Below are 57,671 nucleotides of genomic sequence, written 5' to 3' on the forward strand. Positions count from 1 at the left end.
GACAGATACAGAGGACGCTGTAGAATGCGCGCCTCGGTTGAGACGAAAGTCCTTGACCAACCGCTCTTTAACAACTGAATCAAGCAATTCGTGTGGGTGCTTGTGGAGTCAGACTGATAGTCAACAAGATTATCAGCATCACAAGTTACTCCGCGAGAAATCAAAGATGTAACCAACGATTGCTGAGCCAAGTTTAGGGTTTCTTAAAAACCCAAAGATGTTTGAACTGAAGAGTTTGATCATGGCTCAGATTGAACGCTGGCGGCAGGCCTAACACATGCAAGTCGAGCGGTAGAGAGAAGCTTGCTTCTCTTGAGAGCGGCGGACGGGTGAGTAATGCCTAGGAATCTGCCTGGTAGTGGGGGATAACGCTCGGAAACGGACGCTAATACCGCATACGTCCTACGGGAGAAAGCAGGGGACCTTCGGGCCTTGCGCTATCAGATGAGCCTAGGTCGGATTAGCTAGTTGGTGAGGTAATGGCTCACCAAGGCGACGATCCGTAACTGGTCTGAGAGGATGATCAGTCACACTGGAACTGAGACACGGTCCAGACTCCTACGGGAGGCAGCAGTGGGGAATATTGGACAATGGGCGAAAGCCTGATCCAGCCATGCCGCGTGTGTGAAGAAGGTCTTCGGATTGTAAAGCACTTTAAGTTGGGAGGAAGGGCAGTAAATTAATACTTTGCTGTTTTGACGTTACCGACAGAATAAGCACCGGCTAACTCTGTGCCAGCAGCCGCGGTAATACAGAGGGTGCAAGCGTTAATCGGAATTACTGGGCGTAAAGCGCGCGTAGGTGGTTTGTTAAGTTGGATGTGAAATCCCCGGGCTCAACCTGGGAACTGCATTCAAAACTGACAAGCTAGAGTATGGTAGAGGGTGGTGGAATTTCCTGTGTAGCGGTGAAATGCGTAGATATAGGAAGGAACACCAGTGGCGAAGGCGACCACCTGGACTGATACTGACACTGAGGTGCGAAAGCGTGGGGAGCAAACAGGATTAGATACCCTGGTAGTCCACGCCGTAAACGATGTCAACTAGCCGTTGGGAGCCTTGAGCTCTTAGTGGCGCAGCTAACGCATTAAGTTGACCGCCTGGGGAGTACGGCCGCAAGGTTAAAACTCAAATGAATTGACGGGGGCCCGCACAAGCGGTGGAGCATGTGGTTTAATTCGAAGCAACGCGAAGAACCTTACCAGGCCTTGACATCCAATGAACTTTCCAGAGATGGATTGGTGCCTTCGGGAACATTGAGACAGGTGCTGCATGGCTGTCGTCAGCTCGTGTCGTGAGATGTTGGGTTAAGTCCCGTAACGAGCGCAACCCTTGTCCTTAGTTACCAGCACGTTATGGTGGGCACTCTAAGGAGACTGCCGGTGACAAACCGGAGGAAGGTGGGGATGACGTCAAGTCATCATGGCCCTTACGGCCTGGGCTACACACGTGCTACAATGGTCGGTACAGAGGGTTGCCAAGCCGCGAGGTGGAGCTAATCCCATAAAACCGATCGTAGTCCGGATCGCAGTCTGCAACTCGACTGCGTGAAGTCGGAATCGCTAGTAATCGCGAATCAGAATGTCGCGGTGAATACGTTCCCGGGCCTTGTACACACCGCCCGTCACACCATGGGAGTGGGTTGCACCAGAAGTAGCTAGTCTAACCTTCGGGAGGACGGTTACCACGGTGTGATTCATGACTGGGGTGAAGTCGTAACAAGGTAGCCGTAGGGGAACCTGCGGCTGGATCACCTCCTTAATCGACGACATCAGCTGCTCCATAAGTTCCCACACGAATTGCTTGATTCATTGAAGAAGACGATAAGAAGCAGCCCGAAATTGGGTCTGTAGCTCAGTTGGTTAGAGCGCACCCCTGATAAGGGTGAGGTCGGCAGTTCGAATCTGCCCAGACCCACCAATTTTTGTGTGGGATCCTGTAGCAATACGGGGCCATAGCTCAGCTGGGAGAGCGCCTGCCTTGCACGCAGGAGGTCAACGGTTCGATCCCGTTTGGCTCCACCACTACTGCTTCTGATTGTATAAAGCTTAGAAATGAGCATTCCATCGTGATGGTGGTGAATGTTGATTTCTAGTCTTTGGCTAGATCGTTCTTTAAAAATTTGGGTATGTGATAGAAAGATAGACTGGACGTTACTTTCACTGGTAGCGGATCAGGCTAAGGTAAAATTTGTGAGTTTAATCGCGAATTTTCGGCGAATGTCGTCTTCACAGTATAACCAGATTGCTTGGGGTTATATGGTCAAGTGAAGAAGCGCATACGGTGGATGCCTTGGCAGTCAGAGGCGATGAAAGACGTGGTAGCCTGCGAAAAGCTTCGGGGAGTCGGCAAACAGACTGTGATCCGGAGATGTCTGAATGGGGGAACCCACCTAACATAAGTTAGGTATCTTAAGCTGAATACATAGGCTTAAGAAGCGAACCAGGGGAACTGAAACATCTAAGTACCCTGAGGAAAAGAAATCAACCGAGATTCCCTTAGTAGTGGCGAGCGAACGGGGACTAGCCCTTAAGTGGCTTTGAGATTAGCGGAACGCTCTGGAAAGTGCGGCCATAGTGGGTGATAGCCCTGTACGCGAAAATCTCTTGGTCATGAAATCGAGTAGGACGGAGCACGAGAAACTTTGTCTGAATATGGGGGGACCATCCTCCAAGGCTAAATACTACTGACTGACCGATAGTGAACTAGTACCGTGAGGGAAAGGCGAAAAGAACCCCGGAGAGGGGAGTGAAATAGATCCTGAAACCGTATGCGTACAAGCAGTGGGAGCCCACTTTGTTGGGTGACTGCGTACCTTTTGTATAATGGGTCAGCGACTTATTTTCAGTGGCGAGCTTAACCGAATAGGGGAGGCGTAGCGAAAGCGAGTCTTAATAGGGCGTCTAGTCGCTGGGAATAGACCCGAAACCGGGCGATCTATCCATGGGCAGGTTGAAGGTTGGGTAACACTAACTGGAGGACCGAACCGACTACCGTTGAAAAGTTAGCGGATGACCTGTGGATCGGAGTGAAAGGCTAATCAAGCTCGGAGATAGCTGGTTCTCCTCGAAAGCTATTTAGGTAGCGCCTCATGTATCACTGTAGGGGGTAGAGCACTGTTTCGGCTAGGGGGTCATCCCGACTTACCAAACCGATGCAAACTCCGAATACCTACAAGTGCCGAGCATGGGAGACACACGGCGGGTGCTAACGTCCGTCGTGAAAAGGGAAACAACCCAGACCGTCAGCTAAGGTCCCAAAGTTATGGTTAAGTGGGAAACGATGTGGGAAGGCTTAGACAGCTAGGAGGTTGGCTTAGAAGCAGCCACCCTTTAAAGAAAGCGTAATAGCTCACTAGTCGAGTCGGCCTGCGCGGAAGATGTAACGGGGCTCAAACCATACACCGAAGCTACGGGTATCACTTAGGTGATGCGGTAGAGGAGCGTTCTGTAAGCCTGTGAAGGTGAGTTGAGAAGCTTGCTGGAGGTATCAGAAGTGCGAATGCTGACATGAGTAACGACAATGGGTGTGAAAAACACCCACGCCGAAAGACCAAGGTTTCCTGCGCAACGTTAATCGACGCAGGGTTAGTCGGTCCCTAAGGCGAGGCTGAAAAGCGTAGTCGATGGAAAACAGGTTAATATTCCTGTACTTCTGGTTATTGCGATGGAGGGACGGAGAAGGCTAGGCCAGCTTGGCGTTGGTTGTCCAAGTTTAAGGTGGTAGGCTGAGATCTTAGGTAAATCCGGGATCTTAAGGCCGAGAGCTGATGACGAGTGTTCTTTTAGAACACGAAGTGGTTGATGCCATGCTTCCAAGAAAAGCTTCTAAGCTTCAGGTAACCAGGAACCGTACCCCAAACCGACACAGGTGGTTGGGTAGAGAATACCAAGGCGCTTGAGAGAACTCGGGTGAAGGAACTAGGCAAAATGGCACCGTAACTTCGGGAGAAGGTGCGCCGGTGAGGGTGAAGGACTTGCTCCGTAAGCCCATGCCGGTCGAAGATACCAGGCCGCTGCGACTGTTTATTAAAAACACAGCACTCTGCAAACACGAAAGTGGACGTATAGGGTGTGACGCCTGCCCGGTGCCGGAAGGTTAATTGATGGGGTTAGCTAACGCGAAGCTCTTGATCGAAGCCCCGGTAAACGGCGGCCGTAACTATAACGGTCCTAAGGTAGCGAAATTCCTTGTCGGGTAAGTTCCGACCTGCACGAATGGCGTAACGATGGCGGCGCTGTCTCCACCCGAGACTCAGTGAAATTGAAATCGCTGTGAAGATGCAGTGTATCCGCGGCTAGACGGAAAGACCCCGTGAACCTTTACTATAGCTTTGCACTGGACTTTGAATTTGCTTGTGTAGGATAGGTGGGAGGCTTTGAAGCGTGGACGCCAGTTCGCGTGGAGCCAACCTTGAAATACCACCCTGGCAACTTTGAGGTTCTAACTCAGGTCCGTTATCCGGATCGAGGACAGTGTATGGTGGGTAGTTTGACTGGGGCGGTCTCCTCCTAAAGAGTAACGGAGGAGTACGAAGGTGCGCTCAGACCGGTCGGAAATCGGTCGTAGAGTATAAAGGCAAAAGCGCGCTTGACTGCGAGACAGACACGTCGAGCAGGTACGAAAGTAGGTCTTAGTGATCCGGTGGTTCTGTATGGAAGGGCCATCGCTCAACGGATAAAAGGTACTCCGGGGATAACAGGCTGATACCGCCCAAGAGTTCATATCGACGGCGGTGTTTGGCACCTCGATGTCGGCTCATCACATCCTGGGGCTGAAGCCGGTCCCAAGGGTATGGCTGTTCGCCATTTAAAGTGGTACGCGAGCTGGGTTTAGAACGTCGTGAGACAGTTCGGTCCCTATCTGCCGTGGACGTTTGAGATTTGAGAGGGGCTGCTCCTAGTACGAGAGGACCGGAGTGGACGAACCTCTGGTGTTCCGGTTGTCACGCCAGTGGCATTGCCGGGTAGCTATGTTCGGAATAGATAACCGCTGAAAGCATCTAAGCGGGAAACTAGCCTCAAGATGAGATCTCACTGGGACCTTGAGTCCCCTGAAGGGCCGTCGAAGACTACGACGTTGATAGGTTGGGTGTGTAAGCGCTGTGAGGCGTTGAGCTAACCAATACTAATTGCCCGTGAGGCTTGACCATATAACACCCAAGCAATTTGACTACTCGAAAGAGCATCAGATTGCGGTGTGTGAAGACGAGACGAACCGAAAGTTCGAGAGCAACGCACAAACTATCGCATACCCATTCGCTGGAGCGTGAACCGAAAGGTAAACGACCTGGCTCCCGAATTTCTTGACGACCATAGAGCATTGGAACCACCTGATCCCATCCCGAACTCAGCAGTGAAACGATGCATCGCCGATGGTAGTGTGGGGTTTCCCCATGTGAGAGTAGGTCATCGTCAAGATTAAATTCCGAAACCCCTATCTGCGTATGCAGGTAGGGGTTTTGTTTTGCCTGCAGGAAAGTTCGAACAGCAACACCGGACGGCTTCCGGCTGTCACAGTCTCCCGACAATGCTAAGGTTCGGCCCTAGCTTTTGTATTTTTCCAAGGAAGCCTTTATGCCGGACGCGACGTCCCTCAGTGCTGGTTTTATGGTGGTTCACGGCAACCGCCTGGACGAGTTGCGCAGCCTGGTGGTCAGCTGGATGCGGCGCTACCCATTGGCACCCTTGGAAAATGAAATCGCTTTGGTACAGAGCAATGGCATCGCCCAGTGGTTGAAACTGGCACTGGCTGAGGATCCGAAAGAGGACGACATGGGTGGCTGCGGTATCGCCGCAGCGATCGATGTGCAGTTACCGGGCAGCTTTATGTGGCAGCTCTATCGCATGGTCCTTGGACGAGATGAAATCCCGGTCAAATCCCTGCTCGATAAAGCCCCGCTGACCTGGCGCCTCATGCGACTGCTTCCGCAGTTGATCAATGAGCCACACTTCGAGCCTCTGCAACGTTTTCTTACCGATGACACCGATTTGCGCAAACGCTATCAATTGGCCGAGCGACTGGCTGACCTGTTCGACCAATACCAGGTGTACCGAGCCGACTGGCTCGAAGACTGGGCAGAAGGTCGTCATCAATTACGCAACGGTCGGGGTGAAGCGAAAGCCCTGACCCCGGCCAACTGCTGGCAGGCAGAATTGTGGCGTGCACTGTTGCTGGATGTCGGTGAACAAGGCATGGCGCAAAGCCGTGCCGGCGTCCATCAACGATTTATCGAGCGTATCAACAGCCTGGACATTGCGCCTGATGGACTTCCTTCACGAGTGATCGTTTTCGGTATTTCTTCACTTCCCGCCCAGGCGCTGGAAGCGCTTGCCGGGCTGGCCCGTTTCAGCCAGGTTTTGCTGTGCGTTCATAACCCGTGTCGCCACCACTGGGCGGACATCGTCGCCGATAAAGACCTGTTACGGCATCAATACAAACGTCAGGCTCGCAAGAGCGGCATGCCGGTTGTCCTGGATCCGCAAACCTTGCATCAGCATGCCCATCCCCTGTTGGCTGCGTGGGGCAAGCAGGGGCGGGACTACATCAATCTGCTTGATAGCTACGACGATCCCAACAGCTATCGCTCGGCATTTCGTGACGGGCGAATCGACCTGTTCAGTGATAACCAGCCACTGAACATGCTCAATCAATTGCAGGACGACATTCTTGAATTACGTCCTCTGAATGAAACGCGTGAACGCTGGCCGGCAGTCGATCCAAAAGTGGATCAATCAATCCGTTTTCACATTGCCCACAGCGCCCAGCGCGAGGTGGAGATCCTTCACGATCAGTTGCTCGCCCGTTTCAGTGCAGATCCTGAGTTAAGGCCTCGCGACGTCATTGTGATGGTCCCGGATATCGACAGCTACGCCCCGCATATTCGTGCAGTATTTGGGCAGCTTGAACGCAATGACCCGCGCTTCATTCCCTTCACGCTCGCAGACCAGGGGCAACGTGGCCGTGATCCGCTGCTGATCGCTGTCGAACATCTGCTTAAACTGCCGGACAGTCGATTCCCCGTCAGCGAAATCCTCGACCTGCTGGATGTTCCGGCCCTGCGCGCTCGCTTTGGTGTGGAGGAGCGAGACTTGCCCACCCTGCATCGCTGGATCGAAGGCGCAGGCATCCGTTGGGGCATGAACGCCGGGCAACGAGCGGGTTTGGGCCTGCCTCAGGAACTGGAACAGAACAGTTGGCGTTTCGGACTGCGGCGGATGCTGCTCGGCTATGCCGTGGGAAGCGGCAGTGCCTGCGAAGGCATCGAGCCCTACGACGAGATCGGTGGTCTGGATGCCGCACTCATCGGTCCTCTGGTTGCTTTGTTGGACGCGCTGGAGATTGCCCACCAGGAACTCTCGCAACCGGCGCCGCCCAAACAATGGGGTATGCGGTTGCAGGCGCTGGTGCAGTTGTTTTTCCAGGCCAGTAATGAACATGACGACTACCTGCTGGCCCAGCTCGAAGAGCTGCGCGAAACCTGGCTTGAGACCTGTGAGTCCGTCGGTTTGCACGACGAATTACCGTTGACTGTCGTTCGTGAAGCCTGGCTCGCCGGCCTTGATCAAGGTCGCTTGTCCCAGCGCTTTCTCGCCGGCGCAGTCAATTTCTGCACGTTGATGCCGATGCGCGCGATCCCGTTCAAACTGGTCTGTCTGCTCGGCATGAATGACGGCGATTATCCGCGCGCGCAACCACCTTTGGACTTCGACCTCATGGGCAGCGATTACCGACCGGGTGACCGTTCGCGCCGGGAAGATGATCGTTATCTGCTGTTGGAGGCGCTGCTGTCGGCATGTGACCAGCTCTATATCAGTTGGGTCGGCCGTAGCATTCGCGATAACAGCGAGCGTCCCGCATCCGTATTGATCGGCCAGTTGCGCGACCATCTGGCCAGTGGCTGGCGATTGCACAATGCAGATGAAGATCTGCTTGAGGCCATGACTCAGGAACATCCGTTGCAACCGTTCAGCGCCCGTTACTTCCATGAAGGCGATGACCTGTTCAGCTTCGCCAACGAATGGCAGGTGCTTCATCAATCAGTTGAGCCAGCAATCGATAACAACATCCTGGCCCCTTACGTTCAGGAAGAGCCGCTGAGCCTCGGTCAGTTGCAGGATTTCCTGCGCAATCCTGTGCGACATTTCTTCAGCCAGCGATTGAAGGTGTTCTTCGAAGCCGCTGAAGTGCCGCTGGCCGATGAAGAGCCCTTTGTACTTGATGCGCTGCAACGCTATAGCCTCAGCGACAGTTTGCTTGGCGCCGCGCTGGCACAGCTTGAACGTGCGGATGAGGTGTTGGACGCGCATGCCAAACGCCTGCAAAACAGCGGGCTACTGCCCATGGCCGGTTTCGGCGAATGCCTGCAACGAGAGTTGATCGAACCGTTGCCGGATCTGCTGCAACGCTATCAACAGCTTCTGGCGTTATGGCCCACACCACTCACCAGCGCTATGCCGGTCAATCTTGAACTTCAAAGTCTACGCCTTGAAGGTTGGCTCAGCGGTCTGCATAAACGCGCAGACGGTGGATTGCTGTCGGTTACTACGATCCCCAACAGCATCGGTTCGATCAAATCCCGCAAGTGGCATCGTCTGACACGACCATGGGTCAATCATCTAGTTGCCTGCGCCAGTGGCATGGAGATGACCACTGCACTCGTGGCCAGTGACGACAGTCTGTTACTTGGTCCGATTGAAAAAAATACCGCATCCCTAATCCTGGGCGACCTGTTGATGGCCTGGCAAACGGGCATGCGCCAGCCTCTGCCCATTGCGGTGAAAACAGCGTTTGCCTGGCTCGCTCAGTCAGATCAGGCCAAAGCCGATGCCGCTGCGCGCAAAGCCTATGAAGGCGACGGCATGACTACTGATGGCGAGCGCCGGGAGAGTCCCGCCCTTGCCCGGCAGTTCGCTGACTACGACGCACTGATCGCCGACGAGACCTTCCCTGATTGGTGCAACGCTTTGTACAAGCCGATGCTTGAAGCGCCGTGGCGCTCATTGAGCAGCGAGGAGGCGCGCTCATGACCGCGAAAACACCGCTGGCCCTGGCATTCCCGCTGCGCGGCAGTCAACTGATCGAAGCCAGTGCCGGGACCGGGAAAACCTTCACTATTTCCGCGCTGTATCTGCGTCTGGTCCTCGGCCACGGTGGTGAATCGAGTGGCTTCGGGCGTGAATTGTTGCCGCCGCAGATCCTCGTTGTGACCTTCACTGACGCCGCGACCAAGGAGCTGCGCGAACGCATTCGAACGCGCCTGGCAGAAGCCGCGCGGTTTTTCCGCGATGAAACACCGCCGCCGGATGCGCTGATCGCGGAGTTGCGTGATCAGTACCTTCCAGAGCAATGGCCCGGATGCGCGAATCGTCTGGACATCGCTGCCCAGTGGATGGATGAAGCGGCTGTCTCGACCATCCACAGCTGGTGTCAGCGGATGTTGCGCGAGCATGCGTTCGACAGTGGCAGCCTGTTTACCCAGACCCTGGAAACCGATCACAGCGATTTACTGGGCGAAGTCCTGCGCGATTACTGGCGATTGTTCTGCTACCCGATGCAAGGTGATGCGCTGAACTGGGTGCGCGGTAATTGGGGCGGTCCGGCAGCCCTGTTGCCACGAGTCCGCGGGCTGTTCGCCAGTGAGCGCGACAGTGTCGAAGGCAAAGAGCCTGCCGAGCTGATCATCGAATGTCTGCAGGAGCGACGGGCAGCCTTGATCGAACTCAAAATGCCCTGGCGTCAGTGGGCAGACGAGTTGCTTGCGATCTGTCACGAGGGTGTTGCGAGCAAAAGCGTCGATGGGCGCAAGATGCAGGCGCGCTACTTCGAACCCTGGTTCGACAAGTTGAAGGCCTGGGCCGAAGATGAATTGCTTGAGCAGTTGGATATTGGCACCGGCTTCACCCGCCTGACCCCCGAGGGTATGGCTGAAGCGTGGAAAAAAGGCGAAGTCCCCAATCATCCGGGACTGGACGCCATGCCTGGCCTCAAGGTCAGTCTCGATGGGTTGCCGACTCCCGATGCCGCAGTGCTGCAACACGCCGCTCAGTGGGTGGGTGCACGGTTCGAGGCAGAAAAACGTCGTCGCGCGGAAATGGGTTTCGATGACATGTTGCTGCGCCTCGATGCCGCGCTGCAATCCGAGGGTGGCGAGCGCCTGGCGACCTTGATCCGCGAACAGTTTCCGGTGGCGTTGATCGACGAGTTCCAGGACACCGACCCGGTGCAGTACCGGATTTTTGAAAGCATCTATCGCATCGAAGACAACAACCCCGAATGCGGCCTGTTCCTGATCGGCGACCCAAAGCAGGCGATCTATGCCTTCCGTGGTGCCGATATCTATACCTACCTGCGCGCCCGCCAGGCCACCGCTGGCCGACTGCATACACTGGGGACCAACTTCCGCTCCAGCCATGGCATGGTCGGTGCGGTAAACCATGTATTTGAGCGCGCCGAGTTGCGCGAGGCCGGACGGGGCGCGTTCCTGTTTCGCGAAAAGAATGGCGAAAACCCCGTGCCGTTTCTGCCGGTCGCCTCCCAGGGACGCAAAGAAGTTTTGAGCATCGAGGGGCAGGTTGTACGCGCACTGAACATCTGGCACCTGTCCGCCGATCAACCCCTGTCCGGCGCGGTTTACCGACAGCAGTTGGCTGCCGCTTGCGCCAGTGAAATCACCGCGTTGCTTAACGGCGGTCAGCAAGGCAAGGCGGGTTTCATCGAGGACGGCAAGGACTTCAGAGGCCTGTTGCCGGCGGATATCGCGATCCTGGTGCGCGACGGTAAAGAAGCTCAGGCCATACGCGCCGAACTCTCCGCCCGTGGTGTGCGCAGCGTTTATCTGTCGGACAAGGACTCGGTGTTCGCCGCCCAGGAAGCCCATGATCTGCTGACCTGGCTCAAGGCCTGCGCCGAGCCGGATGTCGAGCGTCCGTTGCGGGCAGCGCTAGCGAGCATCACGTTGAACCTGTCGTTGCCAGAGCTTGAGCGGTTGAATCAGGACGAGCTGGCCTGGGAAGCGCGGGTCATGCAGTTCCGTGGTTATCGCGAGCTCTGGCGCAAGCAAGGCGTGCTGCCCATGCTGCGGCGCTTGCTGCATGACTTCCAGCTGCCTCAGGCTTTGATTGCGCGCAGCGACGGCGAGCGGGTGCTGACCAACTTGTTGCATCTGTCCGAGTTGCTGCAACAGGCGGCCGCTGAACTGGATGGTGAGCAAGCATTGATCCGGCATTTGTCCGAACATCTGGCGCTGTCCGGTCAGGCGGGTGAGGAACAGATCCTGCGTCTTGAGAGTGACGAGCAACTGGTCAAGGTCGTGACCATTCACAAGTCCAAGGGACTTGAGTATCCCTTGGTGTTTCTGCCGTTCGTGTGTTCGGCGAAACCGGTGGACGGCAGTCGTTTGCCGCTGCATTACCACGACGAAACCGGCAACGCTCAGGTGACCCTGAAGCCCACGCCCGAGTTGATCGCGCTGGCGGATGATGAACGGCTGGCGGAGGATCTGCGTTTGCTTTATGTGGCGCTGACCCGGGCTCAACACGCCTGCTGGCTCGGCGTCACTGACCTCAAGCGCGGTAATAACAACAGCTCGGTGTTGCACCTCTCTGCGTTGGGGTATCTGTTGGGCGGCGGTGCTCCATTAGCGGAGTCGCAAGGTTTGAAGCGTTGGCTGGAAGACCTGCAGCAGGATTGTCCCGCGCTGAATTACAGTGAGATGCCTGAAAAGACGGATGAGCATTACCATCCGCCGCAGAACGATGCGACATTGCTCGCTCCCCTGATTCCCAAGCGCAAAGCCAGCGAAAACTGGTGGATTGCCTCCTATAGCGCCCTTCGCATAGGCGACAGCCTGAGCGTGGGCAGTGATGAAGCACCGGAAAACCCGCAGGCGCAAAAGCTGTTCGACGACGAGCGCCTCGATCCCGAAGCTCCGCGCGAAGTGATCGCCGGCGGTGCCGATATCCATCGATTCCCTCGCGGTCCGAATCCCGGCACCTTTCTCCATGGTTTGCTTGAGTGGGCCGGTGACGAAGGTTTTGCCGCCACGCCGCAAACCGTGGAAGACGCGATTGCCCGTCGCTGCAACCGTCGTGGCTGGGAAGGCTGGATCACCACGCTGAGCGATTGGCTGCAGCACTTGCTCAAGTCCCCGCTGCACATCGGCGCTGGACAGGCGCCCGTGATCTTTGGGCAACTGAAACAATACCGCGTCGAGATGGAGTTCTGGTTCGCCAGTCATAAGGTCGATGTGCTCAAGCTCGATGAACTGGTCCGCCAACATACCCACAACGGCGTTGCCCGTGTCGCGGCCGAACCGGTGCTGCTCAATGGCATGTTCAAAGGCTTCATCGACCTGACGTTCGAGCACGACGGTCGCTATTACGTCGCCGATTACAAATCCAACTGGCTGGGCGTCGATGACATGGCCTACACCGAGCAGGCCATGGAACAGTCGATCCTGGACAACCGCTATGACCTGCAATACGTGCTGTACCTGTTGGCCCTGCATCGCCAGCTCAAGGCGCGGCTTGCCGATTACGATTACGACCGGCATGTCGGGGGGGCTTTATATCTGTTCCTGCGCGGTACGCGTGCACCCAGTCAGGGCGTGTATTTTGCCCGCCCTCCCAGAGAGCTGATCGAGCGTCTGGATCGGCTGTTCCAAGGGAAGCCGGAACCCAAGGCCGAACCGGCCTGGGAACAGGGAGTATTGCTATGAGCCGCACCTTCGCCGATTTGTTGCCCACCCCGCTGGCAGCCGAAAGCCTGGCAAGTCTGGCGCCGTTGAATCGCGCCGATGATTTGCTGTTGTTGCTCACGCGCTGGGTCGAGCGCGGCTGGTTGCGAGCGCTGGACAAAGCCTTCGTTGCCTTTTTGCACGAGCTTGCTCCCGACGATGATCCGCTGGTGCTGCTGGCGGCGGCATTGACCAGTCACCAACTGGGTCACGGTCACGTCTGCCTGGATCTGTTCGAGACGCTCAAGGCGCCGGATTTCGCCCTGTCGTTGCCACCGGAAGGAGACCTGCAAAGTGGCGCGATGTTGCTGCCTTCGCAATTGCTTGAGACGCTGGACGGCGCCCATTGGTGCAAGGTCCTGGCCTCCAGCCGTCTGGTTGCATTGGCGGTCGATAGCAGCGAAACGGCGCTGCAAAGGCCGTTGGTGTTATCGGGAAAGCGCCTGTACTTGCGCCGTTATTGGGCGTACGAGCGACGTATCGATAACGCGCTGCGCCTGCGTCTGGCGGAACACGAATCCACGCCGAATGACTTGCCTCAACGCCTCACCGGTCTGTTCGGTCAGGTCCGGCCCGGCGAGGTGATCGACTGGCAGAAACTCGCGTGTGCCTTGGCGACCCGCAGTGCATTCAGCATCGTCACCGGCGGTCCCGGGACCGGCAAGACCACTACGGTCGTGCGTTTGCTGGCGTTGTTGCAGGCACCGGCGGTGGAGGCTGGCAAACCGCTGCGCATCCGCCTCGCCGCCCCCACCGGCAAAGCCGCGGCACGGCTGACGGAGTCCATCAGCCAGCAAGTCCGGACGCTGGAAGTTGCCGAGGGCGTGCGAGAAAAAATTCCGTCAGACGTCACCACTGTGCACCGCCTGCTCGGCAGCCGTCCCGGAACCCGACACTTTCGGCACCACGCCGGTAATCGCTTGCCGCTGGATGTTCTGGTGGTCGACGAAGCCTCGATGATCGATCTGGAGATGATGGCCAATCTGCTCGACGCGATGCCGGCTCATGCCCGACTGGTGCTGCTCGGTGACAAGGATCAACTGGCATCGGTGGAAGCCGGCGCCGTGCTGGGCGATTTGTGCCGCGACGCCGAGGCCGGTTGGTACAGCCCGCAGACGCGCCGGTGGCTGGAAGCGGTCAGTGGTGAAAACCTCGAGACCAGTGGTTTGCAGGAAGACACCCACGGTACTCATCCGCTCGCCCAGCAGGTCGTGATGCTGCGGCACTCGCGCCGGTTCGGCGAGGGCAGCGGCATTGGCCAACTGGCTCGCTGGGTCAATCAGCAACAACCGGAAGAAGCTCGCAAGTTGTTGGCGGCTGGAAGCCACGATGATGTGTTTTCCCTGCCGCTCAAAGGAGAGCACGACAGGGCGCTGGAGCGCTTGTTGCTCGAAGGCCATGGCGACGGACCGCAAGGGTATCGGCATTACCTGAGCCTGCTGCGCAATCGGCGACCGTCGCTCGACGGCACCCTCGATGATCCGTGCTGGACCGATTGGGCTCGCGACGTGCTGCAGGCCTTTGATGCCTTCCAGTTACTGTGCGCCGTGCGCAAGGGGCCATGGGGCGTGGAAGGCCTGAATCAGCGAGTGACTGACGCGCTGCTCAAGGCCCGACTGATCGACAGCGACCAGCAGTGGTACGAAGGTCGGCCAGTACTGATGACCCGCAACGACTATGGCCTGGGCTTGATGAACGGTGACATCGGCATTGCTCTCAAGCTGCCGGAGCGCGAGGGGCCCGACGCGGGGCGCCAAGTGCTGCGCGTAGCCTTCCCGCGCAACGACGGCCAGGGCGGCGTGCGCTTTGTCCTGCCGAGCCGGCTGAATGATGTCGAAACGGTGTACGCCATGACCGTGCACAAGTCCCAGGGCTCGGAGTTCGCCCATACGGCGCTGATTTTGCCGGACGCCCTGAACCCGGTTCTGACCAAGGAGCTGATCTACACAGGCATCACCCGCGCCAAGCACTGGTTTACCTTGATCGAACCTCGTACCGGCGTGTTTGAAGAGGCGGTGCGACGCAAGGTCAAGCGCCTGAGCGGGCTGATGCTGGAATTGGAACAGGCCGTGTCGCCGGGGGATTGAAGAAGGCAGCGCCAGACGACGGAAACTGTCCGAAGTGCCGTCTTGCGCGGCCTCGCGAGCGTTTCGACGCTATGCTATCGTTGCGGCATCATCCTGTTACGATCGAAGAGAATCCCTGCATGAAGGTGGCTGTCTGGACGACAGAGCGCATTGTTGTCTGCAAACAAATCATGCTGGCAGGCATTCTCTGTTTGCTCAGTGGCCTCGTTTTCGCGCAAGCGCAAACGCCACCCGGCATGGCCGATCAACGCGCCCAAGCCGTCACGCAGGTTGTACTCGGCATCCTCAGTTATGCCCGTTGGCCTGTTGAGCCAGCACACCTGCGCTTGTGCATAGTCGGCCCCACCGAATACACCGACGATCTGGTCAAAGGCACGACCCAGGCCACCGGCCGTCCCGTCACCGTGCGCCGGTTGCTGGCCGACAACCCGTCCATTGTCGGTGAGTGCGACGCGGTGTACATCGGCAAACTGACCAGCGAAGAACGCAGCCGGCTATTCGCTTCGCTGGCGGAGCGTCCGGTGCTGAGCATCAGCGAAAGCGATGACCAATGCACCGTCGGCAGCCTGTTCTGCCTGCGAGTCGGCGATGAGCAAGTGTCCTTCGAGGTCAACCTCGATTCCGTCGCCCGCAGCGGCGTGAGAATTCACCCGAGTGTGCTGCAACTGTCCCGCCGCAAGCCGGCGGCACCATGACGCTATTCAAACCGGATAGCCGCCCGACCTTGCGCTCGGTCATCGGTCGCGGTCATTTGATCGTCGCGCTGGTGGGTGTGGCCATGGCCAGCGTCTCGCTGACGTTGCTGGGCGTGCTGGCCTTGCGGGTTTACGCCGACCACAACCTGCACCTGATTGCGCGCTCCATCAACTACACCGTGGAAGCGGCGGTGGTGTTCAACGACAAGGCGGCCGCCACGGAGGCGCTGGCATTGATCGCGTCCACCGAAGAAGTGGCCGATGCCCAGGTGCTGGACGAGCAGGGCAAGTTGTTGGCCCGTTGGCAGCGACCGGAAACCGGGTTTTTCTCGGACCTGGAAATGCAGATGGCCAAGGCGTTTCTGGAAAAACCGATCAGCATGCCGATTGTCCATCAGGGCCAGGAAATCGGCAGTGTCCAGCTCACCGGTCACGGTGGCAGCCTGATGCGCTTTTTGCTCAGCGGCCTGGTGGGTATCGTTCTGTGCACCGCTGTCAGTGCCTGGGTGGCGCTGTATCTCGCACGCCGACAACTTCGCGGGATCACCGGCCCCCTGCGCAGCCTGGCTTCCGTGGCTCACGCCGCACGCAGCGATCGTGCCTTCGATCGGCGTGTGCCACCGGCCGCTATTGCCGAACTCGACAACCTGGGCAATGACTTCAACGCCTTGCTCGATGAACTCGAATCCTGGCAGACCCACCTGCAAAGCGAAAACGAAACACTGGCCCACCAGGCCAGCCATGACAGCCTCACCGGCTTGCCGAACCGGGCGTTTTTCGAAGGCCGGTTGATTCGATCGCTGCGCAACGCCAACAAGCTCAACGAACGCGTAGCGGTGCTGTTTCTCGACAGTGACCGGTTCAAGGAGATCAACGATAACTTCGGTCACGCCGCCGGCGACGCGGTGCTGGTGGCAGTGGCCAATCGGGTTCGTGCGCAGCTGCGCGAAGAAGATCTGGTGGCGCGTCTGGGGGGCGACGAATTTGCCGTCCTGCTAACCCCGCTGCACAAGACGGAAGACGCCGAGCGGATCGCCGACAAAATCCTTGAAAGCATGGAAATGCCGATCCCGTTGCCGGGGACCAGCCAGGTGTTGACCTCTCTCAGTATCGGCATCGCCGTGTACCCCGATCATGGGACGACACCGGGGGCTCTGCTCAACGCTGCCGATGCGGCCATGTACCAAGCCAAGCGTCTCGCCAGAGGTGCTCAGCACACGTCAGGGTCGGAGTACCCTGTCACCGATGTTCAAACCAGGAGCTAATGCCCGTGTTCTCACTCCACCTGCGATTTTTCACGATCACCCTGTTCATGGCCGTTCTGGCATTGACCGGTTGCCAGACGGCACCGCAAAAAGGCCTGACCCCGGCGCAGGTCGCGGTGCTCAAACAGCAAGGTTTCGAGTTGACCGACGAGGGCTGGGCGTTTGGGCTGTCTGGCAAAGTGTTGTTTGGCAGTGACGTCGAAACTCTCAATCCGCAGAGCACCGAGATCGTCGAGCGCATTGGCAAGGCGTTGCTGGGTGTCGGGATCGAGCGGGTACGGGTCGATGGTCACACCGACGCGTCGGGCAAAGAACCGTATAACGAACAGCTGTCCCTGCGCCGCGCGAAAAGCGTCGGAAAAGTTCTGACCGCGGTGGGCATGAAGGAACAAAACATCCAGCTGCGCGGCCTTGGCAGTAGTCAGCCCGTTACCTCCAACGACACCGCAGCCGGCCGAACCGAGAACCGCAGGGTGTCGATCGTGGTCAGCGCTGATTAATCGGCGAACGACATGTCCCGCCGCTCACCCATCAACGGCCCCTGATTCTGCTCAGTAACCTCCCTGATGTAATCCCACAACAGGGGGATCCGCTTGAGCTTGCGCAGCTCCTCGCGGCAATACATCCAGAACTTCAAGGAAAACAGGTTAACCCAATGATTACAGGGGCTAACCGCTATGAGCATCCTTGCAGTTCAACCTGCTGTTACAAGCACCGTTACAAACATCGCTTTTCCTTTGGTGCCAACCACAAGGCTCGCTAAGCCGTATCACTACAGACGCAACGGTATTTACTACATGCGTCTCAGGGCGACAGGTAGCGCGACTGAGCTTGCTTCGGTTTCCCTCAAGACCAGCAACAGGAGTGCTGCGATGGAAGTTTCTGAGCGGCTTTCGGGGTTTGTCAGGGCCTTCCATTTGGAAAACCCAGAGGCCCCATGGAGCAAACTGAAGGAGCATTTCCGTGTTGTGTCGGTGGAGCTGTTTGAGACTGAGCGTGATGTAGATGTGGCGCAGGTTTGGGGAGGCCTGCACGATAGCCACTCTGGTCTTATGGGTGGCTCGACCAGACCCTTGAAGTCCGCAGAGAACGCTCCTGTGTCCCAATCTGTATTAGCGCCTGCGATGACCTTTGAGGCCCTTTCAGCGCTCTACATGGCTGACCGTGGGCAAGACCAGAAAGCTTCCACATTGAAAGAAACCCAGATTCGCCACCGAGTAATCTCTACGGCTCTCAGTGAGCTGGACATGCGGGCTCACTCAAGGGCTGATCTTGTGGCTCTCCGAGATCGTCTGTCTGAAGGTCGGATGCCTTCGACGGTAAACAAACTGATTGTGAAACTCTCGGCCGTGCTTGCTTGGGCTGTAGAGAATGGTCATCTGATCAAGGCATATGACAAGAAGTTGAAGCTGACCAAGGGCCTCGAATCGACCCGTAAGGCGTTCTCTCAGGCTCAGGTAGGGAAGGTCATGGAGTATGCGAGTAACCTGCCAGAAATCTCATGGAAACGCTGGCTGTTGAGTCTTGGGGTCATCACTGGCGGGCGTCTTAACGAAATATCTCAGCTCACCACGAGCGACATCCAGACCCTTGAATCAGGTATCACCGTAATCCACATCAATGAAGTAGGGGAAGGCAAGTCAATCAAGAACAAGCGCAGTGAGCGATTGGTGCCTTTGACTGATGGTGCCTATGGATTCGACCTTGCGGCATTTTTGCGATATGTCGAGTCATGCATGCTCAGTGGGTCGGACTCATTGGCTCAGGTCGGATACAAGACAGCCGGGGATTGGGCGAACCGACAAGCGATCCCTGAGGCTCTTGGAGAAGATCACAAATCGGGGCTTACCTTTCACTCTCTCCGTCATTCCTTGGCTTCGCTGATGCAGGTGAAAGGTGTTCCTGCAGTTCACGCTCAAGCCGTTATGGGGCACGCCTCGGGGACCATAACGTTCGACACATATGGATCTGGAGTTCCGGTTGAGGTCATTGCTGAGATGCTGAGTGGTTTGCTTGGCGGGAGCGTTTAAGGTAGCTGAGGCTCCTGTGGTAACTGCTATCATCTGCCGTTTTAACCCTGCCCTTTGAGGCCAAGGATGGTTCGCTAATGAATTTTTTTAGTTTTTTGAAGAAACGGAAGAAGTTAGAGCCTAAGAGGTATGACCTCGCAGGCCCGGAGATTATGGATCTCGTTACAGACGTTTGCTCTACGCTCAGGACGCAGTTCAATTTTCTTGAAAACTGTGGGAATGGTGTGCCGCCCATAGTTCAGGAAAGGACCAGAGACGGCCATCCTATAGTTGATCGCTGGCTGTCGGGTTATTTAAGCGGTTTCTATGACGCCTTTAGCCAGCACCGTGGCTATGCCTTTGAGTTCAATGCCCTTGAGCTTATTTACTGCGTGTTCTACGGCGAAGAGGATGCAGCAGCGGCTGTCCATGAATATCACATGGCTCGCAAGTCGTTGGCCTCAGACAAAGAAGCAGCTTACCTCTTTGGGTTTGATGAATTTGAAGAGGGCATGCTGGCGGGTGGTAATAACTTTGTGGCCTGGCTCCAGAAGGAGATCAAGTACCCCCTTGGCATATACAAAAAGTATTCAAACCCTCCCTCGGAGGACTGATCGAAGAAATCTCGATTGGTGTTTCTGAGGACTCCCGTGTGCATCGTGGAAGAAATCAAGGCCGTGAGGCTATCACCGCCATTGGCGACATGAGCCCCTTTGCAAGTTCCTAAGTGAAATCTGTTCGAGTCGCGGAGTCCTCTCAACTTGGCGAGTTTGCGTAGGAGCGCAATAGGAACCGCCGAAATGCCGTGAAAGCCCGTATTTGCTGACCCAAAGTCCGCTGTCGTAAAAAACCCTCACTGTTGCCACCACACAACATGAGGACCATCCCAATGACCAGCATCCCCGCCAACCTGTCGCACCGCCACGTCGATCACGAGACCGGGCACATCCTTCACGTTGACCCGATCACAGGCGAGATCATCGCTCTCAACGACATCGTTCTACCTAAGAGTCGCAATGCCGAGTTTCAAGCATGGGCTGACCAGCGACGAGCTGATGTGGACCTGATCACTGACTGCGCCACCGCCCAAGCATCCATATCAAAAGCTGGTCCAGTTGTTGAATCTGTCGAGCCAATCACCAAGCAAGGCCGAGGCAGACCCAAGACCCTTTTCAAGAACCCAGCGGCTGCCTTTATGCCGTTCCTTGTGATCCCCGATCCGCTGCCTTGGGTAGACGACATCATTCATGGTTCGATCCTGACCAGTGCCGGGAGGAGCAACGGGAAGATCAATGTCAAGGTCCGAGCGGTGATCGGTGCGTTGTTCCTCTCGGAAATCTCAGCGGATGCCTGCAAGACCGACGAGTCCACTTTACGCACCGCCCAGCGCATCGCCAAGGCTGCCCGACATGCTGCCAATGGGATCGCATCGTATGTGGAGAGACACCCGAAGCGGAAGGCTGAACTTGAGGCTGAGTTGAGCGCAGACCCTCTTTAACGACGGATAATATAAAGAAAAACTTTCAGACCACCTTTCAGCTCATCGACACCCGATCGACCAGTTCATCGACCAGACCCAGAGGGAGAGGGGGAATTGTAATTACAACCCCTCCTCGAAAAGGAACCTTTCAGAACATCGCAAAGGAGAACTTCCATGATCTCTACCATCACCTCCCAGCTCACTGAAGACGACCTGAGCGCTATGTCACTGGTCTACCCATCACCATCACGACCATAGTTGATTGAGCTTCGTCGAGTCCTGAGCAATCGAAACGCATCATTTAGAACCTATGGGGCTGGAGTCGTCACCTTCGACAAGGACACCATGCTCCATGAGGTCACCTTGAAGTGCTCCGCAAAGACTGCCGAGCGGCTATCCCTTCTGGTCGCTCATGGGGGCTGCCTTCAGGTCATCGCTTCGACGGCCTTGAGGACTCCCTTGACGGGAACTGATCGAATCTTGCTTAGGGTTTAAGGTGTCGTTCAAAACCCCTCACTATTGTGAGACACCCAGAGAGTCCAATAAAAAGATTTCTTTTGTTGTCCCGCCAGTAGTCGCCACGGTTGACCGCTGATGGTCTCCAGACCGAGGCTGTGGCCTTCCCGATGATTACCCGCATTACTTTGAGCTGATCGTAAAGAGCCCCGAAAAGCCAACCTGAGAGGGACCCATAGGTGCGCTTAGGGCTACTTCCCGTGACGTTAGGCTGTGTCGTCGACTGACATATTTTGGAGGGTGCAATATGGCATGTTGGATAACGCTGGAAACTGACTGTGGAGTAATGTTTTTGTTTTTGCAGTAGGCAGAGTTGATCCAGTCCGACAAGAGCTTTGCACCCTTGCTCGCGTTGCAGGACACACAACAAAGAACAATATTTTCCTTCGTGATGATTCTCGCGTCATTGGTGATGTGCTCCCACGAGGATTGGGATTTTCTCGTGCCACAAAAGCCAAATTTAATGCCGCAGTAGACACAGCACAAATCCCGCTCAATGACCTCTCTTTCTAAGCTGGCGGGTATGTTCCACTTGTTCATAGCCAATTGCTTCCAATGTTGTTGACGCACCAGTGTGCCACCACCGATTCACCCTCAGCTGAATCTTCTCGCCCGTCGCTGGGCATCCATCAAACACAGTCTTTCTGTCTGCTCTCTGTGCCACCGATCAGAGCCCGTCATGGGGCCTGTGTGCTGGTCGGTGGGAGCGAGCTCAGAGAGCAAACAAAGGAGTCATGAAATGACAATCGACATCAAACATAAGCACGCCTCCGACGTCATAATCATCGAAGCTCAAGCCTTCAAGGCTAACGACTCCGGCATGTGGGATCTGACTGACATCTGGAAGGCGCTCAAGCTGCCAAAGACCAAGGGACCCGGTAAGTGGGCCGAACTGAAGGAGGCCAAGCGCCTGAGAGAGTCCCGAAAAGTCGAACTCTCCCACGGTAACGGAACCTTTGCGACCAAACAGGCGACCATCAGATACGCCGCATGGGTCTCCCCAGAGTTTGAAGATGTTGTCTATGACGCCTTCGAGGCCATCCTTGAGATGCCTGAAGTTGCCTTACTGGTGGCCGACAAGATGCGCAGCATGGGCAATGACCATAGCGCTGCCATCCTTGAACGATACACCTTCAACGACAAGTGTAGTGGTCAACTAATCCCGGACACGACGTTAAGTTTTTCTTCGGCCTGAGTGGCTGCCCATCTGGTCGTGTGGCTATATGGGCGCTTGAAGGGACTTTTAAGAGAAAATACAGAAAATTTGGGAATGACCACCTCATTGTTTCTACTCGCTCCGGTTCCCCCGTGTGCCCTCGCGGGCAGGCGATAAGGCCCCCTTGAAACTGTCACAAGTCGCGTATCAACCCCTGACACAAACGGTTGGCAAAGCCCTGCTGACCTCGTTACGATGCCGCTACCTGATTCCTTGAAGGTCTGTTAATCAGCGAACAACATCTCCCGGCTTTCCCCCATCAGCAGCGCTTGATTTTTCTCGGTGACGGTCCGGATGTAATCCCACAGCAAGGTGATTCGCTTGAGCTTGCGCAAGTCCTCGCGGCAGTACATCCAGAATTGCCGGGTGATGTTGATCTCTTCCGGCAACACCGGCAGCAAACGCGGATCCTGCGCGGCGAGGAAGCACGGCAGAATCGCCAGCGACCGGCCTTGCTGCGCCGCCACGAACTGCGCGATCACGCTGGTGCTGCGCAGATTGGCGCTGGCACCGGGCAGCACGTTTGCCAGATACAGCAGCTCCGAGCTGAACGCCAGGTCGTCGACATAACTGATGAATGAATGCTTGCCCAAGTCTGCCGGACGGCGGATGGGCGGGTGTTTGTCCAGATAGTCCTGGGTCGCGTACAGCTGCAATTTGTAGTCGCAGAGTTTGCAGCAGACATAGGGGCCATGCTCCGGGCGCTCCAGCGCAATGACGATATCCGCCTCGCGCTTGGACAGGCTGATGAAGTGCGGCAGTGGCAGGATGTCCACCGAGATCGCCGGGTAGGCATCGACGAAATGGCTCAGTTGCGGGGTGATGAAAAAGCTGCCGAAACCTTCCGTGCAGCCCATGCGTACGTGACCGGACAGCGCCACGCCGGAACCTGAAACCTGCTCGCAGGCCATGTGCAGCGTGCTTTCGATCGACTCGGCGTAACCGAGCAATCGCTGACCTTCGGCGGTCAGGACGAAACCGCTGGTCCGGGATTTCTCGAACAGCAGGGTGCCCAATGCCGCTTCCAGCGAACTGATGCGCCGGGACACCGTGGTGTAGTCCACCGCCAGGCGCTTGGCCGCGGTGCTGGCCTTGCGGGTGCGGGCGACTTCGAGGAAAAACTTGAGGTCATCCCAGTTCAGCGAACCTAAGGATGTGATGTTTTTTTGCATGATGGACCGGCTTTTATGTGCGTTCTTATTAGAAGTTTGCACATCTATACTCCAAAAACAGTCCGACAACCAATTCGCGACACACGCCTCATCTCAAGGCGACTTTCTCGCCTTGGCTCCTTAGATAACAACAATCCCGGAGACCAGCATGAACGCATCGCTCACGCCAAACGAAACCACTGTGCAAAAGGTCAAGCTGTTGATCGACGGCGAGTGGGTCGAGTCCCAGACCACCGAATGGCACGACATCGTCAACCCGGCGACCCAGCAAGTGCTGGCCAAGGTTCCGTTCGCAACCGCGCAGGAAGTCGACGCCGCGATCAGCGCCGCCCATCGCGCCTTCCAGACCTGGAAGCTGACTCCGATCGGCGCGCGCATGCGCATCATGCTCAAGCTCCAGGCGCTGATCCGCGAGCATTCCAAACGCATCGCCGTGGTGCTCAGCAACGAGCAGGGCAAAACCATTGCCGACGCTGAAGGCGATATTTTCCGTGGCCTGGAAGTGGTCGAGCACGCCTGCTCCATCGGCAGCCTGCAAATGGGCGAATTCGCCGAGAACGTCGCGGGCGGCGTCGATACCTACACCCTGCGTCAGCCAATTGGCGTCTGCGCCGGCATCACCCCGTTCAACTTCCCGGCCATGATTCCGCTGTGGATGTTCCCGATGGCCATCGCCTGCGGCAACACCTTCGTGCTCAAGCCGTCCGAACAGGACCCGATGTCGACCATGCTGCTGGTGGAACTGGCGATCGAGGCCGGCGTTCCGGCAGGCGTGCTTAACGTCGTTCATGGCGGCAAGGACGTAGTGGACGCGCTCTGCACTCATAAAGATATCAAGGCAGTTTCCTTCGTCGGTTCGACCGCCGTTGGTACTCACGTCTACGACCTGGCCGGCAAACACGGCAAGCGCGTGCAATCGATGATGGGCGCGAAGAACCACGCCGTGGTGCTGCCGGATGCCAACCGCGAACAAGCGCTCAATGCGCTGGTCGGCGCCGGTTTCGGTGCGGCCGGTCAGCGTTGCATGGCCACGTCCGTGGTGGTGTTGGTGGGCGCGGCCAAGCAGTGGCTGCCAGACCTGAAAGCGCTGGCGCAGAAGCTCAAGGTCAATGCCGGCAGCGAGCCGGGCACTGACGTCGGCCCAGTGATTTCCAAACGGGCCAAGGCGCGGATTCTCGATCTGATCGAAAGCGGCATCAAAGAAGGCGCCAAGCTTGAGCTGGATGGTCGCGACATCACGGTTCCTGGCTACGAGAAGGGCAACTTTGTCGGCCCGACCCTGTTCTCCGGCGTGACCCCCGAGATGCAGATCTACACCCAGGAAATCTTCGGCCCGGTGCTGGTTGTACTGGAAGTCAACACGCTCGACGAGGCCATCGCACTGGTCAACGCCAACCCGTTCGGCAACGGCACGGGCCTGTTCACCCAGAGCGGTGCGGCGGCGCGCAAATTCCAGAACGAAATCGATGTCGGCCAGGTTGGCATCAACATCCCGATTCCGGTGCCGGTCCCGTTCTTCAGCTTCACCGGTTCCCGTGGTTCCAAACTCGGCGACCTCGGCCCGTATGGCAAGCAAGTGGTGCAGTTCTACACTCAGACCAAGACTGTCACCAGTCGCTGGTTCGATGACGACAGCGTCAACGACGGTGTGAACACCACCATCCACTTGCGTTAAGGAGCCGGACATGAAAATTGCTTTTATCGGTCTCGGCAACATGGGCGCGCCGATGGCGCGCAACCTGATCAAGGCCGGCCATTCGCTGCGGCTGGTCGACCTGAACAAAACCGTTCTGGCCGAGCTGGAGCAACTGGGTGGCAGTATCAGCGCGACGGCCCGTGAAGCGGCTCAGGGCGCAGAACTGGTGATCACCATGCTGCCCGCAGCGGTGCACGTGCGCAGCGTGTGGCTGGGTGAAGACGGCGTGCTGGCGGGGATCGCCCAAGGCGTGCCGGCCGTGGATTGCAGCACCATCGACCCACAAACGGCGCGCGATGTGGCAGTTGCGGCAGCCAGGCAAGGCGTGGCCATGGCCGATGCGCCGGTGTCTGGTGGCACGGGCGGAGCAGCGGCCGGGACCCTGACCTTCATGGTCGGCGCCACGCCGGAACTGTTCGCCACCCTGCAACCGGTGCTGGCGCAGATGGGCCGCAACATCGTCCATTGCGGCGAAGTCGGCACCGGGCAAATTGCCAAGATCTGCAACAACCTGCTGCTGGCGATTTCCATGGTCGGCGTCAGTGAAGCCATGGCGCTCGGTGATGCACTGGGGATCGACACCACCGTGCTGGCCGGCATCATCAACAGTTCCACCGGGCGTTGCTGGAGTTCGGAAATGTACAACCCGTGGCCGGGCATCGTCGAAACGGCTCCGGCCTCGCGTGGCTATACCGGCGGTTTCGGTGCCGAACTGATGCTCAAGGATCTAGGGCTGGCCACGGAAGCGGCACGTCAGGCGCACCAGCCAGTGGTGCTCGGCGCGGTGGCCCAGCAGTTGTATCAGGCGATGAGCCAGCGTGGGGAAGGTGGCAAGGACTTCTCGGCGATCATCAACAGCTATCGCAAACCACTGTAGGAGCGAGCTTGCTCGCGATGGTCGTTAACGATAACGCGTAGAAACTGATTCCCCGCGTCGCTCTCGAGTTTTTCGCGAGCAAGCTCGCTCCTACAGGACGCATCGACATTTACCGGGAAATCACGTCGGGTGATCTCCCGGTTTTTTTGTATCAGGCAAACACGAAATACTTGCGCACGGTTTCAACCACTTCCCACGTGCCTTTCATCCCCGGCTCAATGACGAAAATATCACCGGCACGCAGATGGATCGGCTCCTTTCCTTCCGGGGTGATGATGCAGTAACCCTCGCGGAAATCGCAGTATTCCCACTTCACGTATTCCACATACCACTTGCCCGGCGTGCAGATCCAGGTGCCCATGATCTTGCTGCCGTCTTCGCTGGTGTAGGCGTTGAGGTTGACGGTGTGCGGGTCGCCTTCGAGTTTTTCCCATTTGCAGGCGTCGAGGACCGGCAGTGGGTGAGTGTCGCGAAGAACGGTTATCGGTGCGGACATGATGACTCCGAGCGTGAGGGAGAACTGAAGTCGCACCCTATAGGGCTTGGTGCGGCATCAGTTGTCTGTGCTCGACATCGGGGTGTCCAGAAACGCTCGGTCATTGACGCGCCTTTAAAAAAAACGCCCCGGCATTCATGGAATGCCGGGGCGTTTTTTTGCGTGGCTATTGAGCCACTGGCAAGTTCCGATGCCTGGCCATGCGCAGCCGGTAGCAACCGTAAATGACCAATACCCACACCGGCATGGCGTACACCGAGGCACGCACCGGCGGAATCATCCAGATGACGCAGATGATCACGGCCATGAACGCCAGGCACAGGTAATTGGTGTACGGCGACCAGAATGCCTTGAAACCAGGCACGATGCCGCGCTGAACCATGGCCTTGCGAAACTTCAGATGCGTCAGGCTGATCAGCGCCCAGTTGATCATCAGCGAGGCGACCACCAGGGCGAACAGCAACTCAAGGGCTTCTTGCGGAGCGACGTAGTTGACCAGCACCGCCAGCATCGTGACCAACGCCGAGACGCCCAGCGCCAGCAACGGTACGCCCTGTTTGTTCAGCTTCATCAAAACCTTTGGCGCATCGCCTTGTTCGGCCAGGCCGAAGAGCATGCGACTGTTGCAGTAGACGCCGCTGTTGTAAACCGACAGCGCCGCGGTGAGCACCACGAAGTTGAGGATTTGCGCGGCGGTGTCGCTGCCGATCAAGGCGAAAATCTGCACGAACGGACTGCCGCTGTAGGTATCGCCCGAGGCGCCCAGGGTCTGCAGCAGTTGGTCCCAGGGATACAACGACAGCAGCACGGTGAGTGCGCCAACGTAGAAAATCAGCACCCGGTAAACCACCTGATTGATGGCCTTGGGAATGACCTTTCTCGGCTCGCTGGCTTCAGCCGCGGTGATGCCGACCAGTTCCAGACCGCCAAAGGAAAACAGGATGAACGCCATCGCCATCAGCAGACCACTGTAGCCGTTGGGGAAGAAACCGCCGTGGCTCCACAGGTTGCTCACCGACGCTTGCGGGCCGCCGGTGCCGCTGAACAGCATGTAGCAGCCGAGGAGGATCATGCCGATGATCGCCACGACCTTGATGATCGCGAACCAGAACTCCATCTCGCCGAAGACTTTGACGTTCAGCGTATTGATCAGGTTGACCAGCACGAAGAACACCGCCGCGCTGACCCAGGTCGGCACCTCCGGCCACCAGAACTGCACGTACTTGCCGACGGCGGTCAGCTCGGCCATGCCCACCAGCACATACAATACCCAGTAGTTCCAGCCGGACAGGAAACCGGCAAAGCCGCCCCAATAGTTGTGAGCGAAGTGGCTGAACGAGCCGGCCACGGGTTCCTCGACAATCATCTCACCCAGTTGGCGCATGATCAGGAACGCGATGAAACCGGCAATCGCATAGCCGAGAATCATCGACGGTCCGGCGGACTTAAGCACTCCGGCGGAGCCCAGGAACAGCCCCGTCCCAATGGCGCCGCCCAATGCGATGAGTTGAATGTGCCGATTTTTCAACCCCCGCTTGAGCGTTGCCTGTTGCAAGATTTCATCCGCCATCTGGTTCCCTTTTGGTAGTTGTGGTCAGGCCTGATTTGAAAGCGCAGATATTACTCTGCGCGGCCTTCGTCATACAGGTGCCTGTTGGGCCAAACACTGGTTTTCAAGGGTTCCCGGTCCGGTTTGCAGCGCGCAACGCGTCGAGCAAGGCTCTGGCATAACCGGGCAGGCCAGTGAATGAGCGGGCGCACAGCAACAATTTGCGCTGTGCCCAGTCTTCCTTCAGGGCGAAGCTCTTGAACGGTTGATCGACGGCCCGGCGCTGGATCGCCGCCAGCGGCACAATCGCCAGCCCGGCGCCGCGAGCGACCATGCGCATCACCCCGTCGAAACCTTCCGCACGGATACGGATTTGCAGGCGCCTCCCCGCGTGCAGCGCCTGTTCTTCGAGGTACACGGCCAGCGCGCTATTGGCGCTCAGGCCAACGTAATCGTAATGCAGGGTGTCGCTGAAGTTCGGTGTCGCACCGTTCGACAGGGGATGGTCGGGCGGCATGATCAGCACCAGCGGATCATCGCGGAAGGGCAGGGTTTCGAGGGCGTGGGTGTCCACGGCGTCGGAGACGATGCCAAGGTCCGCAGCGCCCTGACGCAGGGCGTGAGTGATACGGGCGCTGGGCAACTCTTGCAGGTCGATGTCGAGGTTGGGATGACGGCACAGGAAGTCCGCCAGCACTTCCGGCAGGTGCTCGGTGATCGCTGTGGTGTTGCACAACAAGCGCACCTGACCTTTCACGCCTTTGGCATATTCGGCCAGGTCCTGCTGCATGCGTTCGGCCTGTTGCAGCAAGAGCCGGGCGTGTTGCGCCAGGGCTTTTCCGGCAGGCGTGGGGGTGACGCCGCGCCGACCTCGTTCGAGAAAATCGATTCCCAGCGATGATTCCATGGCGCGGATTCGCGCGCTCGCGGCCGCCAGGGATAAATGGCTGCGAGCGGCGCCGGCGGTGATGTTGCCGGTGTCGAGGATGTTCAGGTAGAGGTGCAGGTCGGTCAGGTCGAAGTGCATCGGTTCAGTCTCAGGGGGTGTGTTGTCTGGACGGACGCCTTCGCGGGCAAGCCTTGCTCCTACAGGTCATGCGGTGTCTGCGCTATCGCGTTCCTGTAGGAGCGAGGCTTGCCCGCGAAGGCGTCAGTTGCATCGATACATTCTTCAGCCTCTACCAAAACAAGAGGCAACCTCAGTATATGGCAGATTTTCACATGGCCAATCCGGGCTCAGGATAGGCCCATGAATACACTCGCCGCGTTCTATCAAAACCTTGGTCTGGCCCTTTCTCTGCTGGTCATTGCGACTTTTCTGCTGGCCGGCATGATCAAAGGCGTCATCGGTCTCGGCCTGCCGACCATCGCCATGGGCCTGCTCGGTCTGGCTATGGCGCCGGCGCAGGCTGCGGCGCTGCTGATCATTCCCGCGACCCTGACCAACGTCTGGCAACTGGCATTCGGCGGGTATTTGCGCGGTCTGGTCAAACGGCTGTGGCCGATGCTGCTGGCGATCTTCATCGGCACCGGCGCCGGCACGTTGTGGATCGGCATGGCCGGCGGTCATTGGGTGGTGCGAGGGTTGGGCGCGGCGTTGCTGCTCTACGCGCTGAGCGGGTTGTTCCTGCCGACCTTGCGCGTCGGCAACCAGACCGAACGCTGGCTCGGTCCGCTGTGCGGCGTGCTGACCGGCGTCATCACCTCGGCCACTGGCGTCTTCGTGATTCCGGCGGTGCCGTACCTGCAAGCGCTGGGTTTGAGCAAGGATGAACTGGTGCAGGCGCTGGGCCTGTCGTTCACCGTGTCGACCCTCGCACTCGCCGCCGGCCTTTTGTGGCGCGGGGCGCTGGGCGGTGGCGAGTTGAGCGCGTCATTGCTGGCGCTGATCCCGGCAGTGCTGGGCATGTTGCTCGGGCAATGGTTGCGTCAGCGGATCAGCGCCCCCTTGTTCAAGCGCGTGTTTTTCATTGGCCTCGGCGTACTCGGCGGCCACTTGCTGATCAGCGGGTAGCGGACGACGGGCTAAGCATCTCGATGGTGCGGATATCGAAATCCCGTTCCAGGTATTCCTCGCGCTGTTCGAGGAACTGCTTCATGTGCGGCAGGTTCGAGTGCACGTCGAGGTGGGCCTGGGATTGCCAGATCTCGAAGAAGATAAACAGGGTCGGGTCCTGTTTGTCGCGCAGCATGTGGTACTCGATGCAGCCGGGTTCGGCGCGGCTCGCTTCCACATAGCCACGGAAAAACGCTTCGAAGGCATCGGATTTTTCCGGGCGGGTCTTGGCGTGCAGGATGAAGCCTTGCATTTCACTCATCAGAAAATCTCCTCAAGGTCAGAATCGGCGCAAGTCTATGGCAACAATCGCCTGTTGATTCGTGCGTATGGGTCAAATGAATTTTGTGAATTCAGGGCTTATTCCGCGCGAGGCGGGCCATTAACCTGCCGCCATCCAATTTCTGACCCTTCCGAGATTTCTCATGAAAAAAGTCCTGTTGCTCAATGGCGGCAAAAAGTTTGCTCACTCCGACGGCCGCTACAACGCCACCCTGCATGAAGCTGCGTTAAGCGTGCTGGATCGCGGCGGCGTTGACGTGAAAGCCACCTTCATCGACGAGGGTTACGACGTCGCCGAAGAAGTCGCCAAATTCCTCTGGGCCGACGTGATCATTTATCAGATGCCCGGCTGGTGGATGGGCGCGCCGTGGACGGTGAAGAAGTACATCGACGAAGTCTTCACCGAAGGCCACGGCAGCCTCTACGCCAGCGACGGTCGCACCCGTTCCGACGCCTCGCAAAAGTACGGCAGCGGTGGTCTGGTGCAGGGCAAGCAATACATGTTGTCGCTGACCTGGAACGCGCCGCAGCAAGCCTTCGACGACCCGACCGACTTCTTCGAAGCCAAGGGCGTGGACGCGGTGTACTTCCCGTTCCACAAGGCCAACGAGTTCATCGGCATGACCGGTTTGCCGACGTTCCTGTGCGTTGACGTGATGAAGCGCCCGAACATCGAAGCCGACGTGGCGCGCTATGAGCAGCATTTGACCGAGGTGTTTGGCCTCAAGGCTTGAGGCTCGGCTACTATCGGAAGCATGAGCCAGAACCTGTAGGAGCAAGGCTTGCCCGCGATGGCGATCTTAAGGGCGCCATCGCGGGCAAGCCTTGCTCCTACGAAAAGCCTTCGCTGAGCTATCGATAAGGGACACACGTGAAAGCCAGATCCGATGAGTTGCAGATTTTCGTCTGCGTGATTGAGTGCGGGTCCATTTCCGCTGCCGCCGAGCAGGTCGGGCAAACGCCTTCGGCGGTCAGCCGCACGCTGTCTCGGCTGGAGGCCAAGCTCGACACCACGCTGATCAACCGCACCACGCGACGCATGGACCTGACCGAGGAGGGCAAGTATTTCTTCGAGCACGCCAAGCTGATTCTCGATCAGATGGACGAGCTCGAAGAGCGCCTCAATTCACGCCAGCAAACCCCATCCGGGCGCTTGCGGATCAACGCCGCCTCGCCGTTCATGCTGCACGCCATCGTCCCGTACATCGACGAATTCCGTCGGCTCTACCCGGACATTCAGCTGGAGCTCAACAGCAACGACCTGATCATCGACCTGCTCGAACAGAGCACTGACATCGCCATCCGCATCGGCACCCTGGCCGACTCGACCCTGCACGCCCGCTCGCTGGGTTGCAGTCCGCTGCACATCGTCGCCAGCCCGGCTTACCTTGAGCAACACGGCACACCGATGGTGGTCGAGGAGCTGACCGGGCACGCGTTGCTGGGCTTTACGAATAACGAAGGTCTCAACCAATGGCCGTTGCGCTATGTGCACGGTGATCGCTGGTCGATTCAGGCATCGATCAGCGCGTCCAGCGGCGAGACGATCAGGCACCTGGCGCTGCAAGGCCAGGGCATTGCCAGCCTGTCGCATTTCATGACCATCGACGACATCCGCGCCGGACGCCTGAAGGTGCTGCTGGCGGATTTCAACAGCGGATATCGCCAGCCGATCAACGCGGTGTACTACCGCAACTCGCAACTGGCCCTGCGTATTCAGTGCTTCCTGGACTTCATCCAGGGCAAATTGGCGGTTTACGCGAACTCGGATTTCAAAGGCTGATTCGTGATCCCTGCGCAAGAGTGAATTGGGTCAATGGGGATTTTTCGTCAGTGATGGCTGCTTGATACTCGTTGCATCACTTATTCACGCAGGGAGTTTCTCCATGAACGTATTCGTTACCGGCGCTGCCGGTTTTATCGGCGGCTCCATCGCCACCGGCCTGGTCCGTACGGGCCACACAGTCACCGGCCTGGTGCGCAGCACCGAACAGGCCAATGAATTGCGCGCTTTGGGCATCACCCCGGTCGTCGGCACTCTTGACGACAGCGCACTACTGGCCGAACAGGCCCGCGCTGCCGACGCCGTGATCAACGCCGCCAGCAGCGACCATCGCGGTGCGGTGGAAGCTTTGCTGAATGCCTTGCGCGGCTCCAACAAAGTGTTCCTGCACACCAGCGGTTCGAGCATCGTCGGCGATGCGTCGGGCGGCAAGTCCAGCGACGTCATCTATTACGAAGACAGCTTGCCGGAACCGACCGTCGACAAGGCTGCTCGCGTGGCCATCGACAACCTGATCCTCGCTGCGGCGAAAGACGGGGTGAACTCGGCCGTGATCTGCAACACCCTGATCTACGGCCACAGCCTGGGCGTCAAGCGTGACAGCGTGCAATTGCCGCGTTTGCTGAAACAGGCGCGCAAAAGTGGCGTGGTTCGTCATGTCGGCAGCGGCCAGAACATCTGGTCCAACGTGCATATCGAAGACGTTGTTTCCCTGTACCTGCTGGCGCTGACCAAAAATGTGCCGGGCACGTTCTACTTCGTTGAAAGCGGTGAAGCGTCGTTCATCGACATGACCACGGCGATTGCCGAGGCGTTGAATCTCGGTGAGCCTCAGGACTGGCCGCTGAAAGATGCCGAGGCCGAGTGGGGTTATGAGATGGCCAACTATGGTTTGGGTTCCAACAGCCGGGTTCGCGGAAAGCATGCGCGGGAACTGCTGGGGTGGATGCCGAAGCGGACGTCGGTGATTGAGTGGATTCGGGACGAGATGGTTTGAGTTCGCTTTAGACCGCGTCATCGTTCTTCGCGGGCAAGTCGGATCGCCGCCCGCTTGCTCCTACAGGTTTTGTGTCGTTCACGGAATTGGCGAGCGACGCAAAACCTGTAGGAGCAAGCGGGCGGCGATCCGACTTGCCCGCGAATGCGTTTCTGAAGGCCCAACAACTGGCCGGTCCGTGCTCATTTCCGTACCATCCGCCCCTTCTTTCCCTGCTGTGTCCAGTCCCCCATGAAACCAAAACGTCTGCGCGCCGATGTCCTGGCCGGACTCACCACCTCATTCGCCCTGCTTCCAGAATGCATCGCCTTCGCGCTGGTGGCCCACCTCAATCCGTTGATGGGGCTTTACGGCGCGTTCATCATTTGCACCCTGACGGCGCTCTTCGGCGGGCGGCCGGGCATGGTCTCCGGCGCGGCCGGTTCGATGGCGGTGGTCATCGTCGCGTTGGTGGTGCAGCACGGTGTGCAGTATTTGCTCGCGACGGTACTGTTGGGCGGACTGATCATGGCGGCGTTCGGTTTGCTGAAACTGGGCAAGCTGGTGCGTATGGTGCCGCATCCGGTGATGCTCGGCTTCGTCAACGGCCTGGCGATCATCATTGCGTTGGCGCAACTCGAACACTTCAAGAGCGGTGAAGCCTGGCTCAGCGGCACGCCGTTGTACGTGATGACGGGGCTGGTGGCGCTGACAATGGCGATCGTTTACGTGCTGCCGCGCCTGACCCGTGCCGTGCCACCGGCATTGGTGGCGATTCTGGGCATAGGACTGGCGGTGTATCTGCTCGGTCTGCCGACCCGCACGCTGGGCGACATGGCGCACATCGCCGGTGGCTTGCCGACGTTGGCGTGGCCGGACATTCCCTGGACGCTGGACACCCTGCGCATCATCGCTCCTTACGCGATCCTGATGGCGCTGGTCGGCCTGCTGGAAACCCTGCTGACCCTGAACCTGACCGACGAAATCACCGAGAGCCGTGGCTTTCCGGATCGCGAGTGCGTGGCGCTGGGCGCGGCCAACATGGTGTCCGGTGTGTTTGGCGGCATGGGTGGCTGCGCGATGATCGGCCAGACCGTGATCAACCTCAGCTCCGGTGGTCGCGGCCGGTTGTCCGGCGTGGTGGCCGGCGTGCTGATTCTGCTGTTCATCCTGTTTTTGTCGCCGCTGATCGAGCGCATCCCGCTGGCTGCACTGGTCGGGGTGATGTTCGTGGTGTCGCAGCAAACCTTCGCCTGGGCTTCGCTGCGGGTCGTGAACAAGGTGCCGCTGAACGACGTGCTGGTGATCGTCGCGGTGACGGTCATTACCGTGTTCACCGATCTGGCCACCGCCGTGCTGTGCGGGATCATCATTGCCGCGCTCAACTTCGCCTGGCAGCAGGCCCGTGAGCTGTATGCCGACAGTCACCTCGAAGCCGACGGCAGCAAGCTTTACCTGCTGCATGGCACGCTGTTCTTCGCCTCGACCACCCCTTTTCTCAACCAGTTCGATCCCGCCAATGACCCGTCCGTGGTGACGGTTGATTGTCGTCACCTGAGTTTCGTCGACTACTCGGCCATCGCCGCGCTCAAGACCCTGCGCGAGCGCTACGACAAGGCCGGCAAGCATCTGCGCGTGCTGCACTTGTCCGAGCGCTGCAAAAAACTGCTCAAGCGTGCGCGGGTGAATCACGATTGACGCCGAGTCGCGTTTCGCTGACGCGGTGAAGTTGCCGGGCAAGGCGCGGATGATTCCTGCGTTCGGCATGTTGCTTGCCACCGAACTGGTGCTGGCCAATCCTGAAGTCAATCAAGAACGTCCGCGGCGGATTGCCGCTGGGAGACTGACATGATGTACGACACGCTGATTCGCAACGCCCTGATCATCGACGGCAGCAACGCCCCCGGTTATCGCGCCGACGTGGCGATTCTGGACGGTCGCATCGAGCGCATCGGCGACTTGCACGACGCCACCGCCAGCGAAGAAATCGACGCCGCCGACCGAGTGCTGGCGCCGGGTTTCATCGACGTGCACACCCACGACGACACGGTGGTGATCCGCCAGCCACAGATGCTGCCCAAGCTCAGCCAGGGCGTGACCACCGTCATTGTGGGCAACTGCGGGATCAGCGCTTCGCCGGTGAGTTTGAAAGGTGATCCGCCAGACCCGATGAACCTGCTCGGCACCTCGGCGGCCTTTGTTTATCCGACATTCAGCGACTATCGCGCGGCGGTCGAAGCGGCGAACACCACGCTGAATGTCGCCGCACTGGTGGGCCACACCGCGTTGCGCAGCAATCATCTCGACGACCTGTTCCGCACGGCCACACCGGATGAAATCAGCGCGATGCGCGAGCAACTGCGCGAGAGCCTTGAGGCCGGCGCGTTGGGTTTATCCACAGGCTTGGCGTACGCCAGCGCCTTCTCGGCTTCCACCGATGAAGTGATGCAGCTGACCGAAGAACTGACGGCATTCGGCGCGGTGTACACCACCCATTTGCGCAGCGAATTCGAACCGGTGCTGGAAGCCATGGACGAGGCGTTCCAGATTGGCCGCCACGCGAAATCCCCGGTGATCATTTCCCACCTCAAATGTGCCGGCGCCGGTAACTGGGGCCGCAGTCCGCAGTTGCTGGCATCGCTTGATGAGGCCGCGAAAACCCACCCGGTGGGCTGCGATTGTTATCCCTACGCGGCGAGCTCTTCGACCCTGGACCTCAAGCAAGTCACCGACGCCCATCGCATCACCATTACCTGGTCCACACCACATCCGGAGTTGGGTGGCCGTGACCTGATGGACATCGCCGCCGAATGGGGCGTGTCGTTGCTCGATGCCGCCCGCCGGCTACAACCAGCCGGCGCGGTGTACTACGGAATGGATGAGAACGACGTACGAAGCATCCTCGCGCACCCGCTGTCGATGATCGGCTCTGACGGCTTGCCCGAAGACCCGTTTCCGCATCCACGTTTGTGGGGCGCATTCCCACGGGTGCTCGGACATTTCAGTCGCGATGTAGGGCTGTTTCCGCTGCACACCGCGGTACACAAAATGACCGGGTTGTCCGCAGCGCGATTCGGTTTGAAGGACCGGGGCGAGATTCGTGAAGGGCATTGGGCGGACCTGGTGTTGTTCGATCCCGCAACGATTCGCGATGTCGCGGATTTCAATGATCCGCAACGGGCGGCGGAAGGTATCGACGGGGTGTGGGTCAACGGTGTGTTGAGTTACAGCGACGGGCAGGCTAACGGAAAAAGGGAAGGGCGGTTTCTGGCGCGGCAAGGCGATTTGCGCGCAGGTTTTCAAGGCCTTCACAATTCCTTGTAGGAGCTTGGCTTGCCAGCGATGGCGGCGGATCAGTCGACAAATCTTTAGAACTGCTTCACGTGGTGGCACATTGCAATTAAAGAAAGCCATCGCCAAGCCGAAGCGCTGACACTAGCCCAACTACACTCTGGGCCTTTCCAGTCTGGGAGCAACTTCATGAGCTTCGGAAAAACCACCCCGATCCTGCGGATTTTCGACGAAAACAAGGCCGTGGAGTTCTACGTCGACTTCCTGGGTTTCAAGATCGACTGGCAGCATCGTTTCGAGCCGGATTTTCCGCTGTATTTGCAGGTCTCTCGCGGCGAATGCGTGCTGCATCTTTCCGAACACCATGGCGACAGCACGCCGGGTTCGGCATTGCGCATCGAGACGGATGAGCTGGAGGCGTTTCAGCAGCAACTGCTGGCCAAGGAATACAAGTTTTCGCATCCACAGATCCAGGCAATGCCGTGGGGCAGCCAGGACATGACCATCGCCGACCCGTTCGGGAATCGGTTGGTGTTCACCAATGCGATTAGTGTGTAAGGCGGAAGAGAGCTGACGCCTCGAGTTAGATCTACCCCTTCGCTAAGGGCGTGCGGTGAATGCGAGGTTAGGGGCTGATTCCAAGTGTCCGTTGTCTGTTCGATTGTATTCGCGGGCAAGCCACGCTCCCACAGGTCTTATGTCGTTCGCACCTATATTGACCGACGCAAAACCTGTGGGAGCGTGGCTTGCCCGCGAATGCGGTCTTTCATTCACCGCAAAGTAAACGTCAAACCCTGAAGTGGCTGACCAATCATCTCGAGTTTTTATCCTGCAGCGTTCTATTCAATGGGGTCGAGAATGTCCAGTGCCCGGTTCACCGAGATTTCCGCCACCATCATGATTTCATGGATGCCCAGCAGGGTGTTGCGACTTGGCCCCGTCTCTCGGTCTGCCAGATCCATGGTGATTACATTGGCGGATGCCAGTGATTCGCACACACACCCCAGCAGAGTTTGAACATCGACTTCGGGGTTGACGATGTACATCGTGCAAGGCGTGCGCGGGGTGGCTCGGATGTCAGCGAAGGAGAGGTGATCGTCATCGACGTCACGGTCTGTAGCTCTGTCGGGCTTTTGAGGATCGGGGTTTTCGGACGCGGATGCGTTGTCTGCTTCCGGGGGATCAGGGGTTACTTTACGCATAATCTGTATTCCCTATGGGCGCCAACCCCTTCGGCCGCTAAGCGAAAAGGGTGGCGGCTGCACGCAGGTTAGCGGACCGGGGAACACAGCAAAGCCGGTGCGCCCGAAGGCGCCCTGCGTACAGCCACCATCAAATCGCAGGTATAAAAAATACCTGTGCGATGGTTGCACGAACAGCTGTGAACCGCGGGCCGCTAAGCCCGACCACTGATGAGCAGTGGCAGGTAAACGATAGAGCCCGGGGTATAGCTGCACAAGCCGGCGGAGTCTGGCGTACCTGTAGGCAATGCCGCAAGATTTTGTAGCTTTCAGGAAGTGACGCGGAACGCGATTAAACACGTATGGCTAAACCAGTAACGCGTCCGACGTGCAAGACAGAAAAGCGCTGATTTCAGCCAGAGAAACGGGAAATATCCGACGTTCTTTTTTCGGCCTCTCGGTCGGGAATTGGCAGAAAAAATGGGGCACACCGAATCTCTCGGTTGTTTGTTAGATAGCCTTCGCGAGCAAGCCCGCTCCCACATTTGACCGAGTTGTCCGAGCGGACGCGGTTTAATGTGGGAACGGGCTTGCTCGCGAAGGGGACCTTTCACTCACCGCGAAGTGAGTGTCAAACCCTGAAGTGGCTAACCATCATCTGCAACTGATTCCCCAACCGCGCCAGCTCAACACTGGACTTGGCCGTTTCATCACTGGCCGCAGCAGTCTGTTCGGACACGTCGCGCACGTTGATGATGCTGCGGCTGATCTCTTCGGCCACGGCGCTTTGCTGCTCGGCAGCGGCGGCGATCTGCTGGTTCATCGACTGGATGTTGGACACAGTGCGGGTGATGTTTTCCAGTGACACACCGGCCTTGCGGGTCAGCGCGACGCTGCTGTCGGTGAGGACGCGGCTGTTGTTCATCACCGCCGACACTTGTTGCGTGCCGTTTTGCAGAGCGGCCACCAGGCCTTCGATTTCCTCGGTGGATTTCTGTGTGCGCTGGGCCAGGCCACGGACCTCGTCGGCCACCACCGCAAAACCGCGACCGGCTTCACCGGCACGGGCCGCTTCAATCGCTGCGTTGAGCGCCAGCAGGTTGGTCTGTTCGGCGACGGCCTTGATCACGTCCATGACGCTGCCGATCTTGTCGCTTTCCTGTTGCAGCACGCTCATGGCTTCAGTGGAGCGCACCACTTCACTGGCCAGACGTTCGATCTGGGCGATGGCTTCGTTGACCACTTTGTCGCCCTCGCGGGCTTCGCCGTCGGCGGCGGCTGCGGCTTGCGAGGCTTCTTCGGCGTTGCGCGCGACTTCCTGCACCGTGGCCGTCATCTCGTGCATGGCGGTGGCCACCTGATCGGTCTCGATCTTCTGGCTGTTCACGCCGGCGCTGGTCTGTCCGGTCACAGCCGACAGCTCTTCGGCAGCGCTGGCGATCTGAGTGACGCCGTCGCGGATGCCGCTGATCAAGTCGCGCAGGGTCACGCCCATGCGCGCGATGCCTTGCTGCAACACACCGAGTTCATCACGACGAGTCACCTTGACGTCCTGAGCCAGGTCGCCGCTGGCGATGCGTTCAACCACGGCCAGCGTGTCACGCAACGGGCCGGTGATCTGACGGGTAATGATCACCGCGGCAATGATGCCCACCAGCAGTGCCAGCAAGGTGCTGATCACTTGCAGGGTGCGGGCTTTTGCGCTTTCGGCGTCGCGGCGGTCAAGCTGGATCTGATACAGCTGCTCGCTGAGGGTCACGATGGCGGCGCCCTGATCTGTCATTTCCTTGCGTGCCTGCACCGCATCGCTGCTCGCGGTTTTATAGGCCTGCAAAGCGCTGCGGTAATTGCTCAACGCCGTTTCCAGCTGACGCAGGGCGTCCAGCTGAGTGTCGGCGAAATGCACATTCAGTTGTTTCAGGCTGGCAATGGCCGCGTCCAGTTGGCCAACGGCTTTCTGCTCGGTCTCGACGTTGGTGGTTGCGGTGTAGCCGCGCACTTCGTAGCGGGCCAGCAGGAACGCTTCCTTGGCGGCGGTGATGGCCTGGAATTGTTCGAAACGCTGCTCGCTCAATGGCATTTGCTGCACTTGGGTACTGATGGCGTTGATCAGCGTATTGGCGGTTTCCGCGTTTGCACTCATGGCATCGCGGGTACTGTTACCGGTGCGGTAGGCGCTGCGCATTTTGTTCAGGGACGTTTTGTAGGCCTCGATGACAGCGCCTTGCTCTTTGAGCAGCTTGAGGTTTTCCGGACTCTTGAATTTCACCAACAAGGCTTGCTGCTGGGCGGAGAACGCTTCAAGGGTGGTCTGCACATTTTGCGCGGCGGTTTCGTCGCCGTTGGTCAGCATGTATTGCAGGCGAACCACGCGCAGCTTGGTCAGGCCGGCATTGAGCTGAGTGATGTCGCTCATCCAGTTGCTGCGGTCAATCAAGCTGCCCAGGCTTGTCCAGCCGGTCAGGGCGAGGACGCAGGTCAGTGCCAGGACCAGGCCAAACCCCAGGCCCAGTTTCATGTTCACGCTGATGTTGCCGAACCAGCTATTCATCAAATTCCTCCAGGAACGTTGCGCTTTTTGGTCGTCGGTTGGCTGGAAGATTGTTGTTTTTGGTAGCCAAGGGTGTGTAACAGGACTGTATCGGCAGCAATCGCGAGAGCTGAAAGGATTTTGTCGGCGCGTGGGCGTTTTGTAGGAGCGAGCTTGCTCGCGATGGAGGTTAACGATAACGCGTGTTGTCTGAATAAGCGCGGCGCGCTTGAGTCCTTCGCGAGCAAGCTCGCTCCTACAGCGGCGTCCGCCTTAAGCTTTTTTTCACATCGGTTTCACCGCTCGCCGACGCCAGGCTCTCTACCCTCGCGGCATTGAAACAATTGATGCATGCCGGTGAGGCGGCCTGATGTGGAACTGAGACTGAGACTGAGTCTGTTCGGGGTAACGCGCTCGATTGATTTGAGCCGTTTTGCCCGATATCGAAACACCGCGGTGGTGCTGGCCTCGGTGTTGCTGGTGGTTCCGCTGACGGTCTGGCTGTTGCGGCCTGCCGCTGTGCCAGACCTGGCCCACGGCAATGCGACCGGCGCCCAGGCGTTACTGACCGGCTGGGCCAAGGGCGAGCTGATTGTGTTGGTGCGTCATGTCGAGCGCTGCGATCACTCCAAAGCCGCGTGCCTGAGTGGCAATGACGGTATTACCGATCGCGCTCGCAGCGTCGCGGTGAGCGTCGGTGCGCAGTTCGAACAGCTGGGGCTGGAAAAGGCAGACATCTACAACAGTCCAATGATTCGTACCGCACAGACTGCCAGCTATATGTTCAACAAGGTTGGCGTCGATGAAGACTGGTTGATCAGCTGCAAGGGCACGATGCTGCGCGATGCCCTGGCGCATAAAGTGGCAGGTCGCAATCTGATTCTGGTGACCCACAGCGAATGCATGGCGCAGATCGAGAAAGACCTCAAGTGGCCGACTTCCAGTCTCGGTTATGGCGCCTCGTTGTTTGTGTCCGCCGAACCCGCGCAAGCACCGCGGATGCTCGGTTTCATCGAAGCTTCTGACTGGCACTTGGTGACCCCTCAATGAGTACGTCCATGCGTTTTTACTGCATCAACTTTGGCATTCCGCTGGCCTGCGCAGCCGTGGTTTTCCTGTTGTTCGACATGACAAAAATCGACATCGCGTTCAGCAATCTGTTTTTTGATCCGGTGACCCAGACCTTTCCGCTCGATCAGATTCGCTTCTTTGAAAAACTCACCCACAAGTGGGCGCGCATCATTCCGAACTGGACCGCTGAACTTGCTTTGATCGGCGCGATGCTGTCGTTTGTCTGGCCGCTGATCAACACGCAAAAATATCCGCGTTTGGGTCGTTTCCTGGAGCGGAGCAAGGCTGGCCCGGTGCTGCGATTTGCCTACGACCATCGTCGGGACTTTCTGTTTGTGGTGTTCGCGTTTGCCATTTGCACCGGCGTGATTCATTTCCTCAAGTCGCACACCAGCGTGTATTGCCCGATTGAAACGACCCTCTACGGCGGGAAAATTGCCCATATGGAGTGGTACAACAATTTCCAGCTGTTCAGGGAGGCCGGCGATGGCCGCTGCTGGCCGGGCGGGCATGCTTCGGGCGGGTTCACCATGCTTGCGCTGTACTTTGTTGCGCGCCGTTACCGCTGGCGCTATTCGAAAGCGCTGATGTACGGCTCGCTGCTCCTCGGTTTCGTCTACGGCACGACACGGGTTCTGCAAGGCTGGCACTACATGTCCCACACCTTCTGGGCCGGGATCTTCGTGTGGCTGGCGTGTTTGCTGACCGCGTTGGCATTTTATGGGCGAGCGCGCCTGGAGCTGCCGGTGCTGCAAAAGTACAAAGAGCCGGTGGTTTTAATACAGTCGACCAGTCTTTCCTGAAGGCAAAAAAAAGCCCGCGGGAGGGCGGGCAAACCGTAGTTTCTTGAATGAGCGAGGGCAATGTACCGGTTGGTGAGGCGCATTGGGATGAAGAAAAATTCATGTGGCTCAAAGGCCGTCTTCAGTACGACTACGGCAAAAGATCCGCCGCAAAATCGGCTTCCGAACGCGCGCGCAATAGGCCTTTGCGGCAGGCCTGCTGAAAACGCTCAAAGTCCTGCTCGTTCTGTTCGGTGTAGCGTTGTGCGTATTTGAACAGCGCATCGGCCAGTGCTGCGCCTTTGCCGATATAGCCACTGATCAGCGCGGCTTGCCCCGAAGACTTGGCATGGGCGCGGGCCAGGGCGCGGCCGCAGATCCGCCCATAGGCGGCGAACGCATCCGCGTCGAAGGTCTCGAGTTCGGCCGAGACTTTCATGTCGCGCAGCTGGCGCACGTAGAAGTGGCGCCCGCTGGGGCCGGTGGTCCAGCCCAGAAACAGGTCGCTGGCTGATTGCATCAGTCGCTGGCCATCGACCACGCGCTGACCGTTATGCCGCACCCGCGATAAGGAGGGCTTGATGCATGGTGTGGCTCCATAAAGGCGGTGTCGCGGGAGTCATTGTATGTCGACGTTTATTTATTAAATGTCGTCAATTAAGTGGCGCTTTTTCATGGCGGACAACCGTACGGCAGCAGTAAAGACAAACTATTGACAGTATCCTCTCAATCTCACATCATCGGCGCCGCGTTAATGGCCTAGCGCCATAAAATCGACGTTGACCGGACAAAACCGACCCATGAATCTGAACCTTCGAGATTGGGGCGATGTCGCAGTCTCAAGGTGATAGGCTAAATGCCATCATCCTCAATCAATGATCTACAGAGCTACCGTTTTTGCGGACGTTACATACGAAGTGTCCGTTTGAATCTTCAGGAAGAAACTTCATGTCTGATGGGCGAGTACTGGTTACCGGCGGTGCAGGATTTATTGGGTCACACCTTGTGGAAGCTTTGCTTGGCAAAGGCTACAAGGTTCGCGTACTGGATAATTTGTCGACCGGAAAGGTCGGCAATCTGCCGGTCGGTAATGCCAATCTGAACCTCGTCGTCGGCGATGTAGCGGACGGTGCCGCTGTAGAACAAGCCATGCGTGATTGCACCGCAGTCGTGCATCTGGCGGCGGTGGCCTCGGTACAAGCGTCGGTAGATGATCCGGTCGGCACCCATCAAAGCAACTTCGTCGGCACGCTCAACGTGTGTGAGCACATGTTGAAGGTCGGGATCAAGCGCGTGGTATTCGCCTCCAGCGCGGCGATCTACGGCAACAATGGCGAAGGCTCGGCGATCGACGAGGACACCCCCAAGTCCCCGCTCACTCCTTATGCCAGCGACAAGCTGGCCAGCGAGTATTACCTGGACTTCTATCGCCGTGAACATGGCCTGGAGCCCGTGATCCTGAGATTTTTCAATATTTTCGGCCCGCGCCAGGACCCTTCGTCGCCTTACTCCGGCGTGATCAGCATCTTCACCGAGCGGGCGATTTCCCAAAAACCTGTCGCGATTTTCGGCGACGGCGAACAGACCCGCGACTTTGTCTACGTCCAGGACTTGGTAAGCATCCTCGTCCAGGCCGTGGAAGCAAACGAACCGAGCCCCGGCGCGGTGAATGTCGGGCTCAGTCGTTCCACCAGCCTCAACGATCTGATCACTGAACTGGGGAGCGCCACCGGCAACCCTCTGACGGTGACTTATCAGGCGCCACGCCAAGGCGATATTCGCCACTCGCGCGCCAACAACGCTCGCTTGCTCGAGCGCTTCAGGCTTGAGGCTCCTACCTCCATTGGCGACGGATTAGCACAGCTTTTGCGCAGTTTGTAACCCGCCGGTTCCACCGCTCGGTGTGCAGGCAGTCTCGGTTCAGTTCCTTTCAAGAGTGAATTATGGAAATCGTTTTTCGCAGGACGCGTGTCCGCTCAGTCGCCAAGCGGCTATTCGCTGCCGTGGCACTCTTCGTGAGCGGACCAGCCGTCCAGGCTGCAGCGGTACAGTCTCCATCCAGTGTGGCTTTCTGGTATGCCGAACAGCCACCGCTGTCTGAACTGGCTCAGTTCGAATGGTCTGTGGTCGAGCCGGGGCACATGACGGCGAGCGATGTCAAAACCTTGCGCAAATTAGGCAGCCAGCCGTTTGCGTATGTGTCCGTCGGCGAGTTCGACGGCAACAAGGCTGAAATCGACAAGGCGGGGCTGGGTAAGGCGGTCACTGCGGTGCGAAACGACTCCTGGGACAGTCAGGTCATGGACCTCACCGCGCCAGCCTGGCGGGAGCACTTGCTCGGCCGCGCCAAAGCGTTACAAGCGCAAGGTTATGCCGGTCTGTTTCTCGACACCCTCGACAGTTTTCAGTTGTTGCCGGAGGCGTTGCAGCAAGCCCAGCGTGTTGCCCTTGCCAGTTTCCTGCGCGAACTGCACAACCGTCAGCCAACGCTGAAGCTGTTTTTCAATCGTGGATTTGAAGTGTTGCCCGAGCTTGATGGCGTGGCGGCAGCAGTGGCTTTTGAATCCCTGTACGCCGGTTGGGATCCTGCCGCCAAGCGTTATCGGCCGGTCCCGGAAGCCGATCGCCAGTGGTTGCTGGGTGAGTTGCAACCCCTGCGCGCCAAAGGCATACCGCTGGTTGCGATCGACTATCTGCCGCCGGAACGTCGTGAAGAAGCACGCAAGCTGGCCAAACGCCTGCGCGATGAGGGTTTCATTCCCTTCATCAGCACGCCTGAATTGGACTCGATGGGTATCAGCAACATCGAAGTCCAGCCGCGCCGGATCGCAATGATCTACGATCCGCGTGAAGATGAACTGACCAGCAACGCCGGCCACACAATGCTCGGCGGTCTGATCGAATACCTGGGGTACCGGGTTGATTACCTGGCTGTGGACAGCTTGCCGGAGCATCGTTTCAGCGGTCTGTATGCGGGCATTATCACCTGGATGGCCAGTGGTACTCCGCAGGACAGTGCCGGGTTTAACCGTTGGCTCAACAAGCGCCTCGACGAGAAGGTGCCGTTAGCGTTTTTCGCCAGCCTGCCAATTGAAGACAAAGTGTTGCTCAAGCGTCTGGGGCTGAATCTATCCAGCCCGTCGGGCACTCAAACCTTGAGCATCACTTATCAGGACAAGTCGTTGATCGGGGCCTTCGAAGCACCGGTGCAGGCCCGATCCCGCGACCTGAGCGCTATTTCCGTACTGCCCCAGGGGCCAAAACCCGCGCTGTTGCTGACGGGCAGTAGCGGCCAGACGTTCGCCCCGGTGGCGGTTGGCGAGTGGGGCGGTCTGGCACTTTCTCCGTATGTTCTGGAAACGAACAGCGAACGCAGCCGCTGGATCATCGATCCATTCGCCTTTCTCCAGGCGGCCTTGCACTTGCCGGAACAGCCTCGTCCGGACACCACCACGGAAAACGGTCGGCGAATCGCGACGGTGCATATCGATGGCGATGGTTTCCCTTCGCGCGCCGAAGTGCGTGGTTCGCCGTATGCCGGCAAGCAAGTGCTCGACGATTTCATTCGGCCCAACCCGTTTCTGACCTCGGTATCGATCATTGAGGGGGAGATTTCGCCGCGCGGCATGTTCCCGCATCTGGCGCGTGAGCTGGAGCCGATCGCGCGCGAGTTGTTCGCCAGCCCCAAAGTCGAAGTCGCCACGCACACCTTCAGCCATCCGTTTTTCATGCAGCCGGAACAAGCCCGGAAACGGGAAGATTTTAACCCTGAGTACGGCTTGAAAATGGCCATCCCGGGATATGACACGATCGATTTTCGCCGCGAGATCTTCGGTTCACGCGACTACATCAACCAACGTCTCACCACCCCGGAAAAACCGGTAAAGATGGTCTTCTGGCCGGGCGATGCCTTGCCGTCGGCGGCCACCATAAAACTGGCCTACGACGCTGGCCTGAAAAACGTCAACGGCGCCTCGACCATGCTGACCAAGGCCAAGCCATCGCTGACCGGGTTGTATCCGCTGTTGCGTCCCACCGAAGGTGGCTTGCAGTACTACGCGCCGATCATCAACGAGAACGTCTACACCAATCTCTGGAAAGGCCCGTATTACGGCTTCCGCGAAGTGATCGAGACCTTTGAGCTGACGGACAGCCCGCGCCGCTTGCGCGGTCTGCACCTCTATTACCACTTCTACTCGGGCACCAAGCAGGCCTCGATCAAAGCCATGAACGACATCTACGCGTTCATGAAAGACCAGCAGCCAATGTCGTTGTGGATGAGCGATTACCTCGATCGGTTGCACGGCCTGTATCAGTCGAGTCTGGCGCGTACGGCCGAAGGCGCCTGGCAGGTTCGAGGGATGGATGCATTGCGCACCGTGCGGCTCGACCCGCAAATGGGTTGGCCGGATCTGCTGCGCTCCCAAGGTGTCGCCGGGGTGCGTGATTTGCCTCAGGGACGCTATGTGCATTTGAGCAGTGACCAGGCGCTGTTGGTCTTGCGTCCTGACCGGGATGACAGACCTGCGCTGGAGGAGGCCAATCTGCCGTTGGTGGACTGGCGTTATCTGGATGATCGGCGCGTGAGCTTTTCGTTTGCCGGAGAATTCGATCTGACCTTCTCGGTTCGCTCCTCGAGCGCTTGCCGGGTGGAAGTGGATGGCCAGCGTTTCACGGGCAAGGCATCCGCCGGTCTGTGGACTTTTCAGTTACCCATGAAGCAGGTGAGTAATGCTCAACTCCTCTGCAACTAACTCCTCGGTAACTAAAAGCAGCCGTCTGCTCAATCCCTGGGCATTGGCGGCGGTCGCGGTCGCAGTGGGGGGATTGCTGTGGGCGACTTTCCAGCGTGAGGAAGTGTTCCAGCCCGATGGCCGAGAGCCGGATGCGGTGTCGGCCAACTATGCCGAGTTGCTGCTGGCGGCCCACCCGGCGGACGACCACCTGCGCCTACAATTGGTCGATCTGTTGATTCGTCTCGGTGACTACACGAAGGCGCGTCAGTATCTGGAGAGTTGGCCTGATCCTGCGCCGGAGGTACAGGCGTACTACCGGCTTGAGCTGGATACATTGGTGGCGGTGAACAGCGAAGATCCTGCTGTGCGGCTGGCTTTGGTGGAGCGGCTCAACAGCTTGGACCATCGCAAGTTGTCACTGCCGCAATTACAGAATCTGGCCCGCCTGGCGTTGTCGTTGCAGGCACCCGTCATGGCGGCCAGCGTCTATGAAGAAATCGCCGACCGTGACCCCACGCTGCGTACCGAGGCGTTGAGGTCTGCTGCCCAGTGGCATTTGGCGGGCGAGCAGCCGGGCCTGGCGGCAGACATTTATCTGCGGCTGAAAAGAGAGAGCGTGCAGCCGGCTGAACGTCGAGAGTTTGCCCAATTGGCGTTTAACAGTCTGCTGGCTGACGGTCGCGGCGAACAGGCAACGCAAGTACTGGTCGATGAACTCGGTGAGCTCAAGGATCCGCAAGCCGATTCGGTCTGGCTGGAGCAGGGCGTTGACGTCGCGGTTGCGAGCAACCGCTTCGACCTGGCCCAGCTGTTCCTCGAGCAGTGGCGCGTTTTGCAGCCGGACAATACGCAACTCCTCAGAAAGGAATTGAGCCTGCGTCTGGCGTTGAACGACCTCGCCGGCGCGTGGGAGAGCGGTCAGCAATTGCTCGTCAGTTTCCCCGATGAGCAGGCGTTGCTGGAACAAATGGCACACCTGGGCGAATGGCGTGGCGACAACCACGCGGCACTGGATTACTGGATTCGTTTGCTCAAGCTCAACGAAACTGCGCCAGTCCGTGAGCACGCCTGGCGTCTGGCAAGCCAGGAATTCGATTTTGACCGGTCGATTCCATTGCTTGAAGAAATCATGGATCAGCGAGCGCTGACTGACATCGAGCTGGATGCGCTGATCTATGGCCATGAGTCGCGGGGTACACCGCAGCAGGCCGAATCATGGCTGCGCAAATACGTACGCAAGTACCCGGCCCATCGTCTGGCCTGGACACGATTGCTGCAAAACCTTGAAAACACCGGGCAGTTTGCGAAAAAGACCGAGGTTTACCAGGACATGTCGAAACGTTTTACGCTGACTGGCGCCGAACGGGTCGAATGGGCTCATACCTACCTTTTGCTGTTTGACAATCGTGAGGCCTGGGAAGTCGTGAAGGCGAATGACCCAGCCATCTCCGATCAGAATTACTGGCGTGTGCGGGCCTTTTTGGCCTGGGAGCTGGAGCGCGACGATGAGTTGCAGTTGTCCATGGAAAAACTGCTGACCCTTAAAGGCTCGCTGGACAGTAACGAGGAGACTCAGTTGATCTCCAGTTATCGCATCAGCAATCCGCGGCGCGCGCTGCAATTGACCATGGCCAGCTGGGAGCGCACCCACAATCCGCTGCGGCTGGTCGACGCGCTGCTGATGGCTCAGGAGTTGGAGGATTGGCCACAAGTAGAGACGTTGCTCAAGGACGCCAGCCAGAATCCAGAGATTGACGAGCAGGCTCAGGTGCTGGCGGTGCGCGCCGCCCTGGCCGTGCAGCAGGGGCAATACGAGGAGGCAGAGCGTTTGTACCTGTCGGGTTTGTCGCGTTACCCCAATGACAATCTGTTCCGCGAGCGTCTGATGTGGCTTTACGTCGACCGAGGCAACACGACGGCGCTCAAGCCGTTGCTGACCCGGTGGCGGAGTGAGGCGCGGAACGACCAGACCCTTTGGCTGGCGTTTGCCAGTGCCAGCCAGATGTTCGGTCGCGACAGCGAAGCGTTGGCCTGGTATCGCATGTACCTCAAGAACAACTCGCAGGATTGGCTGGTGCAGGCGGCTTATGCCGATGCGCTTTACAGCGCCGGGTATCAGGATGCGGCCCAGCGTCTGCGCTTGAAGCTGTTGCGCAGCCCTGAGGGTGAAAACCTTCAGCCATCGTCTCAGCGCTACACGACCTGGCTGCGCCTGATGGCCAGCAGCTATTCGCCACGGGTGGCGCAGCGGGAAGTGTTGAAGTGGAAAGATGGTTCGCCGGCCATGTTGCAATTATGGTTCGAACGCCTGCTGGCTCGTCTGGATGCGACAAACCAGGAGGCGCAAAAAGACGAGTGGCTGGCGTGGGCGCGGAGCCAGGGCCTGAAGGTCGAGCGTTACGAGCAGATTCAACAGGCCCTGCGCAGCCGTAACAAAGCACAGGTCGAAACACTGTTGGCCAGTAGCGATCTGAACCCGGCGCAGCGAGCCCAGGCTTTGACCCGTCTGGGGCGTCTGGGTGAAGCACTCGACACCAGCCTCTCGGCGCTGGGGGACGATCAGCCTGCCGACGTGCGTGAGCAACTGCGCAATCAGGCGGTAGAACTGCAGGAGCGCACGCCTCAGGGTATGTTGTTGTCCTGGCAGGCGCAGAACTTCGGCGGTGTGCAATTTGATGCCCCGACGTTGCAGATCGCGCACAACCTGGGTGATCACTGGTACGCCGATCTCGAACTGGAACAGGGTTCGTACAACGACGAAGATATCGAGTCATCCAAGCTCGGCCAGGAGCGTAACGCCGCCCTGACCCTGCAACGCTCGGTTGAAGACGGCAGCTACAAACTGTTCGCCGACACCAGTCAGCGCAAGGACGATGACCGTAATGGCCTGGGTCTGTCGCGCACCTGGGAATTGGGCGTGAGTGATGAACTGGAAACGGGTGTTGGCTGGCATCGCAAGAGCGAGGACAGCGGGCTGATGCGCGCTTTCGGCCAGCAGGACAGCGTTTGGCTGGGCGGTCGTCACAGCCTGACGGCCCGCGACCAGCTCAGTTGGGAAGTCTCGCAGCGTTCGTTTTCAACGCGGGCGGGCGACAGCCTCGGCGATGGTCACGCCCTGAAAATGGAGTTGAACCACACGCTGGAGTTCGCCGGTCCCAACTGGACCGTTCGTAGCGGTGTCGACTATCAGAAAAACCGGGTCAAGAACACCAATCTGGACTACCTGTCGAGTAACCATGGCGGCGCGATAAAACAGTTGGCGCCTGAAGTGGTCATCGATGAGGACACCGGTTTGCCCGAGCCGATCGATCCACTTGACATCGAAACGGTCACCGCCAAGGACCTGCTGCAAAGCCGCTACGGCCAACTGTATTTCGGCAGCACCTGGCGTCGCGGTATACCGGGCGCGCTGGTGCGCACCAAGCCGCAATACACCTGGCTGGTGGACGCGACGGCCGGTTGGCAATGGACCGATCAAACCTTCAATTACGGCCTCAACACCGGAATCGGTTTTGAAGTGCTGGGTGACGACGAACTGGCCCTGACCGTCGGTTACCAGTCCGCGCCACAAGGCGGGGATGGCAAATCGGGCGGAACACTGGGTGTGAGCTACGGCGTGCGGTTTGGACGCTGATCATGGAATGTCTACGGAGAAAAACTATGCAAGCAATTCGTAATCTGGGCCTGGCCCTCGCCGTCCTGTTCGTCGCCGGTTGCGCCAGCTTCACCGATGAAACCAGCCCGAACCTGCCGCGCAACGCGCAGTGGGGCATCGTGCCGATGATCAACTATTCGCAGACGCCGCAGGCAGGGGAACGCAGCGAGCAGATCCTGCTCAGTGTGCTCAGCAGCCACGGCCTGCAACCGCGGGTTTACCCGACCAGCACCCAGGGCGAACAAGCGCTGATGGATGACAACGAGCGTCTGGCCGGAGCCCTGGAATGGGCACGTGAGCAGAAACTCGATTATGTGATTGCCGGCAGTGTTGAAGAGTGGCAGTACAAGAACGGCCTGGACGGCGAGCCAGCGGTGGGCATCAGCCTGCGCGTACTCGAAGGCAGCAGCGGTCGCGTACTCTGGAGCAAGAGTGGCGCACGTGCCGGCTGGTCCCGTGAAAGCCTCGCGGGCACCGCTCAAACGGTGCTCGACAAACTTGTCGGCGCCCTTCGGTTCGAGTGATTGCAATGAATTCTCCCCACATGGATTACAGCCTGGCGCCTCAAGCCAGCGGCCCGGTGTCTTGGCTGGAAACGCTTCTGGTCACTGGCGCGGCTATCGGCCTGGGCTTGTGGCTGACCCCTGAAGACCCGTTGCAGATACACGGCGGATTCCCCTGGCCGATTCTGGCGCCGCTGCTGCTGGGCGTGCGTTACGGTTTTGTGCGCGGCCTGTTCAGCGCCAGCCTGCTGGTGCTGGCTATGTTTGCCCTGCGCCGTAGCGGTCTCGAAGGCTACGCCCAAATCGATCCGTCATTCATTGTCGGCGTGCTGGTTTGCGGGATGCTGGTGGGTGAGGTTCGCGATCAGTGGATGCGGCGCCTGGAGCGGCTGCAGATGGCCAACGAATATCGTCAGTACCGTCTCGACGAATTCACCCGGGCGCACCAGATTCTGCGGGTCTCCCACGACCTGCTCGAGCAACGCGTGGCCGGCAGCGACCAGAGCCTGCGCAGTTCCTTGCTGGGCTTGCGCGAAAAGTTGAGGGTGATGCCGGACGCAGGCGATGCGTTGACCGCGCTGGCAGACCCGATCGCGGCGATGCTTGGGCAATACGGCGCGTTGCGCGTGGCCGGTCTGTACCGCGTTGACGAGCGTGAAGAAAATGTCTTGCCTGACGCGTTGGCAACGATCGGCGTGATGGGGCCGTTGGGCACCGAGGACGGTCTGGTCAAGCTGTGCCTGGAGCGCGGCGAACTGGTGAGCGTGCGTCAGGAGCTGATTGATTCCGGCACCTCGGCGCAGTTCTCATCGTTGCAGGCGTGCATCCCGTTGATCGATGCCGAGGGTCGTCTGCTGGCAATTCTGGCGGTTCGGCAGATGCCGTTCTTCGCCTTCCAGGATCGCACCCTGAGCCTGTTGGCGCTGCTCGCCGGGCACATCGCCGACCTGTTGCGCCGGGACCCGCAAGTGCTGCAACTGCCCGACGCCGATGCACAGCAATTCACTTTGCAGCTCAAACGTTCGCTGGTGGATGTTGAGAAACACAAATTGCCGGCCGGGCTGTTTGCCTTTGAAATGACCCGTCCCAACGACGAGCTGACGCGTCTGCTGGAACGCAGCCAGCGTGGTCTCGATTTGCACTTGCCGGTGCGCAACGGTCGGGATCATCAACTGTTGCTGGTGCTCTTGCCGTTGACCAGCCCGCAGGGCACCGAAGGTTATCTGGCGCGGATCAGCCTGTTGTTGCATGAGCACTTTGGTATTGAAAGTGACATGGCGAGCCTGGGTGTGCGGGTGATGCCTTTCAATCTGGAGCCTGGCTGTGAACGCGACGGGCTGCGTAATTTCCTGTTCAACGAGTGTGGCCTGAATGATCAGCAAGTGGCTGTTTAGCGGAGCCTTGTTGTTAGAGGCGGGCAGTTGGGCCAGTTTGTGGCTCGCGGCGCCCGAGTTGCAACAATTGCTGGTGTTCACCCTCAGCCATGGTCTGGCGTGCGTGCTGCTGTGCGCCGCGGTGTGGTTGTTGTTGCCGGCACGCTACCGTGCGCCGTTGCCCTGGAGCCCGCTGTTCATTTTCAGCCTGGCGTTCTTTGTGCCGGTGATCGGTACGGTCGGTGTGGTCGTGTCGATCTTTCCGGCGCTGTACCTGCCGCGCAAACGCGACAAGCAAGCCTGGCAGGCTGTCGGTATTCCGAGCCTGCCGTATCGCGCGCAGCTGCAATTGCATTCGCCGATCTTTGCCGACGGCGGTTTGCAGGATGTGCTGCGCCATGCGCCCGATCCGGATCAGCGTCTGGCCGCATTGCTGGCCACGCGACGCATGCCGGGCAAGGAAGCGGTGCCGATCCTCAAACTGGCGCTGGGTGATCCCAGCGACGACGTGCGGCTACTGGCGTACTCGATGCTCGACAAGCAGGAAAGCGACATCAACCTGCGTATCCAGATCGCCCTTGGGCAACTGGGTGGCGCCAATGCCAAAACCGCGGGTGCGCTGCATGGCACGCTGGCGCGCTGGTATTGGGAGCTGGCGTACCTCGGCCTGGCGCAAGGCAGTGTGCTCGAACACGTGCTCAACCAGGCCAGCGAACACGCCGAGCAAGGGCTTGAGGCGGGCGAGGGCGGCGAGCTGTTCTTGCTGGCCGGACGCATTGCGCTGGAGCGAGGTGATATCGAACGCGCCGAAGTGCTCTTGCATCAGGCCCAGGACAACGGCATGGGCGCCGCTCAGGTGTTGCCGTTCCACGCGGAACTGGCGTTCGAGGCCGGTCGTTATCACGAAATTCCCGGGTTGCTCGAGAAACTTCCCGAGAAAACCCGTCAGCGGCCACCGTTCGCTGAGCTGGTGAGGAGCTGGACATGAATCACAAGGAAGCGGCGCCGACAGCCGACATCTGTCTGCTGCTCGAAGGCACCTGGCCTTACGTGCGCGGCGGCGTGTCGAGCTGGATTCATCAGATGATTCTCGGCCTGCCGGAGCTGACCTTCTCGGTGATGTTCATCGGCGGCCAACGTTCGGCCTACCCGTCGCGGCGCTATGAAGTCCCGTCGAATGTGCTGCACATCGAAGAGGTGTTTCTCGAGGATGCGACCCATCCGACCAACACCCGTGGAACGCCGCGAGAGGCCGACCCGCAGCAGCTGCTGGATCTGTATCGTTTCCTGCACCACCCTGACGCGCCGGAGCCTGAGCTGGGCGAGCGCCTGCTCGACTGCATCGCGCAGGGCCGCATGACCCTCGACGACGTGCTGCGCAGCCGCGCCAGTTGGGAGGCGTTGAGCGAAGGGTATCGGCTGCATTGCGCCGACCCGTCCTTCGTCAATTATTTTTGGACCCTGCGTTCGATGCAGTCGCCGCTGCTGATGCTCGCCGAAGCGTCGCGCAAAATGCCGCGAGCGCGGATGCTGCATTCGATTTCCACCGGTTACGCCGGGCTGCTGGGGTGCATTCTCAAGCAGCGCTGGAACTGCACCTACCTGCTCAGCGAGCACGGGATTTACACCAAGGAACGCAAGATCGACCTGGCCCAGGCCAGCTGGATCGCCGAAAGCTCCGGCCAGGCGCTCAATCGCAGCCTCGATGCCGGCTCGGGTTACATCCGCACCTTGTGGGTACGCTTCTTCGAACGCATTGGTCAGCTGACCTACAACAGCGCCGACAACATCATCGCGTTGTATGACGGCAACCGTCAGCGGCAGATCAAGGACGGCGCCGACCCGGCCCGCACGCAGGTCATTCCGAACGGCATCGACCTGCCGCAGTGGACCGTGGCACTGGAATCCCGTGCGCCCGGTATTACACCCGTGGTGGGCTTGATCGGGCGTGTGGTGCCGATCAAGGACGTGAAAACCTTCCTGCGGGCCATGCGTGGTGTGATCAGCGCCATGCCGGAGGCCGAAGGCTGGATCGTCGGTCCCGAAGAGGAAGACCCGGAGTACGTCAGCGAATGCCGCAGCCTGATGGCCAGCCTGGGTCTGGAGGGCAAGGTGCATTTCCTGGGTTTCCAGCGCATCCAGGACATCCTGCCGAAACTCGGCCTGATGGTGCTGACCTCGATCAGCGAGGCGCAGCCGCTGGTGATCCTCGAAGCCTGGGCCGCCGGTACGCCGGTGGTCAGCAGCGATGTGGGCTCGTGCCGCGAAATGATCGAAGGCGGCAGCGCTGAGGACCGCGACCTCGGGCTCGCCGGCAAAGTGGTGGCGATTGCCGATCCACAGGCCACCTGCGCCGCGATTCTCGAACTGCTGCGCAGCCCGCAACGCTGGCAGGCCGCTCAGGCCAGCGGTTTGTTGCGGGTCAATCGTTATTACACCGAAGTCTTGATGCTGCAGCGTTATCGCGACTTGTATCAAGCAGCCATGGAGAACAGTTAAATGGCCGGCATTGGCTTCGAACTGCGCAAGATCCTTTCGCGCGACTCCTACACCGCGACCTTGCATGCCTACGTGTATGCCGGCCTGATCAGCTCCGGGCCCTGGGTGTTATCGATCATCAGCGTGATGCTGGTGGGGATCATCAGTCTGGGGCTTGTGATACCCAACACGCTGGTGGGGCAGTTTCTGGTGACGGTGACCTACCTGATGGCCACCTCGTTGATTCTCACGGGTGGCTTGCAGTTGTTCTTCACCCGGTTCGTGTCCGACCGGTTGTTCGAGCACAAGTACGAACAGATCCTGCCCAACTTGCTGGGCATCCTGTTGCTGGTCACGCTCGCCGCCGGCGTGCTGGGCATCATTGTGCTGACCGTGTTGTTCGATCAACCGCTGATCTACCGGGTGCTGGTGCTGTCGAATTTCGTGGTGCTGTGCAACTTGTGGCTGGTGATCATCTTCCTGTCGGGGATGAAGGCCTATAACCGCATTCTGCTGGTCATGCTGGTGGGCTACACGCTGATGGTGGCCAGCGCCTATGTGCTGGCCTTCCTGAAGATACCGGGCCTGCTGCTGGCGCTGCTGATCGGGCACAGCACGCTGCTGTTTCTGTACCTCTACGACATCCTGCGCGAGTACCGGGCGGAAAAGCTGATCGCCTTCGATTTCCTTGATCGGCGCCAGGTATTCCTCAGCCTGCTCGCCACCGGTTTCTTCTACAACTTCGGCATCTGGATCGACAAGTTCCTGTTCTGGTTCAACCCCGGCACGTCCAGCAACGTCATCGGCCCGCTGCGCGCGTCGATCCTTTATGACATGCCTATCTTCCTCGCGTACCTGGCGATCATCCCGGGGATGGCGGTGTTCCTGGTGCGCATCGAAACCGATTTTGCCGAATGGTATGACCGTCTGTTTCGGGCGATCCGCGAGGGCGAAACCTTGCAGCACATCGGTTCGCTGAAAACCGAGATGACCTTGTCGATCCGTCAGGGGCTGCTGGAAATTTGCAAGGTGCAGGGGCTGACGGTGGTGCTGTTGTTCCTGTTCGCGCCGCGTCTGCTGGATTGGCTGGGTATCTCCAGCTACTACCTGCCGCTGTTCTACATCGACCTGATCGGCGTCAGTATTCAGGTGGTGTTCATGGCGTTGCTCAACGTGTTCTTCTATCTGGACAAGCGCACTGTGGTGCTGGAGCTGTGTGTGCTGTTTGCGGTGTTGAACGGGGCGCTGACGCTGCTGAGCATGTACCTTGGCCCAAGCTTTTTTGGCTACGGGTTCACCCTGTCGTTGCTGGTCTGTGTCCTGCTCGGGCTGCACCGACTGTCCACGGCGCTGGAAGACCTGGAGTACGACACCTTCATGTTGTCATCGCGCTAACGGTTCTTCCGGGTAAAAAAAAAGGCACTGGCGATCATCGCCAAGTGCCTTTTTTTTTCGCCTGATGGCTTCCGACTGACGTCACTTGAAAGGCCAAGGTACGCTGCTAACCTTTATCATTCGGAGCTGCCGACGAAAGACGATCTGTTCCGGGCCACCTCTTGATGCGAGTGCCACTCGATCGATCAAGCCGTCCCCCCGCCCCCACATCCCATCGACTCCTGGCGATATCTCCGATACGTGTCTTTCGATAGCGCTCTGGAGGTTTCTCATGAAGCTACAGTTGTTGAGTGCTGCTCTTATGATCGCCGGGATGACGACAGCCAGTCTGACCTTCGCCGGTGAGACGGCCCCAGCCACCCCCTCGAAATCAGCCACCCACGCCGTCAAACAGGAGATAAAACTCACGCGCGTCACACCCGAGTATTGGCGCGTCACGTTCCACAATCCGCCGTACAACATCTACGGCCCGGAAACCATGCCGCAATTGAACGAGGTCATCACCGCGCTCGAGACAGACCCGAAGGTCAAAGTAGTGGTGTTCGACAGCGACGTTCCGGATTTCTTCCTCACCCACTATGACTTCGTGCCGCCACTGACGGACACGACGAGCCTGCCCAATGGCCCCACAGGGCTACCGCCGCTGCCTGACATGCTGGTTCGCCTGAGCAAGGCGCCGGTCGTATCGATCGTGTCGATTCGCGGTCGTGCCACCGGTGTCGGCAGTGAGCTGTCACTGGCCAGCGACATGCGCTTTGCCAGTCGCGAAAAAGCCATTCTCTCGCAATGGGAAATCGGTGCCGCACTGGTACCGGGTGGTGGCCCCATGGCTCGATTGCCGCGGCTGATGGGGCGTGGGCGCGCACTGGAAGTGCTGCTGACCGGCAACGATATCGATGGCGACCTCGCGGAACGCTATGGCTATGTCAATCGTGCGCTGCCCGATGCCGAACTCGACGCGTTCGTCGACACCATGGCTCGCCGTATTGCCCGGTTCGACAAGCAGTCGATCACCGATATCAAGCGCCTCGTCGACGCCTCCAGTCTGCCACCGAACGACGCCATTGCTGCCGAATGGGACGGGTTCATCGGTTCGGTGAAACGTCCGGCGGCGCAGCAACGGATCAAACAATTGATGGAGCTTGGCTTGCAGAAGAATGCGGATGTTGAAAAACGCCTGGCACATCACACCGGCACCCTCGGCGACTGATCAAAAAAAAACCACCCATCAGGAGTTACTGTCATGAGCACCGCACTGGAAACCGTTCTCTACACCGCAAAAACCCACACCGTCGGCGGCCGCACGGGCACCGGCAAATCCAGCGATGGCGAGCTGGACGTGAAATTCAGCTCCCCCGGTTCAGGCAAACCGGGGACCAATCCGGAGCAACTGTTTGCACTGGGTTATTCAGCCTGTTTCATCGGTGCGATACAGGTCGCCGCCGGGAAGCTGAAAGTCAAATTGCCGGAGGATACGTCTGTGGATGCCGAGGTGGATCTGGGCAAAACCGGTGGTGGGGATTTTCAGTTGGCGGTCAGGTTGAACGTCAATATTCCTGGCCTGGAGGAGGGCGTGAAACGTGAGTTGGCTGAGGCTGCGCATCAGATCTGCCCGTATTCGCGGATGACGCGCGGGCATGTGCAGGTGGAGTTGAAAGTCGTTTGATTGCTGGATAAAAAATCCAGGTAACAAAAAAGCCGTGAAGCTCGATTTCTCGAAGCTTTACGGCTTTTTTGGTCTTTCTGGCAAGACTATGGCTTCAGATCATTTGGCCTTCGCGTTCTT

At 58.6% G+C, this 57,671-nt stretch carries 39 protein-coding genes, 2 tRNA genes, 3 rRNA genes and 3 pseudogenes (1 of these 47 cut by a window edge); 36 read left to right on the top strand and 11 right to left on the bottom strand.

The features are described 5' to 3' along the window. The first annotated feature begins 223 nt into the window (after nt 1-223). From ACA066_RS03405 to yfiB, 11 genes are all read left to right on the top strand, one after another. Nucleotides 224-1,760, top strand: a 16S ribosomal RNA gene (locus ACA066_RS03405). An 82-nt stretch (nt 1,761-1,842) separates the two neighbouring features. Next, nucleotides 1,843-1,919: transfer RNA gene (locus ACA066_RS03410), tRNA-Ile, on the top strand. A 28-nt stretch (nt 1,920-1,947) separates the two neighbouring features. After that, nucleotides 1,948-2,023 (top strand) — tRNA-Ala (locus ACA066_RS03415). Nucleotides 2,024-2,259: 236 nt separating this feature from the next. Continuing rightward, nucleotides 2,260-5,151 (top strand): 23S ribosomal RNA (locus tag ACA066_RS03420). Between the two features lie 152 nt (nt 5,152-5,303). Continuing rightward, nucleotides 5,304-5,419 (top strand): 5S ribosomal RNA (gene rrf, locus ACA066_RS03425). Together the 16S, 23S and 5S rRNA genes with 2 tRNA genes alongside form the textbook arrangement of a ribosomal RNA operon. A 156-nt stretch (nt 5,420-5,575) precedes the next feature. After that, nucleotides 5,576-9,028 carry an exodeoxyribonuclease V subunit gamma gene (recC, locus tag ACA066_RS03430; RefSeq protein ID WP_497698130.1) on the top strand — a complete coding sequence of 1,151 codons (3,453 nt, stop codon included), beginning with the start codon at nt 5,576-5,578 and terminating at the stop codon, nt 9,026-9,028. Further along, the gene (recB, locus tag ACA066_RS03435) at nt 9,025-12,717 is read left to right on the top strand and encodes an exodeoxyribonuclease V subunit beta (protein ID WP_497698131.1); all 3,693 of its coding nucleotides are present in this window, start codon (nt 9,025-9,027) and stop codon (nt 12,715-12,717) included. Before recC ends, recB begins: the two co-directional genes overlap by 4 nt. Beyond that, a complete protein-coding gene (recD, locus tag ACA066_RS03440) occupies nt 12,714-14,822 on the top strand; it encodes an exodeoxyribonuclease V subunit alpha (RefSeq protein WP_497698132.1) in 2,109 nt (702 codons plus the stop codon). The genes recB and recD overlap by 4 nt, the downstream gene beginning before the upstream one ends. Before the next feature lie 119 nt (nt 14,823-14,941). After that, a complete protein-coding gene (yfiR, locus tag ACA066_RS03445) occupies nt 14,942-15,517 on the top strand; it encodes a regulatory sequestration protein YfiR (RefSeq protein ID WP_497698133.1) in 576 nt (191 codons plus the stop codon). Then, a complete protein-coding gene (gene dgcN, locus ACA066_RS03450; protein ID WP_497698134.1) occupies nt 15,514-16,782 on the top strand; it encodes a diguanylate cyclase DgcN/YfiN in 1,269 nt (422 codons plus the stop codon). The genes yfiR and dgcN overlap by 4 nt, the downstream gene beginning before the upstream one ends. Beyond that, nucleotides 16,782-17,282 (top strand): outer membrane lipoprotein YfiB, encoded by a 501-nt coding sequence (yfiB, locus tag ACA066_RS03455; protein ID WP_497698135.1) that lies wholly within the window; start codon nt 16,782-16,784, stop codon nt 17,280-17,282. The genes dgcN and yfiB overlap by 1 nt, the downstream gene beginning before the upstream one ends. On the opposite strand, the pseudogene ACA066_RS03460 reads toward yfiB, so the two are convergent. After that, nucleotides 17,279-17,416 (bottom strand): annotated as a pseudogene (locus tag ACA066_RS03460) (LysR family transcriptional regulator); the annotation flags it as partial. The gene yfiB and the pseudogene ACA066_RS03460 sit on opposite strands and share 4 nt — an antisense overlap. A 43-nt stretch (nt 17,417-17,459) precedes the next feature. On the opposite strand from ACA066_RS03460, the gene ACA066_RS03465 reads away from it, so the two are divergent. The 4 genes from ACA066_RS03465 (at nt 17,460) to ACA066_RS03480 (ending at nt 21,982) form a co-directional block, all read left to right on the top strand. Then, a complete protein-coding gene (locus ACA066_RS03465; protein WP_497698136.1) occupies nt 17,460-18,812 on the top strand; it encodes a tyrosine-type recombinase/integrase in 1,353 nt (450 codons plus the stop codon). Nucleotides 18,813-18,889: 77 nt separating this feature from the next. Next, nucleotides 18,890-19,405, top strand: coding sequence for a hypothetical protein (locus tag ACA066_RS03470; RefSeq protein WP_497698137.1), 516 nt, complete (start codon nt 18,890-18,892; stop codon nt 19,403-19,405). Nucleotides 19,406-19,680: 275 nt separating this feature from the next. Next, the gene (locus ACA066_RS03475) at nt 19,681-20,289 is read left to right on the top strand and encodes a hypothetical protein (RefSeq protein WP_497698138.1); all 609 of its coding nucleotides are present in this window, start codon (nt 19,681-19,683) and stop codon (nt 20,287-20,289) included. A gap of 1,237 nt (nt 20,290-21,526) precedes the next feature. Beyond that, a complete protein-coding gene (locus ACA066_RS03480; protein ID WP_497698139.1) occupies nt 21,527-21,982 on the top strand; it encodes a KilA-N domain-containing protein in 456 nt (151 codons plus the stop codon). A 245-nt stretch (nt 21,983-22,227) separates the two neighbouring features. Here the strand turns inward: ACA066_RS03480 and ACA066_RS03485 are convergent, their stop codons facing one another. Continuing rightward, on the bottom strand, nt 22,228-23,175 hold the full coding sequence (locus ACA066_RS03485; RefSeq protein WP_497698140.1) for a LysR family transcriptional regulator: 948 nt from the start codon (nt 23,173-23,175) through the stop codon (nt 22,228-22,230). A 148-nt stretch (nt 23,176-23,323) separates the two neighbouring features. On the opposite strand from ACA066_RS03485, the gene ACA066_RS03490 reads away from it, so the two are divergent. Both ACA066_RS03490 and mmsB read left to right on the top strand, forming a co-directional pair. Further along, nucleotides 23,324-24,850, top strand: coding sequence for a CoA-acylating methylmalonate-semialdehyde dehydrogenase (locus tag ACA066_RS03490; RefSeq protein WP_497698141.1), 1,527 nt, complete (start codon nt 23,324-23,326; stop codon nt 24,848-24,850). Nucleotides 24,851-24,860: 10 nt separating this feature from the next. Then, nucleotides 24,861-25,748 carry a 3-hydroxyisobutyrate dehydrogenase gene (gene mmsB / locus ACA066_RS03495; protein WP_497698142.1) on the top strand — a complete coding sequence of 296 codons (888 nt, stop codon included), beginning with the start codon at nt 24,861-24,863 and terminating at the stop codon, nt 25,746-25,748. A 151-nt stretch (nt 25,749-25,899) separates the two neighbouring features. Here mmsB and ACA066_RS03500 read toward each other — a convergent pair whose 3' ends face one another. The 3 genes from ACA066_RS03500 to ACA066_RS03510 form a co-directional block, all read right to left on the bottom strand. Next, the gene (locus tag ACA066_RS03500) at nt 25,900-26,244 is read right to left on the bottom strand and encodes a cupin domain-containing protein (RefSeq protein WP_008024653.1); all 345 of its coding nucleotides are present in this window, start codon (nt 26,242-26,244) and stop codon (nt 25,900-25,902) included. Nucleotides 26,245-26,410: 166 nt separating this feature from the next. Then, nucleotides 26,411-27,814 (bottom strand): amino acid permease, encoded by a 1,404-nt coding sequence (locus ACA066_RS03505; protein ID WP_497698143.1) that lies wholly within the window; start codon nt 27,812-27,814, stop codon nt 26,411-26,413. 103 nt (nt 27,815-27,917) lie between these two features. Continuing rightward, a complete protein-coding gene (locus ACA066_RS03510; protein ID WP_497698144.1) occupies nt 27,918-28,820 on the bottom strand; it encodes a LysR substrate-binding domain-containing protein in 903 nt (300 codons plus the stop codon). Nucleotides 28,821-29,042: 222 nt separating this feature from the next. Here ACA066_RS03510 and ACA066_RS03515 point away from each other — a divergent pair, with 222 nt between their 5' ends. Next, nucleotides 29,043-29,807 (top strand): sulfite exporter TauE/SafE family protein, encoded by a 765-nt coding sequence (locus ACA066_RS03515; RefSeq protein WP_497698145.1) that lies wholly within the window; start codon nt 29,043-29,045, stop codon nt 29,805-29,807. Here ACA066_RS03515 and ACA066_RS03520 read toward each other — a convergent pair. Further along, nucleotides 29,797-30,111: a putative quinol monooxygenase gene (locus tag ACA066_RS03520; protein WP_497698146.1), complete on the bottom strand. Its 315-nt coding sequence runs from the start codon at nt 30,109-30,111 to the stop codon at nt 29,797-29,799. The two genes, ACA066_RS03515 and ACA066_RS03520, sit on opposite strands and share 11 nt — an antisense overlap. 163 nt (nt 30,112-30,274) lie before the next feature. On the opposite strand from ACA066_RS03520, the gene mdaB reads away from it, so the two are divergent. The 6 genes from mdaB (at nt 30,275) to ACA066_RS03550 (ending at nt 36,739) form a co-directional block, all read left to right on the top strand. After that, nucleotides 30,275-30,865 (top strand): NADPH:quinone oxidoreductase MdaB, encoded by a 591-nt coding sequence (mdaB, locus tag ACA066_RS03525; protein ID WP_497698147.1) that lies wholly within the window; start codon nt 30,275-30,277, stop codon nt 30,863-30,865. 137 nt (nt 30,866-31,002) lie between these two features. Then, nucleotides 31,003-31,914, top strand: coding sequence for a LysR family transcriptional regulator (locus ACA066_RS03530; RefSeq protein ID WP_497698148.1), 912 nt, complete (start codon nt 31,003-31,005; stop codon nt 31,912-31,914). A 103-nt stretch (nt 31,915-32,017) separates the two neighbouring features. Then, entirely contained in the window at nt 32,018-32,911 is an 894-nt protein-coding gene (locus tag ACA066_RS03535; RefSeq protein WP_497698149.1) for an NAD-dependent epimerase/dehydratase family protein, read from the top strand. Between the two features lie 231 nt (nt 32,912-33,142). After that, entirely contained in the window at nt 33,143-34,588 is a 1,446-nt protein-coding gene (locus ACA066_RS03540) for a SulP family inorganic anion transporter (protein ID WP_497698150.1), read from the top strand. A 150-nt stretch (nt 34,589-34,738) separates the two neighbouring features. Continuing rightward, nucleotides 34,739-36,214 (top strand): N-acyl-D-amino-acid deacylase family protein, encoded by a 1,476-nt coding sequence (locus ACA066_RS03545; protein WP_497698151.1) that lies wholly within the window; start codon nt 34,739-34,741, stop codon nt 36,212-36,214. A gap of 156 nt (nt 36,215-36,370) precedes the next feature. Next, the gene (locus ACA066_RS03550; RefSeq protein WP_497698152.1) at nt 36,371-36,739 is read left to right on the top strand and encodes a glyoxalase superfamily protein; all 369 of its coding nucleotides are present in this window, start codon (nt 36,371-36,373) and stop codon (nt 36,737-36,739) included. 281 nt (nt 36,740-37,020) lie between these two features. Here the strand turns inward: ACA066_RS03550 and ACA066_RS03555 are convergent, their stop codons facing one another. The 3 genes and pseudogenes from ACA066_RS03555 to ACA066_RS03565 all read right to left on the bottom strand — a co-directional run. Then, nucleotides 37,021-37,383, bottom strand: a complete 363-nt coding sequence (locus tag ACA066_RS03555) for a DUF6124 family protein (protein ID WP_497698153.1) — start codon at nt 37,381-37,383, stop codon at nt 37,021-37,023. Between the two features lie 610 nt (nt 37,384-37,993). Further along, the gene (locus tag ACA066_RS03560) at nt 37,994-38,857 is read right to left on the bottom strand and encodes a methyl-accepting chemotaxis protein (protein WP_497699801.1); all 864 of its coding nucleotides are present in this window, start codon (nt 38,855-38,857) and stop codon (nt 37,994-37,996) included. Next, nucleotides 38,852-39,913 (bottom strand): annotated as a pseudogene (locus tag ACA066_RS03565) (methyl-accepting chemotaxis protein); the annotation flags it as partial. The gene ACA066_RS03560 and the pseudogene ACA066_RS03565, both read right to left, overlap by 6 nt. Before the next feature lie 357 nt (nt 39,914-40,270). Here ACA066_RS03565 and pmrG point away from each other — a divergent pair. Both pmrG and ACA066_RS03575 read left to right on the top strand, forming a co-directional pair. Next, on the top strand, nt 40,271-40,942 hold the full coding sequence (gene pmrG, locus ACA066_RS03570) for a lipopolysaccharide core heptose(II)-phosphate phosphatase PmrG (protein WP_497699802.1): 672 nt from the start codon (nt 40,271-40,273) through the stop codon (nt 40,940-40,942). Between the two features lie 8 nt (nt 40,943-40,950). Beyond that, complete coding sequence (locus ACA066_RS03575) at nt 40,951-41,766, top strand: phosphatase PAP2 family protein (protein ID WP_497698154.1); 816 nt, start codon at nt 40,951-40,953, stop codon at nt 41,764-41,766. 130 nt (nt 41,767-41,896) lie between these two features. On the opposite strand, the pseudogene ACA066_RS03580 reads toward ACA066_RS03575, so the two are convergent. Beyond that, nucleotides 41,897-42,313 (bottom strand): annotated as a pseudogene (locus ACA066_RS03580) (DUF2252 family protein); the annotation flags it as partial. Between the two features lie 380 nt (nt 42,314-42,693). Between ACA066_RS03580 and ACA066_RS03585 the strand changes: the two are divergent. The 10 genes from ACA066_RS03585 to ACA066_RS03630 all read left to right on the top strand — a co-directional run bounded on the left by ACA066_RS03585 (nt 42,694) and on the right by ACA066_RS03630 (nt 57,551). Further along, a complete protein-coding gene (locus ACA066_RS03585; protein WP_497698155.1) occupies nt 42,694-43,626 on the top strand; it encodes an NAD-dependent epimerase/dehydratase family protein in 933 nt (310 codons plus the stop codon). A 62-nt stretch (nt 43,627-43,688) separates the two neighbouring features. After that, on the top strand, nt 43,689-46,499 hold the full coding sequence (locus ACA066_RS03590; protein ID WP_497698156.1) for a bifunctional glycoside hydrolase/polysaccharide deacetylase family protein: 2,811 nt from the start codon (nt 43,689-43,691) through the stop codon (nt 46,497-46,499). Continuing rightward, the gene (locus ACA066_RS03595) at nt 46,477-50,115 is read left to right on the top strand and encodes a tetratricopeptide repeat protein (RefSeq protein WP_497698157.1); all 3,639 of its coding nucleotides are present in this window, start codon (nt 46,477-46,479) and stop codon (nt 50,113-50,115) included. The genes ACA066_RS03590 and ACA066_RS03595 overlap by 23 nt, the downstream gene beginning before the upstream one ends. Before the next feature lie 26 nt (nt 50,116-50,141). Continuing rightward, the gene (locus ACA066_RS03600; protein WP_497698158.1) at nt 50,142-50,660 is read left to right on the top strand and encodes a penicillin-binding protein activator LpoB; all 519 of its coding nucleotides are present in this window, start codon (nt 50,142-50,144) and stop codon (nt 50,658-50,660) included. A gap of 5 nt (nt 50,661-50,665) precedes the next feature. Beyond that, complete coding sequence (locus ACA066_RS03605; protein WP_497698159.1) at nt 50,666-52,033, top strand: PelD GGDEF domain-containing protein; 1,368 nt, start codon at nt 50,666-50,668, stop codon at nt 52,031-52,033. Beyond that, nucleotides 52,011-53,000: a tetratricopeptide repeat protein gene (locus ACA066_RS03610; protein ID WP_497698160.1), complete on the top strand. Its 990-nt coding sequence runs from the start codon at nt 52,011-52,013 to the stop codon at nt 52,998-53,000. Before ACA066_RS03605 ends, ACA066_RS03610 begins: the two co-directional genes overlap by 23 nt. Beyond that, nucleotides 52,997-54,511 (top strand): GT4 family glycosyltransferase PelF, encoded by a 1,515-nt coding sequence (gene pelF, locus ACA066_RS03615; protein WP_497698161.1) that lies wholly within the window; start codon nt 52,997-52,999, stop codon nt 54,509-54,511. The genes ACA066_RS03610 and pelF overlap by 4 nt, the downstream gene beginning before the upstream one ends. Further along, a complete protein-coding gene (pelG, locus tag ACA066_RS03620; RefSeq protein ID WP_497698162.1) occupies nt 54,512-55,885 on the top strand; it encodes an exopolysaccharide Pel transporter PelG in 1,374 nt (457 codons plus the stop codon). Between the two features lie 271 nt (nt 55,886-56,156). Continuing rightward, nucleotides 56,157-57,095, top strand: a complete 939-nt coding sequence (locus ACA066_RS03625) for an enoyl-CoA hydratase/isomerase family protein (protein ID WP_497698163.1) — start codon at nt 56,157-56,159, stop codon at nt 57,093-57,095. 33 nt (nt 57,096-57,128) lie between these two features. Then, nucleotides 57,129-57,551, top strand: coding sequence for an organic hydroperoxide resistance protein (locus tag ACA066_RS03630; protein ID WP_497698164.1), 423 nt, complete (start codon nt 57,129-57,131; stop codon nt 57,549-57,551). Between the two features lie 99 nt (nt 57,552-57,650). On the opposite strand, the gene ACA066_RS03635 is transcribed toward ACA066_RS03630, so the two are convergent. After that, a protein-coding gene (locus tag ACA066_RS03635; protein WP_497698165.1) for a hypothetical protein crosses the window boundary here: on the bottom strand, nt 57,651-57,671 show its 3' end. Its footprint extends 525 nt past the window's final position; 21 of the gene's 546 nt are visible here — the last part of the coding sequence; its start codon lies off the right edge, out of view; its stop codon occupies nt 57,651-57,653.

It is taken from the genome of Pseudomonas sp. LBUM1651 (genome assembly GCF_059716135.1).

Coding starts and splice junctions, on each gene's coding strand:
- recD (WP_497698132.1), top strand. CDS start 12,714: ATGAGCCGCACCTTCGCCGATTTGTTGCCCACCCCGCTGGCAGCCGAA.
- ACA066_RS03550 (WP_497698152.1), top strand. CDS start 36,371: ATGAGCTTCGGAAAAACCACCCCGATCCTGCGGATTTTCGACGAAAAC.
- ACA066_RS03520 (WP_497698146.1), bottom strand. CDS start 30,111: ATGAGTGAAATGCAAGGCTTCATCCTGCACGCCAAGACCCGCCCGGAA.
- ACA066_RS03600 (WP_497698158.1), top strand. CDS start 50,142: ATGCAAGCAATTCGTAATCTGGGCCTGGCCCTCGCCGTCCTGTTCGTC.
- ACA066_RS03610 (WP_497698160.1), top strand. CDS start 52,011: ATGATCAGCAAGTGGCTGTTTAGCGGAGCCTTGTTGTTAGAGGCGGGC.
- ACA066_RS03535 (WP_497698149.1), top strand. CDS start 32,018: ATGAACGTATTCGTTACCGGCGCTGCCGGTTTTATCGGCGGCTCCATC.
- ACA066_RS03575 (WP_497698154.1), top strand. CDS start 40,951: ATGCGTTTTTACTGCATCAACTTTGGCATTCCGCTGGCCTGCGCAGCC.
- mdaB (WP_497698147.1), top strand. CDS start 30,275: ATGAAAAAAGTCCTGTTGCTCAATGGCGGCAAAAAGTTTGCTCACTCC.
- yfiR (WP_497698133.1), top strand. CDS start 14,942: ATGAAGGTGGCTGTCTGGACGACAGAGCGCATTGTTGTCTGCAAACAA.
- ACA066_RS03505 (WP_497698143.1), bottom strand. CDS start 27,814: ATGGCGGATGAAATCTTGCAACAGGCAACGCTCAAGCGGGGGTTGAAA.
- ACA066_RS03630 (WP_497698164.1), top strand. CDS start 57,129: ATGAGCACCGCACTGGAAACCGTTCTCTACACCGCAAAAACCCACACC.
- ACA066_RS03470 (WP_497698137.1), top strand. CDS start 18,890: ATGAATTTTTTTAGTTTTTTGAAGAAACGGAAGAAGTTAGAGCCTAAG.
- ACA066_RS03490 (WP_497698141.1), top strand. CDS start 23,324: ATGAACGCATCGCTCACGCCAAACGAAACCACTGTGCAAAAGGTCAAG.
- ACA066_RS03500 (WP_008024653.1), bottom strand. CDS start 26,244: ATGTCCGCACCGATAACCGTTCTTCGCGACACTCACCCACTGCCGGTC.
- ACA066_RS03605 (WP_497698159.1), top strand. CDS start 50,666: ATGAATTCTCCCCACATGGATTACAGCCTGGCGCCTCAAGCCAGCGGC.
- pelG (WP_497698162.1), top strand. CDS start 54,512: ATGGCCGGCATTGGCTTCGAACTGCGCAAGATCCTTTCGCGCGACTCC.
- dgcN (WP_497698134.1), top strand. CDS start 15,514: ATGACGCTATTCAAACCGGATAGCCGCCCGACCTTGCGCTCGGTCATC.
- recC (WP_497698130.1), top strand. CDS start 5,576: ATGCCGGACGCGACGTCCCTCAGTGCTGGTTTTATGGTGGTTCACGGC.
- ACA066_RS03625 (WP_497698163.1), top strand. CDS start 56,157: ATGAAGCTACAGTTGTTGAGTGCTGCTCTTATGATCGCCGGGATGACG.
- mmsB (WP_497698142.1), top strand. CDS start 24,861: ATGAAAATTGCTTTTATCGGTCTCGGCAACATGGGCGCGCCGATGGCG.
- ACA066_RS03590 (WP_497698156.1), top strand. CDS start 43,689: ATGGAAATCGTTTTTCGCAGGACGCGTGTCCGCTCAGTCGCCAAGCGG.
- ACA066_RS03510 (WP_497698144.1), bottom strand. CDS start 28,820: ATGCACTTCGACCTGACCGACCTGCACCTCTACCTGAACATCCTCGAC.
- ACA066_RS03555 (WP_497698153.1), bottom strand. CDS start 37,383: ATGCGTAAAGTAACCCCTGATCCCCCGGAAGCAGACAACGCATCCGCG.
- ACA066_RS03515 (WP_497698145.1), top strand. CDS start 29,043: ATGAATACACTCGCCGCGTTCTATCAAAACCTTGGTCTGGCCCTTTCT.
- ACA066_RS03585 (WP_497698155.1), top strand. CDS start 42,694: ATGTCTGATGGGCGAGTACTGGTTACCGGCGGTGCAGGATTTATTGGG.
- ACA066_RS03475 (WP_497698138.1), top strand. CDS start 19,681: ATGACCAGCATCCCCGCCAACCTGTCGCACCGCCACGTCGATCACGAG.
- pelF (WP_497698161.1), top strand. CDS start 52,997: ATGAATCACAAGGAAGCGGCGCCGACAGCCGACATCTGTCTGCTGCTC.
- ACA066_RS03545 (WP_497698151.1), top strand. CDS start 34,739: ATGATGTACGACACGCTGATTCGCAACGCCCTGATCATCGACGGCAGC.
- ACA066_RS03595 (WP_497698157.1), top strand. CDS start 46,477: ATGCTCAACTCCTCTGCAACTAACTCCTCGGTAACTAAAAGCAGCCGT.
- ACA066_RS03465 (WP_497698136.1), top strand. CDS start 17,460: ATGAGCATCCTTGCAGTTCAACCTGCTGTTACAAGCACCGTTACAAAC.
- ACA066_RS03560 (WP_497699801.1), bottom strand. CDS start 38,857: ATGGGCGTGACCCTGCGCGACTTGATCAGCGGCATCCGCGACGGCGTC.
- ACA066_RS03480 (WP_497698139.1), top strand. CDS start 21,527: ATGACAATCGACATCAAACATAAGCACGCCTCCGACGTCATAATCATC.
- recB (WP_497698131.1), top strand. CDS start 9,025: ATGACCGCGAAAACACCGCTGGCCCTGGCATTCCCGCTGCGCGGCAGT.
- ACA066_RS03540 (WP_497698150.1), top strand. CDS start 33,143: ATGAAACCAAAACGTCTGCGCGCCGATGTCCTGGCCGGACTCACCACC.
- ACA066_RS03485 (WP_497698140.1), bottom strand. CDS start 23,175: ATGCAAAAAAACATCACATCCTTAGGTTCGCTGAACTGGGATGACCTC.
- yfiB (WP_497698135.1), top strand. CDS start 16,782: ATGCCCGTGTTCTCACTCCACCTGCGATTTTTCACGATCACCCTGTTC.